Annotated in this window: 44 protein-coding genes and 2 tRNA genes (1 of these 46 running past the window's edge); 25 read left to right on the top strand and 21 right to left on the bottom strand. The window is 42.9% G+C overall.

Annotation, left to right across the window (positions count from 1 at the left end):
• Positions 1–8 precede the first annotated feature (8 nt).
• The 3 genes from CWC03_RS05460 to CWC03_RS05470 all read right to left on the bottom strand — a co-directional run bounded on the left by CWC03_RS05460 (position 9) and on the right by CWC03_RS05470 (position 1,738).
• Positions 9–84: transfer RNA gene (locus tag CWC03_RS05460), tRNA-Thr, on the bottom strand.
• A gap of 63 nt (positions 85–147) precedes the next feature.
• Positions 148–223 (bottom strand) — tRNA-Phe (locus tag CWC03_RS05465).
• Positions 224–529: 306 nt separating this feature from the next.
• Entirely contained in the window at positions 530–1,738 is a 1,209-nt protein-coding gene (locus tag CWC03_RS05470) for a serine hydrolase domain-containing protein (RefSeq protein ID WP_138580898.1), read from the bottom strand.
• 266 nt (positions 1,739–2,004) lie between these two features.
• Between CWC03_RS05470 and CWC03_RS05475 the strand changes: the two genes are divergently transcribed.
• From CWC03_RS05475 to CWC03_RS05500, 6 genes are all read left to right on the top strand, one after another.
• On the top strand, positions 2,005–4,884 hold the full coding sequence (locus CWC03_RS05475; protein WP_138580899.1) for a hybrid sensor histidine kinase/response regulator: 2,880 nt from the start codon (positions 2,005–2,007) through the stop codon (positions 4,882–4,884).
• 522 nt (positions 4,885–5,406) lie between these two features.
• Positions 5,407–6,843 carry a peptide MFS transporter gene (locus CWC03_RS05480; protein WP_138580900.1) on the top strand — a complete coding sequence of 479 codons (1,437 nt, stop codon included), beginning with the start codon at positions 5,407–5,409 and terminating at the stop codon, positions 6,841–6,843.
• A 419-nt stretch (positions 6,844–7,262) separates the two neighbouring features.
• On the top strand, positions 7,263–8,309 hold the full coding sequence (gene hppD, locus CWC03_RS05485; protein WP_138580901.1) for a 4-hydroxyphenylpyruvate dioxygenase: 1,047 nt from the start codon (positions 7,263–7,265) through the stop codon (positions 8,307–8,309).
• Between the two features lie 132 nt (positions 8,310–8,441).
• The gene (gene fahA / locus CWC03_RS05490; RefSeq protein WP_138524834.1) at positions 8,442–9,755 is read left to right on the top strand and encodes a fumarylacetoacetase; all 1,314 of its coding nucleotides are present in this window, start codon (positions 8,442–8,444) and stop codon (positions 9,753–9,755) included.
• A gap of 142 nt (positions 9,756–9,897) precedes the next feature.
• Positions 9,898–10,980 carry a M23 family metallopeptidase gene (locus CWC03_RS05495; RefSeq protein WP_138580902.1) on the top strand — a complete coding sequence of 361 codons (1,083 nt, stop codon included), beginning with the start codon at positions 9,898–9,900 and terminating at the stop codon, positions 10,978–10,980.
• A gap of 37 nt (positions 10,981–11,017) precedes the next feature.
• Positions 11,018–11,413, top strand: a complete 396-nt coding sequence (locus CWC03_RS05500) for a bactofilin family protein (RefSeq protein WP_138580903.1) — start codon at positions 11,018–11,020, stop codon at positions 11,411–11,413.
• Here the strand turns inward: CWC03_RS05500 and CWC03_RS05505 are convergent.
• Positions 11,410–11,880 carry a hotdog fold domain-containing protein gene (locus CWC03_RS05505; RefSeq protein WP_138580904.1) on the bottom strand — a complete coding sequence of 157 codons (471 nt, stop codon included), beginning with the start codon at positions 11,878–11,880 and terminating at the stop codon, positions 11,410–11,412. The two genes, CWC03_RS05500 and CWC03_RS05505, sit on opposite strands and share 4 nt — an antisense overlap.
• 163 nt (positions 11,881–12,043) lie before the next feature.
• Here CWC03_RS05505 and CWC03_RS05510 point away from each other — a divergent pair, with 163 nt between their 5' ends.
• From CWC03_RS05510 to yghU, 3 genes are all read left to right on the top strand, one after another.
• Positions 12,044–13,222, top strand: a complete 1,179-nt coding sequence (locus tag CWC03_RS05510) for a multidrug effflux MFS transporter (protein WP_138580905.1) — start codon at positions 12,044–12,046, stop codon at positions 13,220–13,222.
• 241 nt (positions 13,223–13,463) lie between these two features.
• Entirely contained in the window at positions 13,464–15,302 is a 1,839-nt protein-coding gene (locus tag CWC03_RS05515) for a S8 family serine peptidase (protein WP_138580906.1), read from the top strand.
• Between the two features lie 203 nt (positions 15,303–15,505).
• Positions 15,506–16,378 (top strand): glutathione-dependent disulfide-bond oxidoreductase, encoded by an 873-nt coding sequence (gene yghU / locus CWC03_RS05520; protein WP_138580907.1) that lies wholly within the window; start codon positions 15,506–15,508, stop codon positions 16,376–16,378.
• A 923-nt stretch (positions 16,379–17,301) separates the two neighbouring features.
• On the opposite strand, the gene CWC03_RS05525 is transcribed toward yghU, so the two are convergent.
• The 3 genes from CWC03_RS05525 to CWC03_RS05535 form a co-directional block, all read right to left on the bottom strand.
• The gene (locus CWC03_RS05525) at positions 17,302–18,624 is read right to left on the bottom strand and encodes an ApeA N-terminal domain 1-containing protein (RefSeq protein WP_138580908.1); all 1,323 of its coding nucleotides are present in this window, start codon (positions 18,622–18,624) and stop codon (positions 17,302–17,304) included.
• A 123-nt stretch (positions 18,625–18,747) separates the two neighbouring features.
• Positions 18,748–19,077: a hypothetical protein gene (locus CWC03_RS05530; RefSeq protein WP_138580909.1), complete on the bottom strand. Its 330-nt coding sequence runs from the start codon at positions 19,075–19,077 to the stop codon at positions 18,748–18,750.
• Positions 19,078–19,170: 93 nt separating this feature from the next.
• Positions 19,171–20,022, bottom strand: coding sequence for a hypothetical protein (locus CWC03_RS05535; RefSeq protein WP_138524075.1), 852 nt, complete (start codon positions 20,020–20,022; stop codon positions 19,171–19,173).
• Positions 20,023–21,607: 1,585 nt separating this feature from the next.
• Here CWC03_RS05535 and CWC03_RS05540 point away from each other — a divergent pair.
• Both CWC03_RS05540 and efpL read left to right on the top strand, forming a co-directional pair.
• Complete coding sequence (locus CWC03_RS05540; protein WP_138580910.1) at positions 21,608–22,939, top strand: tetratricopeptide repeat protein; 1,332 nt, start codon at positions 21,608–21,610, stop codon at positions 22,937–22,939.
• An 83-nt stretch (positions 22,940–23,022) separates the two neighbouring features.
• Complete coding sequence (gene efpL, locus CWC03_RS05545) at positions 23,023–23,592, top strand: elongation factor P-like protein EfpL (protein ID WP_010606026.1); 570 nt, start codon at positions 23,023–23,025, stop codon at positions 23,590–23,592.
• A gap of 80 nt (positions 23,593–23,672) precedes the next feature.
• On the opposite strand, the gene CWC03_RS05550 is transcribed toward efpL, so the two are convergent.
• From CWC03_RS05550 to sixA, 5 genes are all read right to left on the bottom strand, one after another.
• Entirely contained in the window at positions 23,673–24,512 is an 840-nt protein-coding gene (locus tag CWC03_RS05550; RefSeq protein ID WP_138580911.1) for a DNA ligase, read from the bottom strand.
• A gap of 164 nt (positions 24,513–24,676) precedes the next feature.
• A complete protein-coding gene (locus CWC03_RS05555; protein WP_138580912.1) occupies positions 24,677–25,330 on the bottom strand; it encodes an HAD family hydrolase in 654 nt (217 codons plus the stop codon).
• Positions 25,331–25,357: 27 nt separating this feature from the next.
• Positions 25,358–25,657, bottom strand: coding sequence for a hypothetical protein (locus tag CWC03_RS05560; RefSeq protein WP_010374748.1), 300 nt, complete (start codon positions 25,655–25,657; stop codon positions 25,358–25,360).
• An 83-nt stretch (positions 25,658–25,740) separates the two neighbouring features.
• The gene (locus tag CWC03_RS05565) at positions 25,741–28,023 is read right to left on the bottom strand and encodes a TonB-dependent receptor (RefSeq protein WP_138580913.1); all 2,283 of its coding nucleotides are present in this window, start codon (positions 28,021–28,023) and stop codon (positions 25,741–25,743) included.
• 554 nt (positions 28,024–28,577) lie between these two features.
• On the bottom strand, positions 28,578–29,039 hold the full coding sequence (gene sixA, locus CWC03_RS05570) for a phosphohistidine phosphatase SixA (protein ID WP_138580914.1): 462 nt from the start codon (positions 29,037–29,039) through the stop codon (positions 28,578–28,580).
• 286 nt (positions 29,040–29,325) lie between these two features.
• Between sixA and CWC03_RS05575 the strand changes: the two genes are divergently transcribed.
• Together CWC03_RS05575 and CWC03_RS05580 are read left to right on the top strand one after the other, a co-directional pair.
• Entirely contained in the window at positions 29,326–31,995 is a 2,670-nt protein-coding gene (locus tag CWC03_RS05575; RefSeq protein ID WP_138580915.1) for an insulinase family protein, read from the top strand.
• A 264-nt stretch (positions 31,996–32,259) separates the two neighbouring features.
• The gene (locus tag CWC03_RS05580; RefSeq protein ID WP_138580916.1) at positions 32,260–34,497 is read left to right on the top strand and encodes a putative bifunctional diguanylate cyclase/phosphodiesterase; all 2,238 of its coding nucleotides are present in this window, start codon (positions 32,260–32,262) and stop codon (positions 34,495–34,497) included.
• 25 nt (positions 34,498–34,522) lie between these two features.
• On the opposite strand, the gene CWC03_RS05585 is transcribed toward CWC03_RS05580, so the two are convergent.
• On the bottom strand, positions 34,523–34,714 hold the full coding sequence (locus CWC03_RS05585; protein WP_081629149.1) for a hypothetical protein: 192 nt from the start codon (positions 34,712–34,714) through the stop codon (positions 34,523–34,525).
• Between the two features lie 605 nt (positions 34,715–35,319).
• On the opposite strand from CWC03_RS05585, the gene CWC03_RS05590 reads away from it, so the two are divergent.
• Both CWC03_RS05590 and CWC03_RS05595 read left to right on the top strand, forming a co-directional pair.
• Positions 35,320–35,715 carry an MmcQ/YjbR family DNA-binding protein gene (locus CWC03_RS05590; protein ID WP_138580917.1) on the top strand — a complete coding sequence of 132 codons (396 nt, stop codon included), beginning with the start codon at positions 35,320–35,322 and terminating at the stop codon, positions 35,713–35,715.
• A 146-nt stretch (positions 35,716–35,861) separates the two neighbouring features.
• Positions 35,862–36,872 carry an ATP-dependent 6-phosphofructokinase gene (locus CWC03_RS05595; protein ID WP_138580918.1) on the top strand — a complete coding sequence of 337 codons (1,011 nt, stop codon included), beginning with the start codon at positions 35,862–35,864 and terminating at the stop codon, positions 36,870–36,872.
• Between the two features lie 57 nt (positions 36,873–36,929).
• Here the strand turns inward: CWC03_RS05595 and nhaD are convergent, their stop codons facing one another.
• Positions 36,930–38,378, bottom strand: a complete 1,449-nt coding sequence (nhaD, locus tag CWC03_RS05600) for a sodium:proton antiporter NhaD (RefSeq protein ID WP_138580919.1) — start codon at positions 38,376–38,378, stop codon at positions 36,930–36,932.
• Positions 38,379–38,524: 146 nt separating this feature from the next.
• Here nhaD and CWC03_RS05605 point away from each other — a divergent pair, with 146 nt between their 5' ends.
• Positions 38,525–39,214, top strand: coding sequence for a 2OG-Fe(II) oxygenase (locus CWC03_RS05605; protein WP_138580920.1), 690 nt, complete (start codon positions 38,525–38,527; stop codon positions 39,212–39,214).
• 37 nt (positions 39,215–39,251) lie between these two features.
• On the opposite strand, the gene CWC03_RS05610 is transcribed toward CWC03_RS05605, so the two are convergent.
• Complete coding sequence (locus CWC03_RS05610; protein WP_138580921.1) at positions 39,252–40,187, bottom strand: polyprenyl-phosphate transporter; 936 nt, start codon at positions 40,185–40,187, stop codon at positions 39,252–39,254.
• A 120-nt stretch (positions 40,188–40,307) separates the two neighbouring features.
• On the opposite strand from CWC03_RS05610, the gene CWC03_RS05615 reads away from it, so the two are divergent.
• Positions 40,308–41,153 carry a DUF3530 family protein gene (locus CWC03_RS05615; RefSeq protein WP_138580922.1) on the top strand — a complete coding sequence of 282 codons (846 nt, stop codon included), beginning with the start codon at positions 40,308–40,310 and terminating at the stop codon, positions 41,151–41,153.
• 9 nt (positions 41,154–41,162) lie between these two features.
• Here the strand turns inward: CWC03_RS05615 and djlA are convergent, their stop codons facing one another.
• The 3 genes from djlA to CWC03_RS05630 are packed head-to-tail and all read right to left on the bottom strand — an operon-like array spanning position 41,163 to position 43,694.
• Positions 41,163–42,008, bottom strand: a complete 846-nt coding sequence (gene djlA, locus CWC03_RS05620; protein WP_138580923.1) for a co-chaperone DjlA — start codon at positions 42,006–42,008, stop codon at positions 41,163–41,165.
• Positions 41,998–42,690 (bottom strand): N-acetylmuramate alpha-1-phosphate uridylyltransferase MurU, encoded by a 693-nt coding sequence (murU, locus tag CWC03_RS05625; protein ID WP_138580924.1) that lies wholly within the window; start codon positions 42,688–42,690, stop codon positions 41,998–42,000. The genes djlA and murU overlap by 11 nt, the downstream gene beginning before the upstream one ends.
• 8 nt (positions 42,691–42,698) lie before the next feature.
• Entirely contained in the window at positions 42,699–43,694 is a 996-nt protein-coding gene (locus tag CWC03_RS05630) for an aminoglycoside phosphotransferase family protein (RefSeq protein WP_138580925.1), read from the bottom strand.
• Between the two features lie 112 nt (positions 43,695–43,806).
• Here CWC03_RS05630 and lptD point away from each other — a divergent pair, with 112 nt between their 5' ends.
• The 7 genes from lptD to CWC03_RS05665 all read left to right on the top strand — a co-directional run bounded on the left by lptD (position 43,807) and on the right by CWC03_RS05665 (position 52,732).
• Positions 43,807–46,053, top strand: coding sequence for an LPS assembly protein LptD (gene lptD / locus CWC03_RS05635; RefSeq protein WP_138580926.1), 2,247 nt, complete (start codon positions 43,807–43,809; stop codon positions 46,051–46,053).
• Positions 46,054–46,068: 15 nt separating this feature from the next.
• The gene (gene surA / locus CWC03_RS05640; protein ID WP_138580927.1) at positions 46,069–47,361 is read left to right on the top strand and encodes a peptidylprolyl isomerase SurA; all 1,293 of its coding nucleotides are present in this window, start codon (positions 46,069–46,071) and stop codon (positions 47,359–47,361) included.
• Between the two features lie 5 nt (positions 47,362–47,366).
• The gene (pdxA, locus tag CWC03_RS05645; protein ID WP_138580928.1) at positions 47,367–48,359 is read left to right on the top strand and encodes a 4-hydroxythreonine-4-phosphate dehydrogenase PdxA; all 993 of its coding nucleotides are present in this window, start codon (positions 47,367–47,369) and stop codon (positions 48,357–48,359) included.
• Positions 48,356–49,162 carry a 16S rRNA (adenine(1518)-N(6)/adenine(1519)-N(6))-dimethyltransferase RsmA gene (gene rsmA, locus CWC03_RS05650; RefSeq protein WP_010606006.1) on the top strand — a complete coding sequence of 269 codons (807 nt, stop codon included), beginning with the start codon at positions 48,356–48,358 and terminating at the stop codon, positions 49,160–49,162. The genes pdxA and rsmA overlap by 4 nt, the downstream gene beginning before the upstream one ends.
• Positions 49,146–49,535 (top strand): Co2+/Mg2+ efflux facilitator ApaG/CorD, encoded by a 390-nt coding sequence (gene apaG / locus CWC03_RS05655; protein WP_010374721.1) that lies wholly within the window; start codon positions 49,146–49,148, stop codon positions 49,533–49,535. Before rsmA ends, apaG begins: the two co-directional genes overlap by 17 nt.
• A 98-nt stretch (positions 49,536–49,633) precedes the next feature.
• Positions 49,634–50,431, top strand: a complete 798-nt coding sequence (locus CWC03_RS05660; RefSeq protein WP_138580929.1) for a symmetrical bis(5'-nucleosyl)-tetraphosphatase — start codon at positions 49,634–49,636, stop codon at positions 50,429–50,431.
• Positions 50,432–50,716: 285 nt separating this feature from the next.
• A complete protein-coding gene (locus CWC03_RS05665; RefSeq protein ID WP_138580930.1) occupies positions 50,717–52,732 on the top strand; it encodes a methyl-accepting chemotaxis protein in 2,016 nt (671 codons plus the stop codon).
• 116 nt (positions 52,733–52,848) lie between these two features.
• Here CWC03_RS05665 and tkt read toward each other — a convergent pair whose 3' ends face one another.
• The gene (tkt, locus tag CWC03_RS05670) at positions 52,849–54,843 is read right to left on the bottom strand and encodes a transketolase (protein ID WP_138580931.1); all 1,995 of its coding nucleotides are present in this window, start codon (positions 54,841–54,843) and stop codon (positions 52,849–52,851) included.
• A gap of 259 nt (positions 54,844–55,102) precedes the next feature.
• Here tkt and metK point away from each other — a divergent pair, with 259 nt between their 5' ends.
• Positions 55,103–56,254 (top strand): methionine adenosyltransferase, encoded by a 1,152-nt coding sequence (gene metK, locus CWC03_RS05675; protein WP_045962687.1) that lies wholly within the window; start codon positions 55,103–55,105, stop codon positions 56,252–56,254.
• Positions 56,255–56,317: 63 nt separating this feature from the next.
• Here the strand turns inward: metK and CWC03_RS05680 are convergent, their stop codons facing one another.
• Together CWC03_RS05680 and CWC03_RS05685 are read right to left on the bottom strand one after the other, a co-directional pair.
• Positions 56,318–57,163, bottom strand: coding sequence for an HDOD domain-containing protein (locus CWC03_RS05680; protein WP_138580932.1), 846 nt, complete (start codon positions 57,161–57,163; stop codon positions 56,318–56,320).
• A 111-nt stretch (positions 57,164–57,274) separates the two neighbouring features.
• Positions 57,275–57,671 carry the 3' portion of a CYTH and CHAD domain-containing protein gene (locus tag CWC03_RS05685; protein ID WP_138580933.1) on the bottom strand. The gene runs 1,124 nt beyond the window's last position, so 397 of the gene's 1,521 nt are visible here — the last part of the coding sequence; the start codon falls outside the window, past its right edge — the gene reads right to left on this strand; it ends in the stop codon at positions 57,275–57,277.

Consider the following 57,671-nt stretch of genomic DNA (forward strand, 5'->3'; position numbering starts at 1 on the left):
AAATTAAATGGTGCCGACTATCCGAGTCGAACGGATGACCTACTGATTACAAGTCAGTTGCTCTACCAACTGAGCTAAGTCGGCACACTAATTCGTGTACCATGCAGTTTCTGCATGCACCACATTGCTAATGCAATGATTTTAATCTGGTGCCCAGAGGCGGAATCGAACCACCGACACGAGGATTTTCAATCCTCTGCTCTACCGACTGAGCTATCTGGGCGTGCGGCGTATTAAACGGGTTTTGCGGTTCTAAGTCAACCCTTTTTTTAAATACATTTATCGTTTGCACAGTTTTCAGACAAAGCGGTTAAAATACCGCTTTTTCGATGAAAAAACGCCCGACTAGCCATGTTTTACTGTATTTATCGACTTATATCTATGAATAACGCAAACCGCTCTAGACCTAAAACAAAGAAAAAGGCGTCACTTAAGAGAAATATGTGCTTAAAGGAATAAAATAGAATGGAGATACATATTCTATCTCATTCCCATAGCGAAGCTCGACAACAAGGTTTATCAATCCTGTTTAGAGATTGTCTTTATGTTGCGCTTCAAATCTTTGTTGCATGACCTGTATCGCTTTTTCTACCGCTTGTTTTGCATTACTCGTATCACCGTTTGTTACCGCTAATATCGCTATGTTCTTTTCTGGCAACACTAAGTTGTCTAAATAGAAGGTCCCAGTAAAGCCATTGTGATGAAAGCTATTGTTGTTTGGAGTAAGGATCCAGCCTAAGCCATATTCTGGGCTAACCGGTGTGAGCAGTCGCGTATATGAATTAGCACCAATCAAATTATCACCACCTCTGGCACCCTCGAGATAAGCACGTAAATAGTATGACAAATCGGCCAAGGTCGTACTGACTAACCCTGCTGGTCCAACAACGTTTGGTAGATCGACCCTGTCGGCCGGTGTTATTGGATGCCATTGCCCTTCTCGCATCTGATGACCACTCGGCTGCCCTTCTGGATCTCCATAGCTAGCAGGCCCAAATCCAATATTTTCCATTCCAAGAGGAATGAACACTTCTTGCTTCACTAACGCTTCCCATGATTGCCCCGTCACACGCTCCAACATATGACCTGCAACAACATAACCTGCATTGCTATATAGATAGGTTCCGTGAGTCACTTCTGGTTGTGTCGTTAACGCCTCTTGAGTCCACGAATATCTTTGCTCGATCATGCCACGTTGATCTAAATGCCACTGACCAGAATACATGGAGTCAAGATCGCGCTTTAAGCCTGAAGTCATCGAAAGCAGTGCCGTTAATGTAACAGACTCAAATTCAGGGTTAATTTTTCCGATTAACTCAGGAAAAACATCACTCACCCGACTGTCAAATCGAATTAACCCCTGCTCAACCAAACGAGCAGCTACGGTTGCTGTCATGGACTTACTGAACGAACCAATCGACCAATTATCAAGTTTGGTGACCAGAGCTTGCCCTGTGCTCACTCGCACACCAGCTACATCAAGCTCAATCAACTCATCCCCATAAACGATAAACCCGCCAAGTGCGGGCATAGCAAACTCAGCCCGGATTGCTTCCAGTTGTTCGTTGAGTAGCCCGTCTCCCACCTTGCCATAGCGCGGCGGAGTGACGGCAATGTCTTCATTAGCACTCTTTTCAATAACAATAGAATTGTCACTGTTATTACAGCCAGTTAGTAAGGCGCAGCCCAGCAGTGTAATAAGCCAACCAAACGCCAGCCGACTTTGACGTAGAAACATGAGATATCCTTATAAGTATTAGGTTGAACGAATACTACTTTATAAAAACGTTACGTAAAATTTAATTTTTATTAAAGTTTAATGCTTTACACATCACAGGTGCAGTTAAAATTATCGAGATAACAACCTGATTATTCTAAGATTTAAAACAATCAGATGATCCCAGCCTATTGCCACTATTGATTGAAAAACGAGAGGTAAAAACTTGTCGAAGGTGATAGGATTACTACAACTACTAAGTATAAATAATTCTTTTGGGATTAAGCATGGCAAATAGCGCGAATACCAATGCAAATGGACAGATACTTTTTTTATTTATCGCAATACTGACTGTTGGACTATGCAGCGCCGCTGGTGCTTACCTACTGCCAAAGCAAGCTGACGTCCCTACCGCACCAACCGTGAACCTACAGCAACAAGCAACAACAGTTGCAACTCCACTTGCCAAGGTGGTCACACAGCACGGCTTTGACAGTGCCAAACAGATTGTATCCGCATTATTGTCATCTAACGAGCGTTTGGGTGCCTATTTGTATGTCAATACGGGGATGGGGCAACCAAACCTAGTATTTCAACAAAGTACAGGTGAGCAAATCATTGCATTGAATCGCAAAGAGTCTTATAACAAAGATACAATGCAGGTATATCACATGCCACTGCAACTAGATGAGCAAAACGTTGGTGAACTCATTTTGACCTATACACCACCTGTTGCTACTGCATCATCAAGCGATCCATTTATTGCCTATATACTGCTCGCTGCTGCCATTATTAGCGCCTTGATGATTGTGGTGGTTGCTATTCGTAGGCTTTCTGGCGCATCAAGTAACGATACTGAAGAGCTTATCTCAGAAATCAATCGTCTAACAATGGATAAAAACTATAAGTCGACGGTTGGTACTTATTATGGTGGTGGTCTGGCTGAGGTTGCTGAAGCGATAAATGCGTTGTTAAAGCAAGTACAATCATCCATAGAGTCCGATCAAGCAACGCAAAACGAGTTAAAACAGCTTCAAGAAAGCCTTGAAACTGAAGTTCAAGCCCGCACGCTGGCGTTAGAAAAAGCGATTTTAAATGCGGAGCGTGCAAGTGATGCAAAAACCACTTTCTTAGCCACGATGAGCCATGAGATCCGCACGCCAATGAACGGCGTCATTGGTACTATTGATTTACTGCGTCAAACCGATCTTGATGGTGCTCAACACCGCCTCACCACGATTATTCGCGACTCAGCATTCTCTTTACTTGGTATTCTCGATGATATTCTCGACTTTTCTAAAATTGAGGCAGGTAAATTACGCATAGACAACAGTGCTTTCTCGGTGGCTGAAACCACAGAGGAAGTCGCACGTGTACTTTCATCAGTAGCGAAAAAACGTAAGTTAGACTTACAGCTGTTTATTGCTCCTGACATTCCAACGAACTTAGTTGGTGACACCGTTCGCGTTAGGCAAGTACTTTATAACCTGTGCAGTAATGCCATTAAGTTCACAACTACAGATGATTCAACCCAAGGTTATGTAAAAATCTCCGTTGAAGTTGCACAAAACACCTCGGAGCATTACACCTTACGCTTTACCGTCACTGACAATGGTAAAGGCATGACAAAAGCTCAGTTGAGAGAAATTTTTAATCCGTTTATTCAAGCTGAGGGCTCTATCACCCGCGAATTTGGCGGTACAGGACTAGGCCTTTCTATTTGTAAAAGTTTAATCGAACTCATGCTAGGTAGTATCCATGTTAACTCGGATATTGGCATGGGAAGTGAGTTTGTTGTGGAATTGCCATTTAGTGTGGATGGCAAAGTAAATTACGCGAATAAGCAATTGTTAAACGGCCGCACTGTTGCCCTACTCACCCCAAATAATGAGAGACGCACTATTTTAAATCGCTACCTTTCATTTATGGGTGCGAGTGTGATTGCTATCGATGAAAGCGAAATAACCGAACACCAGCACGAAGATAAACTTATTTGGGTGCTAGATGGTTTAGACGGCATGGACAAGGTCAATGAAGAGCTAAGAACTGTCGTTTATTCGCTTGAGAAAAACGAACAGCAAGTTGTTGTCCTAAGTAAAATGGACGAAGCCGCCCTTAATCACAAAAATATTTTCTACCTCAATGCATCACCGTTATGTAAGTCTAGCTTTATGACGGCTATTTTAGTTGCTGCCGGGTTGCATAAACCAAAAGATATTAAACCTTCGCGCACTATCAACGACTTTTTAAGTGTTGATGAAGCAAGAGCAACCAACAAACTGGTGTTGTTAGTTGAAGATAACGTATTAAATCAGCAAGTGCTGACCGACCAATTACACCTGTTAGGCTATGGTGTCGAGGTTGCAGAAAATGGCGAGGAAGGTCTAGAACTTTGGAAAAAAGAGCACTTTCCTATCGTACTGACTGATTTACATATGCCGAAGATGTCGGGCTACGACATGGTCAAACATATTAGAGACTATGTAGAAACCGCAACCGATACCATTGAGCAACCATACATCATTGCCGTGACAGCCAATGCATTAAAAGGCGAAAGGGAACGTTGTGAGGCTGGTGGTATGAATGACTACATTACTAAGCCGGTTGAGTTAAATGTACTAGAAGCAACACTCAATAAGTGTATAGAAAGCTTACCAAAAGCACATCAGCCTAGACCAAGTGCTGATCCATCAGCTGCACCAGTAGCCGTTAACCAAGTACAGCCGAGAGCACAACAAGAAACAGAGCTAGAGCCCGAAGTTGATGAAGTTATGGTTGCAGAGCCTGAAGTGATTGAGACTAAAGCCAGCGAACCTGCTCCCGCCATCAACATGGACATGCTTAACAAGTATGTAAATCATGATGAAGCGAAACGAAATCGCTTTTTCCGAATGTACTTAGAACAAAGTAGCCAGTTAACACGGGATGTAAACGGCGCGGTGATCACGATGAGCCAAGACGAAATCATTGAAGCTTGTCATCAACTTAAGTCCATCTCTAAAACTATCGGTGCTGAAAAAGTAGCAGAAACAGCCATAGAGTTCGAGACTTTATGTAAGGAAGGCACGCTTACCACCGATCAGCTGATCCAGATGCGTGATAAATTGGAGCAGGACTTTTTAGCCGCAACCGAGTTTATCCAACAATATTTGAGCCAAGAAGCTTAATGGTGTGGGGGCACTGCCCCCCCGCAATTCCAGCCTCCACTAAGGGGAACAAAAATCAAACAGCAAAGATCAACTGCCCCTAATGGTTACGCCATGCATTTAGATATAATCGCCACCTAAAAGAATGATCCTTCCCTGAATCACTGACCGCATTTTATTCGCTTTCTGACTCCAAACACTTCCCCTATTAATTTTCACTGAGTATACTGACGCGCTTTTTTAAATTAGTTAGTCGTTACATACAACAAACGCTAGTTGAAATAGGTACTGGCCACCCGTTCAAAAAAAGTACAGGCATGCCTGAGCTCAACAAGTAGATATCTGATTAAGGTTTTTACTCGGTGACTCGATAAGCAATGCCAATCTGCATTGAAAAGTGTTCTATTTACCGCGCATCGTTTCTAACGTTGCATGCTAAGTATATGGCTCATTATTCAGTGTTGATTGAAAACATTAGATGCAATAACGCATTCTTTATAAAAATGGCCAGATACAACACATTGATTAGATTAGGAAGTACATATGAATTCAGTTCCGAAGGCCGGAGAATTTCTGGGTCACCCTAAAGGCCTCTTCTTATTATTTGGTACCGAAATGTGGGAGCGCTTTGGCTACTACGGTATGCGTGCCATCTTAGTTCTTTACCTTGTAGCACAAGTACAAAATGGTGGCTTCGGTTGGAGTAATGCCGATGCACTAAGCCTTTACGGCACATTTACGATGGCCGTTTATCTTACCCCGCTGTTTGGTGGTTGGCTTGCAGATAACGTATTAGGTCAGCGCAAAGCCATCATTATTGGTGGTATTTTAATGGCCGCAGGCCATTTTATTATGGGTATTCCTCACAGTGTTGTGGCAGGGCAAGAAGTAAACGTCTTCTACCTTGGCTTGGCACTGCTTTGTCTAGGTAATGGCTTATTCAAGCCTAATATCTCAACGATGGTTGGCGATTTATACCAAGAAGGTGACAAGCGCCGTGACGGTGCATTTACTATCTTCTATATGGGTATCAACTTAGGTGGTGCGTTAGGTCCACTTGTTGCGGGTTATGTAGCTGCAGTAGTTAACTGGCAGGCAGGCTTTATCGCGGCGGGTGTAGGTATGATCATTTCTGTAGTTATGCAGCTTATCTTAAGCCAGAAGTATCTAGGCGATATCGGTAAAGTACCTTCAGCTAAACTTTCTCAACAGATGTCTGACTCTCTGACAAAAGAGCCACTTACAAAGAAAGAAAAAGATCGTATCCGTGTTATTTTCACCATGAGTGTTTTCTCAATTATCTTCTGGATGGGCTTCGAGCAGGCAGGTGGCCTGATGAACCTATTCGCAAACGACTATACCAACCGTATGTTTATGGGCTTTGAGATCCCGGCTTCTTGGTTTCAGTCTCTTAACTCTATCTTCATCATTGTATTTGCGCCATTAGTAGCGATGATCTGGTTAAAACTAGATAACAAAGAGCCAAACTCTCCGGTGAAGTTTGCCATTGGCCTTGTTTTCCTTGCGTTAGGCTTCTTAACTATGATGCTAGCACTTGCAACAGAAGGTGGCGAAGCCGGTGACACACTGCAGATCAGCATGATTTGGTTAGTGTTATTCTATATGTTCCACACACTTGGTGAACTATGTTTATCACCAATTGGTCTTTCTATGGTAAGTAAACTGGCGCCACTACGTTTAGCATCACTACTAATGGGTATTTGGTTCCTATGTACGGCGGTTGCAAACAAGCTTGCTGGTCTTGTGGGCTCTTTCATCGGTGAAGGCCAAGAAGCGATGGAAAATGCGATGAGCATCTTCATTGGTTTAGGTGGCGTAGCCTTGCTGTCTGCTGTGTTAATGTATCTATTAAGCAACAAGCTTGTAGATTGGATGCACGGCGCTGAGGGTAAGCACGAACCTCATACGCAAAAGCATTACCTTGCAGAAGAACTAGAAGTATCTGCTGAGAAGCAATAATATTTGCTGTAAACCACGCTAATTTAGCGTGGTTTACCCCTTCCATAGCAACTAGATGTAAATATTTAGATACACTTAGCGTCATTTTTCCTCTCAATTTAGCCGTGCGATAAAAATCCTCTCTCTCATATAGCCCATCCATTAAAAACATAAAAACCAAATAAAATCATAGTAATAAAAAAGCAAATTCACGAAATGCCCCGCAAAGTTCCTTGCTGTTTTTAGTCAAAATTTAAGCAAAAATAATTATCGTCACGCCTGTGTCAATTTTGTGTCTTTTTCATGGCAATTGTGCAACTAAATTTACAAAGTCACCTGCTGCTATTTATAGCCTCTAGCTTCCCCTTTGCAGTAATTTGATTAATCATCCAGTCATAAATACTAACAAGTCACCCAGTGCTTAATACGGGAGTAAAACAATGAGTGAAGTAAATAATCCACTAGGCCTAGTCGGCATCGAGTTTACAGAATATGCAACACCAGACGCTGATTACATGGATAAGGTATTCACTGACTTTGGCTTCTCAAAACTGAAGAAATTTAAAGACAAAGATATCGTTTACTACAACCAGCACGATATTCACTTTTTGTTGAATAACGAGCGTGAAGGCTTCTCGGCACAGTTTGCTAAAAGCCACGGCCCGGCAATTTGTTCTATGGGCTGGCGTGTAGAAAATGCGCAAAAGGCATTTGATACTGCGGTTGAGCGTGGTGCAAAACCGGCGACTGATTCAACACACAAAGACTTACCATACCCAGCAATTTACGGTATCGGCGATAGCCTTATCTATTTCATCGAAAACTTTGGCGATAAAGGCTCTATCTACGAGCAAGACTTCGTAGACCTAGATGAGCAAAAGGTTGTTGAAGACAAAGGCTTTAAGCGCATCGATCACCTAACAAACAATGTTTATAAAGGGACAATGGAAACTTGGGCTAACTTCTATAAAGACGTATTTGGCTTTACTGAAGTTCGTTACTTTGACATCAAAGGTCAAAAAACGGCACTGCTTTCCTACGCACTTAAGTCACCATGTGGCACCTTCTCTATTCCAATCAACGAAGGTAAAGATGACAACAACAACCAAATCGATGAGTACCTAGATGAGTACAATGGTCCAGGTGTACAGCATTTAGCCTTTTTGACTGATGATTTGGTTAGCTCGCTAGATAAGCTAGACAAGAGCACCATTGCCACTTTAGATATCGTAGATCATTACTACGACACTATCTTTGACCGTGTGCCTTGGGTTAAAGAAGATAAAGAAAAGATCAAACAGCACCAAATTCTGGTAGATAGCCAAAGCGAAGATTGCTACCTACTACAGATTTTCACTAAAAACCTGTTTGGCCCAATTTTCATCGAAATGATCCAACGTGTTGACGATGGTGGCTTTGGTGAAGGTAACTTCCAAGCGTTATTCGAGTCAATTGAGCGCGACCAAGAGCGCCGTGGCGTGATCTAAGTACACCTATTAAATTAATTAAAAAGCAGCTAGCGATAGCTGCTTTTTGTGGTTTATCAAATTGCTATTACGACTTGAGTTTTTCACTTTTGACCATAACTCAAGTTGAAAGCCAAAATTAAAGGAAGGGCAATGTCTCAAATTAACGAAACACACGACATCCAATTAAAGAGTTGGGTAGCTAGTGCGAATGCGACTGGAACTGATTTCCCTATTCAAAACTTACCTTTTGCAGTATTTCGCCGTAAGAACAGTAACGAAGAATTTCGGGGCGGTGTTGCGATTGGCGATCAAGTACTAGATCTTGGCGCTGTTGTTGACGCTAACCTACTTTCAGGTGATGCAGCAGAGGCTGCAGAAGCGGCAAATGCCCCAGCATTAAACGAATTTATGGGTATGGGCCAGCAGTACTGGTCAGCACTTCGACTTGCACTTTCTCGTGCATTACGTGAAGGTTCTGAGCTGCAATCAAGCCTAGAAGGCGCATTGGTTGCACAAGATGATGTGGAATACGCTTTACCTTGCCACATTGGCGATTACACCGACTTTTATACCTCTATCTATCACGCAACAGCGGTAGGTAGCCTGTTCCGTCCTGATAACCCTCTGCTTCCAAACTATAAATGGGTGCCAATCGGTTATCATGGCCGCTCTTCATCTATTGGTGTTTCAGGTCAAACATTCCCTCGCCCTAAAGGCCAGACTAAAGCACCTGATGCGGATACGCCATCTTTTGGCCCGTGTAAGCGCCTAGACTACGAACTAGAGCTAGGTATTTACCTTGGTAAAGGTAATGAACTTGGCGACTCTATCGCAATTAAAGATGCTGAAGATCACGTTTTTGGTTTTTGTTTATTCAATGACTGGTCTGCCCGTGACTTGCAAGCCTGGGAATATCAACCATTAGGTCCATTCCTTGCGAAAAACTTCGCCTCAACGGTTTCTCCTTGGGTTGTAACCACAGAGGCTCTGGCACCATACCGTACTCAATGGCACCGTGATGAAAACGACCCACAACCGCTGGAATACTTAGAATCAACGCAAAACCGCGAGTCTGGTGCTATTGATATTCGCATGGATGTCTTACTAGAGACTGAAAAAATGCGCAGCGAAGGCGCTAAACCAAGCAAATTGTCTGAATCCAGCTTCAAGCACAGCTATTGGACGGTTGCGCAAATGGTGACACATCACACGGTGAATGGCTGTAACTTTTTACCAGGCGATATGTTAGGTTCGGGTACGCAATCAGGCCCTGAGCACGAAGAAGCGGGTTCATTACTCGAATTATCACGTGGCGGCAAAGAAACCATTACTCTAGAAAATGGCGAAGAGCGTAAGTTCTTAGAAGATGGTGATAAAGTAATTATGCGCGGCTGGTGTGAAGCGAATGGCTATAACCGTATCGGTTTTGGTTCTGTTGAAGGCACAATACTTCCAGCAAAATAATCGCAATTAATTGTGAGTTAATCGCAATTTTATTTACTTTTAAATCAAAGGCATGATGATTTCATGCCTTTTTTTAGTTCTAAAAACTGGAAATTTGACTAAAAATTGTTAGAGTGTAGCGCTGATTTAAATCCGAGGTTGAATGTTGCAAGTACTCAAGCGCCTATATCTAAGGCTGTTTAAGCCAACTCAATTAATTGTTCGTCAAGACGCAACTGTCAAGATGTGGAAATTGCCATCTTGGGTTCAAGCTTGCTCGATTTTGATTTTGCTTGCAGTTGCTATGTGGATAGCCAATGCCTCGCTCAAATTACAAGAAAATGGTGACCTGCTCACTAAAGAGCAACAAAACTTTGCGCAGCTGCAAGCCAAGTGGCAAGCAGAAAAATCACAGCTTCAAGCACAATTAGCACAGCAAAAAGGCATGCTTGACCAACTGTCACAGCAGCACAGTGTGCTTGAGTCATTAGTTGACTCGACCCAAACAACTGACGACAACGTAGCGGAAGGTGAGCTAGAAGAAACATCTTCAGACATTGAAAATCCACAACCAAGCGCTACAGCTGAGTTTGCTCCCCAAGCCAGCCACCTACTCATTCAACAACGACAGCTCAGCGAACAGCTTGGGCAATCATTCAGCGCTGAAATTGCTGCAATGCAACAATCCATCGATAGTGCAGGATTACAATTATCATCTGATTTCTCAGAAGCGCAAGGTGGTCCCTACTTCCAAGCCGACTTAGAATTGGTCGAAGCCAGCTTTATTAATGCCATTGACCAATACGCTGTTTATGCGCAATTATCTACGATGATTGGCCAACTGCCAGATACATTGCCTGTCGCTCAAGAAAAATATTATGTTTCTAGTGCCTTTGGTTTTCGTAAAGATCCTATCACTGGCCGTCGTGCTTATCATAAAGGTATCGATCTCGCAGGTTGGCACAAAACACAGATCGTAGCCCCAGCTTCTGGCACCGTTAAACGAGCTGGGAAAAATGGCGGCTATGGCAACTTTATTGAAATTGAACACGCCAATAACATCACCACACGCTACGGCCACCTTCACACCATCAAGGTAAAAAAAGGCCAGCAGATCAATAAAGGTGACGTAATTGCACTAATGGGCAGCACAGGAAGAAGTACAGCGACACACTTGCACTATGAAGTGATTCAAGGTAAAAAACACCTAAACCCAATTAAAATCGCTCGCGCATTCAATAAGTAACATCTAATTGCAATTACGCTGCGATAGTGAGGCATTCGTGTTTAACTCTTTTAAAAACCAACGAAACGACGTCCCAGCTATTATTGCTCATAGCACTAAAGTCACGGGCGATATTGTCTGTGAAGGTGAACTGCAATTAGATGGCACCGTCCATGGCAATCTCGACATCGAAAAACTAATCATCGGCAATAAAGGTTTAGTACAAGGTAATATCCAAGCCAATGAGCTGACTATATTAGGCAAAGTGGAAGGTGATATTAAGGCTAAACAAGTCACGCTGCTTCCCAGCGCTCAAGTTTTTGGCAACATCGAACACGAAACCCTAACGATCGAAGCCGGTGCGCACGTCGATGGAAAACTAACACACCGTAATGAGCGAGCCAATAACGTCACGGCAATTGACTCTGCTGACGATCAAACTATAAACAATTAAGATCTTCTCGCGCTGATATACATGTTAATGTCGGCGTGAAATACCTTCTCTCCTGCAGTATTAAAAACCTCCACTGGCACAATCAGCTCTTCTTTATCTTGCCATGCTCTTGGGTACTCTATTTGCGCCACGGCATGCAGATCGGTCTCGGCTTTGGCTAAATATTGCACTGACATCCCCTTTGGGATCCAGCGGTGGGTTTTATGATCGATGGTTGCGTCTGTCATGACTCCAGCACATAGCTCCGCAAGATTACACTGTGCAATCGCATGAACCGTACCTATGTGGTTATGAATGGCTTTACGGTTGCGAATGGTCGCCCTACAAACGCCGGGCTTCAATTGTGTGATTTTAGGCTTGATGGTACCAAAGTAAGGAGCTTTACGACATACCGCCTTACTAAACATCCATTTACCAAATGGCAACCAACTCATCCTTTTATAAATTTTTAAAAGTGGTGCAGACATAAGATTTTTCTATAATGATTTTGCTTAAAATTAACACATCTGACCAGTTAATCAACCATCTACAATTATCAGCGAATAAAATATCTTAAAAATTTGCTAAATCGGCGCTTTGTCCTGTTTTTTCTCGTTCTCCACAATACAATAGCGACCAAAAGGAGACGCCATGACCCAATCAAACTCAAAAGCACTGATTTTTATTCTCGCTTTACTTGTTATCTTTTGCCCTTTAGGTATCGATCTCTATCTACCTGCATTTGTGGATATGCAGGCCAGTCTTCAAGTATCGGAAAGCCAAATTCAACAAACAGTGAGTATATATATGCTAGCCGTGGGTCTTGGACAGTTGATAGCAGGTCCGCTTGCGGATAAATATGGTCGTAAGCCGATTGCGCTAGTTGGAATAATTTTATTTGCGCTTGGTGCTATAATGGCAAGCTATGCCTCCACTTGGCCTCTCATGATGGTAGCTCGAGTGCTGCAAGGCTTGGGGGCGTGTGCTACTTTTGTCAGCGCCTTTGCTATTGTTCGTGATAGTTTTGGGCACAAAGGCAGTGGCCAAATGATCACTTACCTCAATGGTATTGTATGTTTTATCCCAGCGTTAGCGCCAATTTTAGGTGCGTGGCTCACTGTCGAATTTGGCTGGCAGAGTAATTTTAGTTTTTTGTTTGGCTTTGCCGTTCTTGGCCTCATCTTAGTTTCTCTTATCTATAAGGAGACTCGCCCCGAAGATACACATTACAGCGGTCATATCCTCGATTTGAGACGTTTTAAGCCAATGCTCAGTAGCACAACTTTCTTATACAATGCCGCCTTAACAATGCTTGGTATGGCAGCAATGCTGGTATTTGTGATTTCGGCTCCGGGGTGGATCATGGCAAAAATGGGCGGCAGTGTTTCCGACTTTACCTTTTGGTTTACTGGCAACGCGGCGTTGAGTATTGTCGCAAGTTTTGTTGCTCCCCACTTCATCAAACGCAATAGCCAAAAGTCATTAACTTTCGGCCTCGCCGTTTTTAGCTTTAGTGGTCTGTTGTTACTGGCTTTGCCACAAACTGAAATAGCGCATTTTGTACTGCCAATGTATATGGCATCAGTTGGCTTTGCATTTACGATTGGAGCAGCCGCTGGTAAAGCCTTATCTGGATTTGCTAAACAAGCTGGGACTGCCTCAGCGTTGATTGGAGTATTACAGATGAGTGGTGCGGGGGTACTTGCAACCATGACGCAACCACTGTTATTGGATGCCCCCATGCAACTAGCCCTGCACTTATTACTGGCGTTACCTTTCTTACTATTACTGGCTACGAAGCATCGCCACCAGCTTCACAGTGCAGCTTAATTAGAATTGATATAATAGCAATTATTAATACAGTTCCTTTATCAATAACTACGATGTATGGTTAGACGTCCTGTCATAACCATACATTATATTAAAGTAATTAAATATTCTTATTAATTCCACAAATCTGCATAATTTACTCTTTACGAGTTCTTGTTATTGGTTATATGCTAATCATCGTTAAAAAGTTGTTAGCTTTTATTAACAATAATATTCACGCAATGTAACTGAGAAAATAACAATGAAATTAAACAAGTTAACTGGGGCACTACTTATCGCAGGCGCTTGTGCTATGTCACAAGCACAGGCATCTGACGATCGATACATCATTCAGGTCGATAACTCGAAAAAAGGCGTCGTAAAAGCACTTGCTAAAAAGCTTGGCGCTGAGCTGCACGTTGATAGCGATGGCTTCTTCGCTGCAACTTTTACTGGCAAAGATCTTAGTCAAGTAAAAGGCTTATTAAACAACCCACACATCAAACTCGTTGAAGCAGACCAAAAGCGCTACCCACTGGGGATTTATAACGACGACGCAGGTAACCCAATGCAGCAACAGGTTACACCGTATGCGGTGTACCAATCACAAGCAAATCAACTGACTTTCGATGCGAACGCAGGCATGAAAGTATGTGTGATTGACTCAGGTCTTGACCAATCAAATCCTGATTTCATTTGGGGTAATATCACCGGTGATAATGACAGCGGCACAGGTAATTGGTATGAAAATGGCGGTCCACACGGCACACACGTAGCCGGTACTATCGGTGCTGCTGACAATAATATTGGTGTCATCGGCATGGCACCTGGCGTGCCAATGCACATTATTAAAGTATTTAACGCAGAAGGTTGGGGCTACTCTTCTGACCTTGCTCACGCAGCAAACCTATGCTCACAAGCAGGTGCAAACATCATCAATATGAGTTTGGGTGGCGGTGGCTCAAATAATACAGAATCAAACGCATTTGAAAACTTCCGTAATGCTGGTGGCTTAGTGGTTGCGGCAGCTGGTAACGATGGCAACAATGTTCGTTCATATCCTGCAGGCTACCCTTCAGTAATGATGATCGGTGCAAACGATGCAGATAATCAAATTGCAGACTTTTCTCAGTATCCAAGCTGTACTTCTGGTCGTGGAAAACGCGCGACTAACGACGAGCATATTTGTGTAGAGGTAACTGCAGGCGGTGTTGATACACTTTCAACTTACCCAGCAGATATGGCAACTTCTTCAAGCATGACTGCTGACGGTGCGGCGTTTGCAAGTTCAGCAATGGAAAACAGTGGTAGCGCGTCAGGCCCGCTTTACTTTATGGGCACAGCTGAAACAACCAATGGTGCTGCAAACGGTAAGGTATGCCTAATTGACCGTGGTAATATTTCATTCCACGATAAAGTAGCAAACTGCGAAGCATCTGGTGGTATCGGCGCGATTATCGTAAATAATGAAGCTGGCATGCTATACGGCACTTTAGGTGATACTAACAGCACATCAATCCCAGCGGTTGGCGCTGCATTTGAAGATCGTACTGCGTTAATAGCCGCTACAAACGCGAACATCAGCATTGGTACGAGTGATTATGGCTTAATGAGCGGCACGTCAATGGCAACTCCTGCTGTTGCAGGTCTTGCAGCATTGGTGTGGTCTAACCACCCAGAGTGTACTGGTGAAGAAATCCGAAGTGCATTAAAAGCAACCGCAGCAGATGCAGGCGCCGCGGGTAAAGACGTGTACTTTGGTTACGGTATCGTTAAAGTAGCAGATGCGAGCGCTTACTTAACCGCTAACGGTTGTGCTGGTGGCGGTACAGGTTCAGGTGACGGTGATAACACGACAAGCGTTGAGCTTTCAGCTTCGGGTTATAAGCAAAAAGGTAACAGTTATGTTGACTTAAGCTGGAACGGTGCAAGCACGTCACAAGTCGATATTTATCGTAACGGTAGTAAAATTGTCACAACTAGCAATGATAATAGTCATACAGACAGCATCAGTGTTAAAGGCGGCGGTACATACGGCTACCAAGTGTGCGAACAAGGTAGCACTGCGGCCTGTTCAGCAACACAAACTGTTGTGTTTTAACTCCCAACCAATTCAAGAATGCCAGTCTTTTGATTGGCATTTTTTATTCTACTACTCTCCCCCACCTTTTGTTGATAGCTTGTTCAGCTCCCTCTTTAGATCTGGATAAAACGGGTAAGCTAGTAACCACAGAGATTTGTTCATTTCCATTTCACTTCTACACTCTATAATGGATTTGGACAGTCACAGAAGGAGTTCATAAAATGAGTACATCGGGTTATACCCCACCTAAAGTTTGGCAGTGGCCATGGCAAAGTGGCGATGGTAGTAAATTCGCAAATATCAACCGCCCTACTGCAGGCGCAAGATTCGAAAAGTCCCTACCGCAAGGCAAACACCCGTTACAACTCTACTCCCTCGCAACCCCAAACGGCGTGAAAGTGACTATCTTGCTAGAAGAGCTTTTAGCAGCCGGGGTAAAAGAAGCAGAATATGATGCCTTTTTAATTAATATCATGGAAGGTGAGCAATTTAGCTCAGGGTTCGTTGCACTTAATCCAAATTCTAAGATCCCCGCGTTATTAGATACCAGCACCAAGGAACCTACCAAAATCTTTGAGTCTGGCTCAATTTTGCTTTATTTAGCTGAAAAGTTCCAAAGGTTTATTCCACAAGATCCCACAAAACGCACCGAGTGCCTCAACTGGTTATTTTGGCAAATGGGGGCTGCGCCGCTTCTTGGTGGTGGATTTGGTCACTTCTATGCCTACGCACCCGAGCACTACGAATATCCAATCAACCGCTACACGATGGAAGTGAAGCGCCAACTGGATTTACTGAATCAACATTTAGCCACAAGAGAATATATTTGTGGCGATGAATACACTATCGCTGATATAGCAATCTGGCCGTGGTATGGCGTGCTAGCCCAAGGACACCTATATGATGCGGCAGAGTTTTTAGACGTTAATGGCTATGAACACGTGATCCGATGGGCAGGACTCATCGCCTCAAGAGAAGCGGTCAAACGCGGAAAAATGGTAAATAAAACATGGGGAGAGCCTCATGAGCAGCTTCATGAAAGACACGACGCCAGCGACTTTGATACCAACACCCAAGATAAATTAGAGCTATAGCCTTACCTTGGTTTAATTCTTGGTTTAACAAGGGTTAGCCTTATCTTTCGGGTTTGATTAATCAGATTTAATCAAACCCGATTGTCTGTGTATCAGAAAAGAATAGTGTTAGCACCTTGCTAGAAGCGTAAAACGCTTTGGTGGTATTCTTCAACGGATTTGTAGCACTTTAGTCAGCACTTTCTTATTAGAGCGTCGAACACATCTGCATTAGTGTTTACCCAAAGATATGAAATCCACTATGTAATCTTCCGACGAACGCGACTAAACCGCTTCCCATTATCACACCTATCAGAAGCGTTCCGAAAATAAGACATACATAGAGTAGTGTCCAAGCACTGGAAACTTTTGACCCCGCCTGCTCCTCTGAAGTATTGTCGAAACATCGGTAGATTCTACGCAGGCTTCTTTCCACCCCAAAAACAGTGCCACCGATCAAGCCAAAAAGCAGTGCGACCGCGAAAGTAATAACCCGATACTCTGCATTATCAAAACCATCCCATAAAAGAATAGTCCCATTGATCAAAGCTAACCCAGTACAACCCCATGAGGCAAGTAGATAGATTGTCAGCATGCGTGTCATTGATTACCTACTTCGGAGAAATGACTATTGAAAAAGTCTATTAGCGCTAACGATTGTACTTCAGTTTTATATCCTTCAATATCGTAAAACTTAACCACGTTTTCGTCGGAAAAATAGCTAACAAAGCAAGACTGTTATCTCTTGATAGCTTATTAAGAATTAACCGAGATGTTTCTAATTCTGGAAATTTCACCTAAATTCTCTTTGAATTAACGTCCGCATTAAGGTGTGAGCAACGCTACCACCCTACCTAAACCATTGTGCCGTAAACACTAAATTCAAAGCAAACCGAAAATACAAAGCGTTGGGAATCCGTCTTAAACGCTTTGTTAACTAGCACTTACAGTAGTCTGTCTTGATACTCATGAATGACTTGTAACTCAACCCCAACTGTCGCTAAAAGATGACTAATAGCGATTAACCTAAGTAAGTGCCCAATCTCCACATAATCAGACAAATTTAGCTTATTCATCATTTTTTTACTTTGCGTCAGATGCGCAATTTCATTCCTGACTGTACTTAAGCTTTTACCAACTGTATCTTTGCTGGCTTTGGCGAGAAGCACTTCTAAATTATTAATTAACTTAGTGCAGCCATAATGGCGGATAGGATTTTCAAACCTAGTATCTTTCGACATACCCAAAGAATGATTAATTGACTCTAACTGAGTGATATACAAAACGATATCACTGTAAGCTGAGTGGAGGGTTCGGAAATTCGTTTCAAACATTAAAGTTGTCGAGATAACTCGAAACTCTTCATAGTGTTGAAGCCAGTTAGGCACTACTTCTTCTAGACTCACTTTCTTATTATTAATTGGTAGATGAAAGTGATTGCTTTTTGAAGTAGCCACCTCCAATGTTCTCGACTCAACAAACTGGGATGATAGTAATTGGATTCGGTTTTGGTTGTAAATAAACTCTACTACATCTAGCAGAATAGGCTTAAACATAAACACAGAAAACAATGATGATATTTTATAGAGGTCATCATAGATGTTTTCAACTGACTTAGCGTTGTTTGCACTGTATTCAAAATAATATTCGAGGGATTTTCGCAGTAACACTGATTGCTTCGGATATCTATTTGTAAGTTCCTCGATTGAGTCATGTAGCTCACGTGCCAGATCACCACTATCAATTTCAGGAACTATTACATTTCTAAGATTACTATCAACACTATGCCCAAAAGCCTCATGTTTTACGTTCAATTGAAACTCTTTAGAACGGATCTCATGCAGGTTACCGTCTTCAAATGCAACAAACAGTTCATGGCCTTTGTTGAAAAAGAAATCTTGCATATGGCCAAACGTAAAATGGCACTTTTCTAACTTGGTATCTTTATCGATAAAATCACCAACTAGAAGATGCTGAAATCCATGACGTCCAAATTTTGTATTGATACTACCAAAACGCATTGTCCCACCCGAAAAATCAAACGGGCCGATCAAAGTGCACTTCTTACCGTTATCCAATATTGCAAAAAGTCTCTCTGCTTCCCGAGGTAAGCGCGAATCTGAAATACTGTATGTTAAGACCAAACCATTTTCTGGAGAAAACGACACTTTGCCTGCGAACTTAACTTCATAAGAATCTTCGGCAAGAAAGAATTCGCCAAAATACTCGCACGACTCATACGAGCTTAGTTTCTTTTTAGAACTCACTGCGATGTACCCCAATATTGATGCTAGTTAACACCATGATAAGAGGCGTCTTAATGTTGGCTAAAATCAGTGAGGAACGAACACCCAGCCAACATTAAGACGTCCATTTCCTTTACCATCTTGTTAGCTATACTTTAACTCTTCATCTGTAATTACAAGTGCGTCATCAACTGCTTCTCCATCTAGAAGAGAATATAAGACGTAGTAACCAACCTCTTCGTCATCTAATACAACGCTTAACTGCGTTTCAATATATGGATATTCCAAGGTATCACTTTTAAAGCACAATTTGTGAGAGTCAAATTCGAACTTTAATCGTGACTTGATTTCACTTTCAAGGTCGAAATCCTCAGAATTCACCCAGAATTGAGCTCCATCCATAGCCCTAGATTCGAGCCCTAACTCATCAGCTACTAAACTAATTTGTGCCACTAATTTCTGATTTTTACTCATAGCCTATTTGTATAGCTAACGCCCGATTAACGGGTAAAAAATTGTGGGCTAAAATTGAGCAAAGCGAATAGCCCGAAAGTTTTTTATCCCTGTTTAATTGCTTGTTATGTCACTTGCTAGCGCACGATGAACTCTTTCCATCAAACTACGATAATGCCTATGATTTTCTTTTGACGGGCTTCTCATCATAAATTCTTCTGTTTCCATTAGGAGGTAGTGCAAACGTTCATTTCGCTCCCCCTCTGGCATTCGTTTGTTATTTACAATGTTCGTAAGTTCATTTGATATACGCTCATATTCAATCATCTCAATTGAAGATTTACTGCCAACCCCACGAATAGCCATATTCTCGACTAGACTCTTCATTTGTCTCATTTCGGCATGCATCACATCTAGAGATAGCAGTTCTCTGTTGTGTTCAATATCTGGCAATTGAGCAGGTGAATTTAGTGCCAAAAGTTTAACGATAGAGTTTACATTACCTTGCTTTCCGTCAGCTTCAAACGTAGCTTCAATTGAGTCTTTTAGTTCTTTTTGAATAGATAATACATCGTGATACTTCATCTCTTTGCAGTATTCGAGGTATCGAAGTGGAGCAATATCGAATATTTTGGGGGTACCTTTCTCTTGAATTAACACAACTGGTTTGTCAAAAGCCTGCCTAATTCCTAGTTCGAAAAGTACATTTGGGTTCCTATTACTTAGATCACAAATTGCAATTGGAGCTTCAATAAGCTGTTTTAAGATATCAAGATGAATCAAGTTGGTTTGTTTGACTTCATCCGCACGTACTGGCTTGAATCCAGCCATATCACAAGCAGGCGAAATTATATTGTCATACACATGCTTAAAATGCCCGTTAGGATAACCCTCGGCATCGGCTATTGGCATGATGATAAAGCACTCTTTATTATCTTTTACTACTTTAGGCTTTGGATTCGCCATGAATACTCCTTGTGACATAACACTTTAGTATTTATGCGACATGCAGTTTGTGTTGCATAGTCGCTTGTTGGACTGAGCTGCTACCTGCTCGGTGTGACAGAGTTGGTGTTGTTTATGCTATAGGAATTTGCTTTTTAGAGGCTCTCACTTTCCTAGCTAGTGTAATCAGTTTAGCTAGTGTTATGTAAGCTTTCCCTGCATCGCATCGCTCAGCGCTTATTATGTATTCATTACACCTAAATTTTCCTTAATAATCAATTATATTTTTTTAGCGTACAGAGGCCGCTAGCCTGAGCAATTAAGCATGTTAAGTACTTGGTTTTACACATCAGTCCTAATCAAGCATCCCCTCCTTGGCTTATATCAAAGCGCATCCATGCGCTCCTCGTTCATTCTTTTTAAACGACGAAAAAGAACGAACCAAGAAAACGTCGCCCCAGCATCACACTCAATCCTCAAATCTTAAGCTGATATAGTGCAACCGTCTTGTAAGGCACGTCCATGATGCCAGACAAGACTTGGCCGACGTCCTGTCGGTACATTGCATATCGGCTTATGCTTTTCGGGTGTGATGGAGGGGAAATCGCGCTGTCTGTTAGTTCTGGTTTTATCTCCTGAAGCAGCTAAGTCACTTACAAGCACCAAAAAAGCTCTCAGCACCGTTTTCCTCCCTCATCACACCCGAAAGTAAAGTGCCAATGAGTCATTTCAACGCATGGATGCGTGAAAAGCTGTGACAGGGACAGGGATGTCCCTTACACAGCGGTGACGTTCATATTGGCAATTTACTTGAGGAGTCAGTGTGATGTTGGGAGTGCCCTTTCTTTTGCATACTTGTTCTTTGGGCATCAAAGAAAAGTATGTCGTAGCCCATGGATGGGCGTCGAAACCTGTCAGGAGGACGGGCTGACTTTACGGTAAATTTCGAGCTACCAGCCGTTAGCAACATAAACCTCCATGTTTAATATCAAAGCGCATCCATGCGCTCCTCGTTCATTCTTTTTAAACGACGCGATCGAGCGAACCAAGAAAACGTCGCCCCAGCATCACACTCAATCCTCAAATCCTAAGCCGATATAGTGCAACCGTCTTGTAAGGCACGTCCTTGTGCCTGACAAGACTTGGCCGACATCCTGTCGGCACATTGCATATCGGCTTATGCTTTTCTGGTGTGATGGAGGGGGAATAAGTTGCTTGTGAGATCTTCTACTATTTTTGCGATAAAGCTGTTTGCAAGGGTTGCAAAAACTATCAGCATAGCCTCCTGATTAGCAGTGCATATAGTTTTGTGGGAGGTGGTTTACCCGCCGAGCTGTTATGTTTTTTCGGGTGTGATAAAGGGAAAATGGTGTTGCCTGTAAGCTTGGATCTTACCTAAGCAGCTGAACTTTTAGGCTAGGTTGAGCATCATGATTCAATATTACCCAAAACAAAATCTTAACAATTCAGTGATGTAGATTTCGCCAGAACCCTGTATTATAAGCCTGTTAAAAGCTTAGGAACGGGTGCGCCTGTAATTGAAGCGAATGGATACTAAAATCAATAACTGTGCTTATGGAACTTTTTGCGCGAATGGAATGATATTATGATCAAGAAAACCGCCATCATCATTGCAATATTGGCTGCTATTAGCGGCTGTAAATCGCTAGTTTATAAAGGTAATAAACTTTACGAAGCGGGAATGTACCGCCAAGCTGCTGAATATTATTCACAAGCACTCGCGGAAGACCCAGAGGATCTTGAAGCGAAACAAGGTTTAACACTGGCGCGAGATAAGCTTATAGATAAAGGTCTTATCGATGTACGTATGCTGCGCTTGGCAAATAACTACACCGCTGCTGCAACTAGGCTTGAAGAAATCGTAGAGAACCAAGCACAATGGCAAATGAAGCCGACTGGCGCGATGGCAAATACCCAAAGAGAAGAACTGGATTACGCGAGACAGTGGCTGCTCGATGAAGCCCGTTCGATATCAAATACGCCCTATCCCGACAAGTTTAAGCTGTTTGAACATAACTATCGCCATCTGATCGGCAATGCGCAATTAGCAAGCGCCATGAGCACCCACTATGACACGCTAAGAACGCAAGCGCAGAAAAAGTGTGATGAACTTGCAGGACAGGTCAGTGGGCAGCGCTTCTATTTAAAAAGTTTTACGGAAAAATACTGTTTAGCGTGGCAAACTCCAAAACGTTTACGTGTAGACAACCAAGATAAAAGTCGTTATTTTGCGATGAACATACGGGATCGTGTCGATATTGGCTTGCGCTTTGGCAACTCAATCAGAGGACAATATGGCGCATTTATCTCAAGCCTAAATACGGCATTTAATAATAGCCTCTGGTTTGATAGTGATGGCAGTCAACAGCTTTCATTAGAGTTATATGCAGATGCAGACTATTACCGCACTAGCAATCAATACATCCAGCGTAAGCATTATCAACAGGAAGTTGAACGACCAGACCCAAATAACTCAGATAAGACACACACCGTTGAAGTCACAAGAGAGTTCACTTACCCGGTGACCATCTACGATGAGAAATTTGATATCAACGTTAGTTATGAAGCGAGTTTAGCCCATCGTTATATCAAAGGTAGTGCAAGCGATAGTAAGCATAATAAAACCCGCGCGCATCAGGCTGATTTTGAGCAACTTGATATCACCCCACTGTCTCCTGACTTTCTTAATCTTTCACAGATAACAGAAAAGACCTTTGACGCATTACTTAAAAAATTCTCTCAAGATCTTACGCTAACTTGGAAGCAAAACTACTGTGGACAGGCACTTGGCACCAATAAAGGTGAAAATATTCTACGCTGTGCCAAGCTTGAGCCCGAGCATGACTATATCAACCGTTGGTTTGACCAGCACTTTGGGATCAAGTACTCAGAAATGACGACTTTATACGGTATTTAAGGCTTAGAATGGATTTTGAAACTCGCCAAAAAGTCGAAAAATGATTATATTGTGCCAACTTTATTTGTATTAGGAATTAAGCTATGCCAAAGGCAAGTGAAATAAAAAAACATGCCGCGATCGAGTATAACGGCCGCGTAATGATTGTTCGTGATATTGAGCGCTCAGTACCACAAGGTCGCGCTGGCGGTAGCCTATACCGTATGCGTATGTACGATGTAGTAGATAACTCTAAAGTAGATGAAACGTTTAAAGCGGAAGAGATGCTGACACTTGCAGATCTTAACCGCCGTCCTGCAATGCTCTCATATGTAGATGGTGATGAATATGTGTTTATGGATGATGAAGACTACACGCCATACCACCTAAATAAAGAGTCTATTGCTGAGCAATTGCTATTTATTGATGAATCAACTAAAGGTTTATCTATCGTCGTAGTTCAGGGCATGCCTGTTTCTATCGACTTACCTTCAAGCGTAGAGCTTGTGATTGAAGATACCTCTCCTTCAATCAAGGGCGCATCTGCTAGTGCTAGAACAAAGCCTGCGACATTAACGACTGGCCTTGTTGTTCAAGTTCCTGAGCATATTTCAAGCGGTGACAAAATTAAGATCAACACTGCTGAATCTAAGTTCATGGGCCGTGCAGAATAAGTCCATTGCACTTTTGATAGCGAGCCGTAGTGCTCGCTATCGTCTAAAAATCCCCAAACTTTCTTTGCCGTAGTAGCTTTCTATAATTTTGGCCTTACTCTTAAAAATCGCGCAAAACGCGGTTTACCAAACTTAGTATATCCTTGATATCGATAGGTAATTTGGCTACCAATCGGTGGTGGTGATGCGCGCTCTTCGTCGCTAAACCCCGACCCAATTTTAAACTCCATACCTTGTTCATCTCTCACCAGTAGCGATCCCATCATCCCTTGGTACTTTCCCTTACCGGGTAAATGCCTAATCACGATGGCTTCGTCATCAAGGTGCGGCTTGTATTTTAATACGTTGGTTGTTCTTCCATCTTCATGCTTGGCATTTTTAGCATGCAAAATAACTCCTTCACCACCTCGCTTTAAGACACCATGATAATAGTCGTTTAGCTCATCAACGGAGCCAAATGATAGCTGCTTGACGGGTTTAATGTGTGATAACTCAATATGGCTTAGTAGGCTTAAGTAACGCTCATGACGCTGGGAGAATATTTCTGTAGAATTTGGCGCATCAAATACATAATAAGTCACTTGACGCCAGTGCTCATTATTAGGCGAATGGCGCCTTGCAATCGCGCTCACAAAAGCGAAGTTATTGTACCCAGCCCACAACTCGCCGTCTAACCATGTATCAGGTAGTCCCTGCGTAAACCAGTCTGGTGCCTTAATTAAATGACCACCACGCGTACGCAGTTGCGAGCCATCCCAAATGGCCCTAACACCATCGAATTTTTCACTAACAAGATAATTAGAAATATCTTCGTCGCCTTGATATACCGAAGCGAGCTGGATTTTTGTGTGGGTTTCATTTCCATAAAGGAGATTGGAAAAACCTAATAATAGACAGAATAAGAATGGTACATATCGCATAGCATAATCCTTTGCAGTGGATAGTTAATACCAGCGAATTGGTGCATTGTTTGCGTTCGCCGATATTAAAGATTAACAAATTTCACACTTAAAGATTACACAAGAATCGACGTTTGTAAAATCGAACAACTTTGACTAAAAGTCCCTGTTTATACCAATTGTTATTACCTTTCAGGGCAAAGCCAGTCAAAAACCGCTTCTAGATCGGTAAATGAATGATCGGCAAGACTTAAATCTTGTTTATTAGAGTGCATATTTGGCACGACAACCGCGGTTAACCCAGCTTCCTTGGCTGAAGTTAATCCTGTGCAGGTGTCTTCTATTGCCACGGCTTCGTGTGGCGCAATGTTTAGCGCAGCGAGTGCCTTGCGATAAGGTTCTGGATGAGGCTTCGGCTGTTCGACGTCGTCTTTGCACACAATGACAGAGAATAACTCTAATAACCTATAATGTTTTAAAACAGGAAGCGCTTCTGCTTTGCTACTTCCTGTCACGAGTGCGATTGGACAACGCGTTGAGGTTAATTCAACCACTTGCTTTGCAAAATACATTAACTTAGGGAGTACTTCCGCAGCAGTTGCGACAAAGACAACATTTTTTTCATCACATAAATCGCGGGCAGAAGGCACAAGTTGGTGTCTTTCTTTGAGTATATGCGCGGCTTTAAGCGTTGGTACACCCGAAAACTCATCACAAAAGTCATGCTCCGTATAAGTAACCTGATACGGGGCTAACACCTTCATCCAACTTTGGTAATGGAGTGCTTCTGAATCAACTAATGTACCGTCAAAATCAAATAAAACTGCCTGAAAACGCATTTACACTCCTTAATTTGGTTGTATTAATTAACCGTTGATCCCTGCTGGTGGCTCAGCAGTGGCTTCTTCACCGCTATCAACTTCAACTAATGTATAGCCTCGTGGCTGTCTAATCACTTTTAGAATTGGCTTATCGAAAGCTGACTTCAGTCTATCTGCATCCGCTTGCAACTCTTCCATCGAACGACCAAAGGGTGCTGCACCCGTTTCAGACCAATTCGTTACCTTACCATTTAAGTTATATTCCACTTCATGGATTTGATATAAAGCCGCTTCGTCTTTTGTTGCTTCACAATATATCACTCGATAATTCCAAAAACCTGACATATCCACTCCTAACATAAAAATTTCATTAAAAAGCCCGCTTAATGCGGGCTTTAGATACTCTATTATAATCACTGTAGCGTGAATTAGAAGAATTTCACCTTGAATTCAGCACCAATGAAGCGCGCTTCATTTAGCATACCGGTGTTGTTATTGAAATCTACACCACCGATAACCACTTGCTCGTCAAATAGGTTACGAACAAAAGCAGACACTTCATATTCGTTATCGCCTTCAGACCACATATAACCAGCACGAAGACCTGTTTCAAACAACGCTTCGCCTTCAAATTCTACTGATTTGTATAAGAAGAAGTCTACTTCACTACGGTAAGACATATCACCATAGACGAAGAACTCGCCATCTTCTAACTCTTTCGTATAGCGAAGTGTTGCGTTTGCAATCCACTCAGGAGCGTGAGGTAAGCTGTTACCGTCAAGTATTGCTAGGCCCTGATCATTAACTGTGTTTGTAACGGTACATTGAGCACAAACTTGAACTGCAAGGTTTTTATCTTCAAGCTCAGTTTTGTTATAGCTTAGGTTAAAGGTTGCATTTAGCTCGTCCGTTAACACCCACTCAGTATCAAGTTCGAAACCATAACCGGTTGTCTTGTCTGCATTTACTAGACGGTTAAAGTTAGCACCACCACCTACAGCCGTTAACTGTTGGTCATCCATCTGATAGTAGAATACCGTCGCGTTTACACGACCTTGGCCATCAAGCACGTCTGACTTAATACCCGCTTCTATAGAGTTGGTAGTTTCTGACTTAGCAACAGTTACTTCATCACCGAACAAAATACGACCTTGAACACTTGGAGCACGGAAGCCGTTAGCGAGACGACCAAATAAATTTACGTCATCAGTTAGCTTGTAAGTGGCACTTAAATCCCAGCTTACATGGCTATCGCTTGGATTAGCGGTGCCATCTAGTACATCAGGAGAGCCATTCCAAGGTGTTGGATTTTTAGTACGCTTAGCGTAAAACTCTTTCTCATCGTCAGAATAACGCAGACCAGCAGTTACTTTTAAATCATCAGACACGGTGTAATCAAAAGAACCGAATACCGCCCATGCTGATGTGTCTTGATCTTGGTAAGCATAACCATTTTGTGCACCGTACTGACCAAGGCCAGCATCAAATGCAAACGTATCAAAGCTGTAGCTTTCAATCATTAGATCTTCTTCAAATAAGAAGATACCTAACTGATAGTTGTAATCGCCAGAGAAGTTGCTAGATAGACGAAGCTCTTGCGTGTACTGATTATGCTCAGGAATAACATCAGCTGTTTCAGAAGCAAATGGAATGATACCTGGGCCTTGGAAACCAAGGAAGTCAGCACCGTAACCACCGTCGACGTCGGCACGAGAATAGATTTCAGCACTTTCCCAAGCAGTAATTGAGGTTACAGTATGCTCAGGTAAGTCCCACTCAAGTTTTAGACTCAAACCTTGAGTTTCAACCTGTTGCGTTGAGCGAGAGGCCGCATCATGGTATACCACATCGTTGTCATACAATGGGTTAATGTTATTGGTGCCAGCTTCAATTAAATTTGCGCGAAATGCAATTGGGCGACCATCTAAATCGCGATAGTGGTAGTTAAGTAGGCCGTTAAAATCATCGCCTTCATATAGGAACTGAACACGAACGGCTTGCTCGCTGTAACCACCTAGAGAATCGTCTTTCTCAAAACCTGGCGCTTTTACATCGATATAGTCTTCTTGTTCCTGCCACAATGCAGAAATACGCGTTGATATACGCTCAGTTACTGAGCCGCCTACTGCGCCTTCAAAGTCTACCGCACCGCGACTACCATAAGAAACAGCAGCATAGCCATCAAACTCTTGGCTTGGTCTAACTGTGTCAAACTTAACCAGACCTGCTGGTGTGTTGCGACCGAATAGCGTGCCCTGAGGACCACGTAATACTTCAATACGTGCAATATCGAATACAGGGAAGCCTTTTAGAATAGGGTTTTCTTGAACCACTTCATCAACAACCAAAGATACAGGTTGAGAAGCATTTAGATCGAAGTCTGTATTACCTAATCCACGTACGTAAAAACGTGGGAAAGTACGACCAAACGAAGATTCTACCGATAAACTTGGGATCTTCGCATTCATAAAGCGAATGTCCATACCCGCTGAGCTGTAAGCATTCAAGTTATCACCTTGAAGCGCTGAAACAGACACAGGTACTTCCTGCGCGTTTTCAACACGTTTACGTGCGGTAATTTGAATAACTTCTAGTTGATTTTTTTTGGCTTGCTCTTCTTCAGCAAGTGCAGAAAATGAAGTACCTGCCACAGCAGAGAACAACGTAGCATTAATGAGGGTAGCTAACGTAGATCTTTTCATTGCTTTCATGTTGGTTTTCGACCTTTTAGTGCACTCTTTGTTCAACGGTTTAAATTTGGGCGCCGTTTCACTTAGGCGTGAACGTTCAATTTTTCGCGTTTAAATATAATAACGCGGACCTTACAGTCGAGAGTGCGATACAACTTTGTAAGGCTGAACGAGACGGCGGTAATTATAGCAGGTAATTTCTACTTTGCTTTATAAACCGAACTAAAAAATCAATTTTTTTGCAACTTTCAGCGACGTTAGCTGACAGTTTACAACATTTAGCAACAAAAAACCCAAGAAAGCGGACATTTGTCCTTTAAACTTAATGGGATATAAGTTCTAAAAAAACAACTTTACCTATAACCGAACCATAACACAGGGTCGAAACTGTGCAGGTTACCTAAACAATACAAATTTGCGCCCAAACAAACGTATTGACCATATCGGAAAGCAAGATGGTAATGCCAGTGATATGACACCGGTGTAATGATAAAGTTCAAACAAAATTAAAAAGAGGACATTAGACCGATTAAAGGGAAGTTTTAGCCTTTCTGTGCCAAATATGAATAACAGGCTTAAGGTAACTGCATCGATGTGAACTCGGCACGGCCAGTCTGTTCATTATATTCAATTATAGCCACTGCGGCAGTCGAAAAGATAGGCATTGTATCAGGGCACAAACGGTCTACCAAATAACTGACAATTGGCATATGTGCGACTAAAAGCCAGGTTTGATGCGTTGGATACATAGAGATAAGTGTTTCTAAATAATCGATAGCTGTGTGTGCTGATCCACTCGGTACTATGTCTGAACAGGTTTCAACAAATTTGGGAGTTTGAAGTGCAAGCACTTGCTCCGCGGTTTGTTGCGCTCTGACGAAGGGACTCACAAGCGCTGCGTCTATCTCAAAATATTGTTTTAACCATTCACCTACATCCTTGCCTTGTTGTAACCCTTGTTCGGTTAAATTTCTGCTTGCATCATCGGCTTGCATGGGCTCAGCTTCACCATGACGCATTATCAAGATAGTCTTCATACTGTTCAGCACCTTCTGTTTATATCACCCTACATATATGCAGACTTATGCGTGATGAGATCCACTTTTAACCTATTCTCGCTAATGGCCCTTCCCTTCTGCGCCACTCACACCCAGGATCTTATGCTTGCTGACTTCTCACATATGTAGCTTGGTATTATTTTCTTCTAAACCGGTAGCTATCTCACTGGTTTGTTCGCTATATTAAAACAAATGAAGGATTAACATGAAATGAAATTCTAATTACCTTCAGTTATCTTTTAACTAATTTATCGGCAGCAGCATATTGAAACTGAGTAATAATGATAGTCGGCAGTACCAATTACTAACACTGGACAATGGTCTTAGAGTCCTGTTGATCAATGACGATTCAACCGCTAAGTGCGCCGTATCATTAACAGTTAACGTCGGCCACTTTGACGATCCCGAAGCGCGTCAAGGGATGGCGCATTTTTTGGAGCATATGCTATTTCTGGGTACTGCAGAGCATCCTGATTCAGGTGGCTTTTCGCAATTTATTAGTCAGTATGGTGGCCAGAGCAATGCGTGGACTGGTACTGAGCACTCGAGCTATTACTTTGACTGCGACGCCGAACAATTAGACGAAGCGTTAGAACGCTTTAGCCAGTTCTTTGTGTCTCCACTGCTGAGCGAAAGCGATACCGAAAAAGAGCGTGAAGCCATCGATGCCGAGTTTAAGATGAAAGTCAAAGATGATGGCCGTCGCATATATCAAGTTCATAAAGAAACCATCAATCCTCAGCACCCTTTTGCCAAGTTTTCTGTTGGTACCCGAGATACGCTCGCAGACCGTAATGGTAATATCGCCAGTGAATTGCGAACATTTTTCAACCAACACTATCAGGCCCAATGGATGACTTTGGTGATAGCAGCACCACAACCGCTGGCTACGCTTGCAACCTTTTGCTCACCTTTTACGAAAATTGTTGGCACCAAAGCGCAAAAGCCAGCGATCCAAGCGCCTATGTACCGAGAGCAAGACTTGCAGCTAGAACTGCAAATAAAGCCAAGAAAGCATATGCAAAAACTGATTGTCAGTTTTGCTATGCCCAACCCTATAGATTTATACCGCCATAAAAGTGTGAGCTTTTTAGCCCATTTGTTAGGATATGAAGGTAAAGGCTCGCTCTATTCTATCCTCAAGTCACAAGGTTGGATCAATGCATTATCGGCTGGTGGTGGGATCACTGGTAGTAATTTCAGAGATTTTAACATCAGCTTTGCGCTTACTGATGAAGGGATTGAATACTATGAAGACATAGTGGAAATGCTGTTCGAGTACATCGCGTTAATTAAGCAAAATACCGCTGCACTACCGCGCCTTTATCAAGACAAAAGTACTTTGCTGGATATCGCGTTCGATAATCAAGAAGTCGGCCGTATGTTAGATTGGGTAAATTCAATCAGCGTTAATATGCACCACTATGAGGAGGAAGATTTTCTCTATGGTGATTATCGCATGGATGGCTTTTCTCCAGAGCAGCATGAAAAGCTATTGATGCATTTATGCCCTACCAATATGCGCCTTGTGCTTATCCACCCTCATGTGGAGGTAAATAAAAAGGCCAAGTGGTACAACACACCATACAGTGTCTCGCCGATAGCTAAAGATTGGATTGAGTCACTCTATAATGTGCATATGCCTTTGCCACAAATGTCGCTGCCACTAATTAATCCATATCTCAGCGCGAAAAATCCACTTCATGATATAGAGAGTGAACAGGATACGCCGATCCGTCTAGCTGATCAGCCCGGATTTGAATTTTGGTTCAAGCAGGATTTGACTTTTAGAGTTACCAAAGGGCACTTTTATCTCGAAATAGATTCCGCCCCATCCGTCACCTGCCACAAGCATATGGCACTCTCTCGTCTGTTTGCTGATCTCTTTATGGATGCAGTCGCTGAGCGTTTTTATAGCGCAGAATTAGCTGGCCTTAGTTATCATATTAATTCCCATCAAGGTGGCTTAACACTTCACACCGCAGGGCTTACTGGTAATCAAATCACCTTGGTTTTAGAGCTGGTCGAGGCGCTACTGAACCAACCAATCCATGCAGCTCGCTTTGCTGAATATAAAAAGCAACTTATCCGCCATTGGAAAAATCACAACAAGAATAAGCCTGTTAGCGAACTATTTAGCCTACTTGGTGCACATTTGATGCCCTGGAACCCAAGTCCTGAAGACTTAGCCTGCGCACTTAAAAGTGCCAGCTTTAACGAGTTTCAACTATTTCGAAAGCAGTTTTTTTCAGCCATTCATATCAAAGCTTTCATGCATGGCAACTGGCAACTAAAGCATGCTGAAAAATTAAAAACATCAGTACACGGGCTATTTGCAGGCAGTGAAATTTTAGAAGATTTGAAACGTCCCTTGAACGAGTTGACGAAATTAACGGAACAACATATCGAACGCGAAGGCAGCGATCATGCCTTTATTGAATACTTTCAATCACGTACCGATTCCGTTAAAGAAAAAGTCACCATGATGGCGATTAACAACCTCATTAATCAAGATTATTTTGAACAGTTAAGAACGAAAGAACAACTTGGTTATTTAGTTGGGGCTGGCTATGCACCATTTAATACACGTGCGGGTATCGCTTTTTACATTCAATCTCCCAACTTTGATAGTGAACATTTACTTGCACGACACAGGCAATTTCTTGAGCAATTTACCAAGCAATTGCATCAATTCGATGAAGTGAGCTGGCAACGTTCAAAAGAAAGCTTGTTGCTACATATATCAGAGCAAGACAAAAATTTAAGACTAAGAGCGCAGCGTTTGTGGATTTCAATTACCAATGACTTCCACCAGTTTGATATGCAACAAAGGTTAATCCAAGCTTTGGCCGACTTGGAATTAGAAGACATCCTTACTTATATAGATAAGATGTTAGAACCAAAGGCTCCAAGACTGATTTTAAAGTGTAATTAGCGTTTTAGTGTAAGCAAGGAACGCTTATCAAACTATTGAATGCCCAATAAGACTTTTCTCACTTAGTCCATTCATTTGAGACCTAATCAAAGTTCAAAAAACACGCAACCATATTCGTTAGCGCAATGAATTTCATCTGAAACTTTGTTTCGTTGTTGTGAAAAACCGCAATTAACCTGAATTTCCTCTTAACCAACGTTTTCCTTTTGACTACTACAGTGGCTTGATTTAGATTAGAGATTGCAGTTATGAATTACGCATTATATGAGCCTAAAAATAAAAACAATAACAATCAATGCACTACTTTTATCACTGACTCCGCATATAATTTACGCCAGTGACGCAAGTGTATTAACTGGTGCTCAGTTAGCTTGGCTCGTACCATGCGTGATTGCTCTGCTCAGCATTCCCTACTTAGTTTGGTCGAATCATCAACTCAAAAAGTCCACTCTTCAACTTAAACACTCAGAACAACGATTTAAAAGTACAATCGAAGGCAGTGGCGATACACTATGGGACTGGAATATTCAATCAGGTGAGATTGTTCGGATCAACGACAAATACGGTATGAACTCAGCGAAGCCTGGTAGTCTCATCCCCAACCAGCATAGGATCCACCCACAAGACCTTTTAATCGTTGAAAAGCTGATGAAACAGCACTTCGCAGAAAAGACACCATTTTTTGAAGCAAGCTATCGTATTAGAGATGAACTAGGTCAGTATCACTGGGTGTTAGACCGAGGCAAAATTATCGAGAAAGATACTAACCTTAACCCCCTAAGAATGACAGGTACGGTTCGCGATATTAGCCATTTCAAGAGTACCGAGGAAAGGTTAAATCTGTTTGCAAAGTGTGTTGAATCACTAACTGACGCGATCGCAATTTATGACCGACACTATAATTTGGTCGATCTAAATCCAAGCTATCTTAAATTATTTGGTGGTCAACGAGAGCACTACCTAAATAAGCATTTTAGCTTACCAGGTTATGACAATAAGTTTGTTGCTCAAGTAAAGGCTCAGCTTAAGCAAACAGAGCATTGGCAAGAAGAGCTCAAACTTCGTAATGCGGCAGATGTACTCTTACCAATCGAAATTACGATTGATGAGATTAAAAATAACCACGGTCAGATCAGTAACTATGTGGTTGTTTACTCAGATTTAACCGAGCGTAAAAAAGCAGAGTCTCAACTCCACAATTTATCTAATCGCGATCGTACGACAGGTCTTCCCAATCGCAACTTGTTCTTTACCAATTTACAAAAGTTGTCATTACAAGGCACGCACCATGCTCTACTGGTCTTTGATTTAGATAACTTTAAAAAGATCAACGATTCACTAGGACACCAGCTAGGTGATACGCTACTTGCGAAACTGGCAATGCGGCTAAATAAACTTGCTCGCCAACAAGATACCTTCTATCGGCTAGGTGGTGACGAATTCGCGCTGGTGATTTCAGGCACCAATGATATTCACACGATTACACGTACAGCAAAACAATTTCTAGCAGCGATTGCGACACCTTTTAAAATTGCTAATCACGAGTTAGTGATCACCTCTTCTGTTGGAATTGTACTGTGCCCTGAAGATGGTAAGTCTCCTGAAAGTCTGTTAAAAAATGCAGATACAGCTATGTATCATGCCAAGCAAAAGGGTAACCATTATTTATTCTTTAATGATTCCATGAATGAACAAGCGGTTAAGCGTCTGCAAATTGAAAACCTGATGCGCTATGGTCTCAAAGAAGATCACTTTGTCGTCTACTACCAGCCAAAAATGAATATTAAAACCGGCGAGCTGGTTGGCATGGAAGCGCTAGTCCGTTTCATTACTCCAAAAAAGGGGGTGATAAGTCCAGGTGTATTTATCCCTATCGCAGAAGAAACCGGACAGATCATCGAAATTGGTGAAGTCGTTCTAGACAAAGCGTGCCGTGACGTGAAGCGTTGGATTGATAAAGGATTGTTCAATGGCAGAGTTGCGGTTAATTTATCAGCAAAACAGTTTAGCTTGCCGGATCTGACCACTCGTATTGATATTATCTTGCAAAAAAATCAACTTCCTTCTTATTTTCTTGAGTTAGAAATCACAGAAGGAACAGTGATGGACGATCCAAAAGAAGCAATTTCGATAATGCGCTCACTTAGTGCTAGAGGGATACACTTAGCCATGGATGACTTTGGTACTGGCTATTCGTCACTGGCTTATCTCAAGCAATTTCCGCTAAATACACTTAAGGTCGATAAAGCATTTATCGATGATATGGGGAACGAGCGCGGTAGAAACATGGTTGACTCTATTGTCACTATCGCGCATAACTTAGATCTTCACGTTGTTGCGGAAGGGGTTGAAAATGAAGAACAACTCAATATTTTAGAGCAGCTAAACTGCCAAACAGTTCAGGGCTATTACTATTCAAAACCACTTTCAAGCACTGAATTTGAGCAATTTTTAAAACAACACACTCCGAGTGAGAAACCAAATCTACAGCTGGTGCAGTAGTCTAGCTTCATTTGACCTAACCACTTTACGCTTTCCAACTAACTAAATTTGCACAACGACGCATCCACGCTCTGCGATAGTGCACTCGAAACAGAATTAACGCCGCGGGGCCTGTTACTACGGCCAAACTTAACCAGCGTTTTCTTGGCATTCCAGTCCATAGAGTTTGAAGATACATTACCATCGCACATAAAGCTGAAATTATTCCAAAAGCCACTGATACTCCTCGGTTTTTTAAATCAATAGAAAAACAAAAACATTCCTTATTAGGAAAGAAACATCACATTTCGATACTATTTACTAATGCGGCCGACGAGTCTACACAACGTTTAATATTTAATCAATGAAGAAATTATTGTTGCATATTTTTGTATTATTTAATTTAATAGCGGACTGTTTAGAGGTATAGCATTACACAAGGGATGTTATGCCGTAACTTTTCCTAATTTGGGAAATAGAGACAAGTGGGAAATTTTTTACGGTCAACTGACAATGATTTCCTAGCTTAGTCCACTTAGGTTATGAGTGTATTTTTAGCATAATTTGTGAAGCCGACTTAGTCCTTAACTGGAAATTAAAAGTTAGCTTTTCTAATATTGTAGACGACTGAAATTTTGGTGCTTTTACCCACTGTACTTATTTTAATCGTCAACTGTGAGTTAAACCGATATAAAACGGTCAGTTATTCAATAATTGTCTGCGTTATAACGCCATAGTATAGACTTTCTGATAGTTTTTACTGATAGACGATTACAGTATTATCACAAGAGCTGCTAAACTTACTCTCATGTAGTATTAACTGTTACTTCAAGGACACGGGCTATGGATCAGAAAAGCGTACATGAATATTTGCAGGCCAAGCCTGCAACCTTTATCACTAAGCCTTTTGCGCAAGACGTAGATGTGTACAAAGTTCAGCATAAAATGTTTGCAACTCTAACTGAGGGGAAAGAGGGGCAAGTAGATGACAATGGTGAGCCTGTTTGGTGGTTAAATGTAAAATGCGACCCTGACGAAGCATTATTGCTTAGAGACAAGTATTCGTCTGTTGTGCCTGGTTATCACATGAATAAGCGTCTTTGGAATACAGTCATCTTAGATGGCACTATTCCAGAAGACGAAATAAAGAAAATGATCGATGATTCTTATCAAATCGTCGTAGATAACCTACCGACCGCACAACGTGAAGCACTTGCTAGCAAGGTCACGCAACGTTAATTAAAACGGCATTTAGGTCTACCTAAATGCCGTTTTACCTTTCTATATCCTCGCACTTAATCTCAATCTTTAATATCGATCAGCTTGTCTTAAAATCACTCTGGTAGTATACAAAAACAATAACCAAGTAATGTTAGAGTGGTGACATGGCGAAAAGGATAGCAGTACTCACAAGTGGCGGCGATGCGCCGGGTATGAACTCAGCGATTAGGGCTATCACGGTAAGTGCCCTGAGATCTGGGTTTCAATGTTTTGGCGTTTTTCATGGTTATAATGGGCTAATTAATCAAGAGTACACCGAGCTAAGTGCGATTTCTGTTACAGATATCACCCAACTTGGTGGCACAATTCTAAAAAGTGCTCGCTGCCCTGCGATGCTAGAACCCTCTGGCGTGCTGCAAGCAGCAAATGCACTGAGGAAGCTCCATATTGACGTACTTATTGTGATTGGTGGTGACGGCTCGTTTAGGGGAATGCAGGCGCTAGCAGCTCACTGGCAAGGTCAGCTAATTGGTATTCCCGGGACTATAGATAACGACCTTTCAGGGTGTGACAACACCATTGGTTTTTCCACAGCCATCAATACTGCCACCTCCGCAATAGATAAAATCCGCGATACAGCAAATGCCTTTGAACGGGTTTTTATCACTGAGGTGATGGGCCGTCATAACGGGCATATTGCTTACCATGTGGGCATAGCGACAGGTGCTGAGGCTATCATTGCCTTTGAAAACTGCACGGTAGAGAATACCTCTCAGGTCTTAGCTCATCTCAAAAATGCCATCGCGCAACAACATCAACACGGTAGCTTTTTGATTATACTGGCCGAAAATCTATGGCCTGGTGGCGCTCAAGCACTTAAAGCAGAGTTAAATAGCAATGCCGATATCAATTGCGCACTTTGCGTGTTAGGCCATATTCAACGAGGCGGGGCACCATCTGTTGAAGATAGAATGCTCGCCACGGAATTAGGGGTCGCGGCCGTGGAATTGATTAATGGTAATATCAAAGCAATCAATGACATTGCAACGCCTGTAATGGTGGGAAAAATAAATGGTGCAATTGTAATTACTGAGGTCGAGAAAGTACTGAATATGGATAAACCCGTATCACATGAATGGGTGCAACGCTATCAGCATTACCTCGCTGAGCAGTAAATAAAGTGAGAGTGAACGCTATTTTATCGTTCACTCTCACTACACCTTACGTAAGCACTAGCCATACACGCTAAAAGCAGATCCGTTAAGCCACAGATGACATAAAATACTTGCGATATAACCCAGTAAGATCACAGGTGCCCATTTTAAGTGCCCCATAAAGGTATAATAGCCTCTAGCTTGTCCCATGAGCGCTACACCTGCCGCCGAGCCAATAGAAAGTAAACTCCCCCCAACCCCGGCCGTCAGCGTGATCAACAACCAATGACCATGTGACATTTCAGGTTGCATCGATAGCACAGCAAACATCACTGGGATGTTATCGATGACTGCGGAAATAATCCCTAAGAATACGTTGGCATAGGTTGCTGACCATTCACCGTATAATATCTCTGACATTAAACTTAAATAACCGAGAAACCCAAGACCGCCAACACACATAACGATCCCGTAAAAAAATAATAAGGTATCCCACTCAGCGCGTGAAACTTTGCTAAAGACATCGAATGGCACAACACTTCCTAACTTCTCAAGACGCTCTTGATCCCCTTCTCTTTCCGCCATCGCTCGCTTTCGTGCTAATGACCCCGGTAACGTCATTCTTAGGAAGTAACCAAAAAACTGTAGGTAACCGAGGCCCATCATCATGCCAAGGACCGGTGGTAAATGCAGCAAGCTGTGTGAGATCACAGCGGTTGCGACAGTCAGTAGGAATAAAGTTAAAATTCTTAAAGCACCGCGCTTAAGCTCGACTCTTTCGTAAACTGCACTCGGCTTTCTATCCGCCACAAAGTAACTCATTACGAGTGCAGGCAAGATGTAATTGATCAGTGAAGGAACAAATAACGCTAAGAATTCACTGAAATGTACCATACCGGCTTGCCATACCATCAAAGTGGTAATGTCACCAAAGGGACTGAACGCACCGCCTGCATTGGCTGCTATCACGATATTGATACAGCTTAAATTGATAAACTCTTTGTCACCTTCAGCTACCTTCATCACCACGGCACACATTAGTAAGGCTGTGGTTAGGTTGTCTGCAATTGGAGAGATAAAAAAGGATAAGAACCCAGTGATCCAAAAGAGATTCTTATAGCTAAAGCCCTTTTGGATCATCCACGCTCGTAGTGCATCAAAAAGGCGGCGCTCCTCTAGTGCGTTGATATAAGTCATCGCAACCAGCAAGAACAACATCAACTCCGCAAATTCTAACAAGTTGTGCCGAAATGCGTGCTCGGTAACATCGGGTTGTCCATGATTAACGTAATACGCCCCAATCATGAGCCAAATGATGCCTGCCGCCACAAGCACTGGCTTTGATTTTCGCATATGGAGTTTTTCTTCAAGCATCACAAGTGCGTATGCTAAAACGAAGACAACAATACAAACCAAGCCGAGTGTCGAGCTAGTAAGATCTAAGGTGCCTTGAGCCGCCAAGGCTGGTGATGGGATCACGGATATGACCCATGCGCAACAGAATAGCAGTAGTCCATTGATTTTCATTTTTTTGCCTATCGATGAGTGCAGAGGGATGGCATTTCAGCCAAACTCACTTTAGCATAGATAAAAAATAATCAGCATTGGACTGAAGTCTAAGGCATCCTGTTTACTGTAGTACAAACAGGCTCATATATCAGCAGTAGGTATTTATGCTTCAACTTTCGCAGCAGCAACAAACAGAATTACAGCAAAAATTGAGCAACGATGGCTTTGCACGGATTGAAAATATCCTAAACGATACAAACGCTCAACAACTACATGAGTGCCTCTGTAATCTAGACTACCAGCTCGCACTGTTTCATAACGGGGCAGCAAAATCAGTCAAAGACAGTGATATTCTCGCCTTAACACCGCAAGAGCAGCAAGCCTTGCTTGAAGATATACATAGCTATGCATCGCGTGGTGTCGGTTTTATGTATGGCCGCCACTCCATAGAATCGACGAGTCCTGAGGCGCTGAAAAAACTCTACAATAACCTCAATAGTAGCGCTGTACAGTCCTGCTTTTCCGCTATCTCTGGAAAGAACATTATCCGTACCTCTGCCCAAGCAACACGATTTATTGGTGGTCAGTATTTAACTCGACATAATGACATTGTTGAAGCTGAGGGCCGGGTTTATGCCTATGTACTCAGCCTAAGCAAAAGTTGGCACCCTGACTGGGGCGGGCTACTGCAGTTTTTTGAACGTGATGGTACACCCACTACAAGTTATGCACCTAAGTTTAATTCACTGGTGGTTTTTGATGTAAGTAAAATTCATTCTGTGACTTACGTCGCGCCATTTGCAAAGGCGCCGCGACTTTCTGTAACGGGGTGGTTTAGAACAATAGACACGTAAGCTCAACGCGTGTCTATTGCTCTAGGTGTCTATCTTATTAATATTTTTCGCTTATCTTTTCGATGGTTAATATCAGCGTAAGGCCTGCGATGGCAAGCGCAATACATGCCAACGTATTCGGGTCTTGACCGTATAACGCACTGTATTGCGCTGGCAAAATATTGGCCTGACTCAAAGGCTTTTCGATACCACTGGAATTCACGTAAGTCGTAAGCACTTGTTTCCAAGGCCATAATAAATTAAGCGAGCCAAGTAAAAAACCAGCTAGTAATGAGAACGTTACTTGCTGATAGTGCGCCAATAACCAGCTGAGTAGACGCGAAAACGACATTAACCCCACAATACAACCTAGTAAGAATAAGCTCACTAAGCCAAATTCAAGCTGGTTCACCGCACTGAGTACATGGCCATACATACCCAGCAACAGTAGGATAAAACTCCCTGAGATCCCAGGTAAGATCATCGCGCAAATGGCGATAGCACCTGAGATAAAAAACATCCAATGAGATGCTTGCGCTTCAGCTGGTGAAAGGGAAGTAATAGCAAAGGCTATGATAGCACCGACTGCGCAGGCGATAATATTTTGGCCACTCCACTGAGAGACCTGTTTTGCAACATAGATAAAAGATGCGACGATAAGACCAAAGAAAAATGACCATACCAATGTTTGGTGTGCTTCCAATAAATAAGTGATCACCTTCGCCAAAGACGCTGCACTGATGAGCAAACCAGAAAATACCGCCAGTAAAAAGCTACCATCAATGTACTGCCAAGTGGCTTTTAGACCGTCACGGCGCAATGTGCTCAAGGCCTGTAAATTTACACTTTTAATGGCATTTAAAAAACGTGCATAGATACCAGTAATAAAAGCGATGGTACCACCAGAAACGCCCGGGACAACATCCGCAGCCCCCATTCCGGCCCCTTTTAAAAACATAAAGAGATAGTCTCGTTTGCTATCTTTATACTGCACAAATTTCTCCTTTCATTTCCACTGCCGAGCAGTTTAACTTAAAACGCTAAAAAATTGCGACAGCTAAAGCTTTCGCTTAACTGGTCGATAACCAATTATGATATTTTACGCGCTTGTACCATGATCATCAGAACGCTTTTATTACTTGTTACCGCTTTACCCGCGACGACTTTTGCAGTAGAACATATTGATGCAGCACCCCTTGGGTCTCTTTATCAGCAAGACGCTAATCGCTTCTTCGAGCCATCGCAACTGATCAAACTGGAAAGCGAAAACGAAGGCTTTTATGTATTTCATCAAGAATATATGGCAGCCGCTCGCGAAGGTATCGTGATCCTATTACCAGACATGCAAACTCCGCCACTCAATAACAGCGGCATAAGCTTTCTTGCAAAGCGATTAAGCGACGATGGCTATGATACTTATACCCTCACTCCGCCCGATCTTTCTTATGCACCGAGTTTACTGGAGCAAGACATTGTACTCCCCGACGCTGAAAAGCCTGCTCAGCAAACACTTGGCCCCATTTCTGAATCAAATCTCGATGAATATAAAATGGCCTTGATCAGCCGCTTTGAAGTGCTTTATAACACCCTGTCCATGACCCAAACAGAAAAGTTGGTGGTTGTCGCATTTGGTAATAGCGCGGGCTTATTTGGAGAGCACTTAGCAACGCTGCCCAACCTACGTATCGATGCCTTTGTCATTGTTAGCCCACAACTGCCTAATGCAACGCGGCAAAAGCACTTAGCATCCAACCTTTCTCTGATAAGCCCTGCTTTGCTGGATGTTTACTACAGTTTTGACAATCCTATTGTGGTCGATAATACGCAGGACAGAGCCCGCTGGGCAAGAAAGAATAGCAAACTTGATTATCGCCAACGGGAGCTTTTTGGAGAAAAAACCGATCCGCTCCAACATCAAAGACTCAGAAAGGAATTACTCGGCTTTTTACGCGCATTATAGTTTTTCAGGTTAGCTCTTTTTTAAATATTCATAAGCGGACTGAATGTCTTGGCTTTTGCGCTTTGCAACCTCCATCATATGCTTAGGCAAGCCTTGTGACACCAATTTATCAGGGTGATGCTGCGACATCAGTTTGCGATAGGCTTTTTTGATATCACGCTCATTAGCCTCTTCACTCAACCCCAGTACAGCCAACGCTTTGGCACGGTTTAAACCATTATCTTGTGATGCCGGCTGACGGCCGCCATGTTGCTGGTGTTGGTGTTGCGATCTTCCCGACGCCTGCGAGCGGCGAAATTCAAATTCTGCTTGGTAGCGCTTTAGCAAGAATAGAAAGTGGGTTTCTGCAAAGCCTAAATACTTACTCACCTGTTTAAGTAAGGCCTTCTCCGCATCAGACACATGGCCATCACAAAATGCCATTTGAATCTGAATTTCTAAAAACAGCTGTCTCAAATCATAGCGTCTAGCAAAAGCTTCTTTAAAATCAGTCACAGCCTCTTTTATCGAGAAGTCACTGCTTTTTCCCGCAGTAAACGCATGTTGTGCTTCTTTTCGCTCTTCACCCTGCAAGCCCATTTCACTCATAAATGCAGACGCGGCTTGAATGTGGATTTCGCTGACACGACCATTAGATTTTGCAATATGTCCCATCACAGAAAAACAGCTGGAAAAGAACAAAGCTTGGCGCTCATGCAGATCTTCACCTTTCATGAAACCTTGAAAGCCACCAACTTTATCAAAATCCTGACGCAAACTTTTATCAAATAAATGGCCGAGATAAAAACCTAAAATAGCGCCTAACCAACGACCAAATAAAAAGCCGAAAATTGTGCCTAATAATTTACCCCACATCACTATACCCTAACTTGTCATTGATCATTTTTAGTCGCTCTGGCGTGCCGATATCATCCCATGCGCCCAAATACAGTTCCGTAGAAACTTTATGCTGCTCAAGCCCACTGCGCAGCAACGGCCCTAATTTTATAAAGCCAGCCCCAAGCTCGGTAAAAAAACTTTGGTGATATTTGCCAATGCCGGACAAGGTATACTTTTGCTGATTGAGCGGCTGATGGGCAAGGCAAAAGTCGCCTTCAGGGTTATGTTCGGGATTTTCTACCAATACAATGTGCGCTTCGCAGTCACCCTCTTCTGCGCTGCCGAGCTGTAACTGCACCAAGCTGCTAACATCATAGTCCGTAAAAATATCGCCATTGAGTACAATAAAGCTGTCATCCTGTTCACATAACATCGGCAGAGCTTTAATTATTCCTCCTGCGGTTTCTAATCCTCCCTCAGGTTCATCACTGTACTCAATATTGACACCGAAGTGACTACCATTGCCGAAATGCTCTTTTATCACCTGACCTTGCCATGCAAGATTGATCACGATATCGCAGATCCCAGCCGCTTTTAAGCGCTCAATATGATGCTCAAGTAGTGGTTTTCCTGCAACGTTAAGCATAGGTTTTGGTTGGTTCGTGGTCAGTGGCATCATGCGTTTACCACGACCAGCAGATAAAATTATCGCTTTCATTGTTACTTCTACTTTGTGCCTAATTTGGCCTGCGCTTGAGGCATTATGTCATTCTCTAGCCAGCTTGCAAGCCACTGAAATTCTTTATACTTACTCGCTACTTCAACGAGGTAGCGTAACGTTGGCAAAATATTTTCTAAGTACCCGCCTTTGCCGTCTCGCTGCAATAAGCGAGTAAAAATTCCGGCAGCTTTAAGGTGCCTTTGCATCCCCGTTAAGTCAAAGTACTGTTGGTAGGTGCTAAAATCCATATCGCCTAATAAATTTGCCGCTTTTAAGCAATCAAAGCTATGTCGCTGAAGCTCGGTAAACTCATGTGCATCAAGGCGAGTATAACAATCCCGCAACAGCGAAACCGCATCATAAGTGACAGGCCCTTGTACCGCATCCTGATAATCAATGAGATACCACTGAGACTGATGACATATCAGATTGCGACTATGAAAATCTCGATGCATCGTAACCTGCGGCTGACGAGTCATCGCATCGACGAGCTTCAACTTCACATTATGCCACTGCACTTGTTGATATTCGGTGGGTGTTAAGCCAAGCCATTTTGTTACAAGCCACTCGTAAAAGATATTAAGTTCCATATCAACGAAATCAGCATCATAGGGCTTCATCCATTCACTCTTTGGTGTTTTGGCTATTTTAGGAATAAGCGCTATCAACGCACGATAATCCGCTAGCCGAGAAGATAATGCCAACCTATCGGCCAAATGCTCAGAGCCTAAATCTTGTAACAGTAACAGCCCTTGCTCTTCTTTACGGGCAAGGATTTGTGGCACATTGAGCTCTTGCTTTGCAAACACCGTATTTAAACCAATAAAAGGGGCATTATCGAGTTTATCGACCGGTGTCTCCATTAAGATCCACGACTTCGTTTGTTGTTTGACGCGATAATAACGGCGGAAACTGGCATCCGAGGTGATAGCCTCACATGTAAAATCGTCGCTTTGTAGTGCTTGCTGAATAAACTCGATGCGCTGGTTTTGACTATTCATGGATTTACTATTACACCTTCTACTTGTAAATATTTAAATGCTACTGTATTTCCGACAGTTTTCATTTATCATGATGAGCTTATTATTAAATGCTCAGCTAATAGGTTATTAAATGCGCAAAATTTGGGGCTTGGCTGTATTATCCGCTATTCATTCTACAGCTTTTGCTAATACGAACATTGTCGCCGCACAATGTAAAGACTATATGCAGCCAGAAAACTGGAAGCCGTTAGCCTCGCTGCCCAAACATGCCATTGATATCGTTGCCGATGACTTAGAACTACAAGGTACTGATAGTGCTGAGTTTTCTGGCAATGTGGTGATTAACACTGAAACCATGAGCTTAGAAGCTAGACGTGCGCTAATCGATAAAAAAGAAGGCCTGCTCAGCGCTTCTGGACCACTACTCTATCGTGACCAATTTACCAAAGTTCACAGTAATGGGCTATTCGCGGATTTAAATGCTAACACGGTGAGCTTGCTTGGTGCTGAATATGAGTTAACAGACCAGCAGGGCCGCGGTGGTGCAGAAAAGTTGCATGCTTCGGGCAGCAACATTTCACTCGACAACTCCAGCTTTACCACGTGTCCTGCTGATGACCCATTTTGGAGTATCGAGGCAAGCAGCATTGTACTTTCTCGAGAAGACGGTTGGGGTGAGACCTATAATACGGTGTTCAAAATTATGGACACGCCTATTATTTATTTACCCTACTTTACATTTCCAATCGATGATAGACGAAAATCAGGCCTGCTGACGCCGACAATTTCCAGCTCAAATAAGTTTGGCTTGGAGCTGATCACCCCTTATTATCTCAATCTAGCCCCCAACTACGACGCGACCTTAACGCCAAGATACATGGCCAATAAAGGGTTTCAGCTTATTACCGAGTTCAGATATCTAACCGAACAACACCAAGGTAAAATCGGGGTGGAATATCTCAGTGAGGATGACTCAGAGCCGCAGCTAGACGATCGCTACTTAGTGCATTGGCAACAAAAAAGCTATTTAAGTCATAAATGGCGTGCGTTTGTTGATGTCACAAATGTGAGCGACGATAACTATCTCACTGACTTAACATCCGAATACGCCAACGAAACTGACACTCAGTTATATCGCACCGGCAGTCTAAGTTACCTTGGTGAAGACTGGTTAGTCGACTTAAAGCTGCAAGATTTTGAAGTGTTGGGTGACCACAGAGAATCCTACACAGCACTACCGCAAATTAACTTCCGTACACGTGACAGTTATGAACTTGTTGGCCTTGATTGGGACTTTGAGGGTGAGTTTGCCTATTTTCAAAATGATGCCTTACCAATCTCAGAGGCGTCGCGATTACATCTAGAACCTCGCGTGTCTTTTTCACGCAGCGACTACGCTTGGTCATTTACCTCCGAGGCACGCTTACTTCACACGCGTTATGAACAAAATATAGATGTGCCTGATACAGAGTATGAAGAGTCTGTCACGCGTACATTGCCAAGCTTACGAGTACATGGACAACTGAATTTTGAACGCAGTACCGAGTTCTTTTTTGAACAAGGTACACAAACACTTGAGCCGCAAATTCAGTACCTTTACACACCACACAGAGAGCAAAGCCAAATTGGTTGGTACGACACGGCTAAGTTACAAGATGACTTTATTGGTCTGTTTAGAGCACGCCGCTACTCAGGTTATGACCGGATTGCAGAAGCCAATCAATTCACTGTGGGGGCAACCACGCGTGTATTCGATAGCAGTAATGTCGAACGCTTTAACTTCAGTGCAGGTCAGATTATTTATCTTGAGTCATCTGTAAAGCCTTCTGAACAGCTATTTACTGATGATACTAACTATAATGCACTATTTGCCGCTGAATCCATGTTACATTGGCATAAGCGCTGGTACCTCTCAGGTGGGGTGCAATATGATGTGGATAGCAAAGAGTTAGTGCAGTCTCACTTTACTTTGGACTATAAAGGAGACGACAAGCAGTTAGTGCAATTGAACCATCGTTATGTTAATGATGTCTCAGACTATGAAATTGACCAAGTCGGTCTCTTTACAAGTTTACCAATTGACGATAACTGGCAATTTGTAGCAAGCTATCACCGAGATATGACGGCAAATAGAAGTGTTGAATCCTTTGTTGGTGTTCAATACCAGTCTTGTTGTTGGGCTATTCAGGTGACTGCGAATCGTCAAATTGAAACAAACTTAAACCAAACACTTACCAATGATGAAGCAGTGTTTGATTCTGGCTTCAGCCTGAAATTTGTCCTTACAGGGCTTGGAAGCCAAAGCAGTGGTGATGCGAGTAAACTCCTTCAACAGGGTATTTTTGGTTACCGTAGACCGTATTTTTTGAATAAATAGAATTTAGAAAGCCGTATGAATTTAAAAAAGTTGTTATTAGTGGCCTCATTAAGTGCAGGCCTGTTTACTCAAGCACATGCCGAGCGTGTAAAGTTAGATACTGTTGTTGCCACGGTTAATGATGGTGTAATTTTACAAAGTGAAGTCGATCAAATAATAAATCGTGTTAAAGAACAGGCTGAGCAGCAAGGTACAGAACTTCCTAGCGATAGAACATTACGCTTGCAAGCCATCGATAAACTCATTGAACAATCTTTAATGTTGCAATTGGGTGATCGCATGGGAATGCAAATTTCTGATGCTCAACTAGATCAAACCATTGCAAATATTGCCCAAGATCAAGGCGGTACTATCGCTGACTTACGTCGCTCAGTTGAAGCGAGTGGCGAAAGCTTTCAGGCATATCGAGAAGAGATCCGTAAAGAAATAACCACAAGCCAAGTACGCCGTGCCAGTGTTGACCGCCGTATTTACATTAGCCCTCAAGAGGTGACAAACCTGCAAAAAATCTTGAGTGAGCAAACGGGTAACTCAGAAGAGTATGATATCGGCCATATCTTGATTAAGATCCCAAACAAAGCGACTCCGGAAGAAATTGAGGACGCTCGTGAGCGCGCAGATAACGTGATTAAATTTTTGAACGAAGGTAAAGAGTTCAAGCGCATCGCAATTGCCTCTTCAAGCGGCTCAAAAGCACTAGATGGTGGTCAATTAGGCTGGATGGGGATTAACGAAATGCCAACCTTGTTCGCTGAGGCCATTAAAGGCGCGAAAAAAGACGACATCGTTGGTCCACTGCGCTCAGGCGCGGGTTTCCACATTCTAAAAGTACAAGATATTCGTGGTCGTGAAGTTGTTGAAACTGTTGAGGTGCGTTCACGTCATATCTTAATCAAGCCGTCTATTATCCTAAGTGAAGAAAAAGCACGCTCAATGCTAGCAGGCTTCGTAAAAGACTTACGCGCAGGTACCGCTAACTTTGCAGAACTGGCTAAAGAATATTCTGAAGACCCAGGCTCTGCACTTAAAGGTGGTGAATACGATTGGACAGATCCAACTACATACGTACCAGCGTTTAGAGACACTCTGTTGTCTTTAGAAAAAGATCAGATCAGTGAACCATTTAGAAGTACATTTGGCTGGCACATTGTACAATTGCTAGATAAACGCGTAGCCGATAAAACAGAACAAGCTAAGTTAAATCGCGCACACCGTCTGCTGTTTAACCGTAAATTTAAAGAAGAAAGCTTTAAATGGATTAAAGAAATGCGGGATCAAGCGCATATTGAAATTATCGAAGCGGAATAACGGCTATGACACTCAGAATCGCAATTACACCGGGTGAGCCTGCAGGTATTGGCCCAGATCTTGTTATCAAACTGGCTCAGCATGCATGGCCTGCTCAGTTGGTTGCGGTGGCTGATAAAAGCATTCTAGAAAAACGTGCCAAAGAACTTGGTGAGCGAATCAAGTTACTGCCATTTGACAGTGATGCTACGCCTGAAGCGGCACCCGCAGGTGCCATTTACTACCTTCAAGTAGACAAAGGTGCTGAAGTGGTCGCCGGTCAATTAGATGAAACTAATGGCCATTATGTGCTCGAAACCTTGCGCATTGCCTCTGAAAAGAATATGGATGGGACATTCGCAGCGGTAGTCACGGGCCCTGTTCATAAAGGTATAATTAACCAAGCTGGGATCTCGTTTAGCGGTCATACTGAGTACTTTGCACAGCAGTCTGATACCGCTGATGTCGTTATGCTACTCGCAACCGAAGGGCTGCGTGTAGCGCTAGTAACGACGCATATCCCACTGGCGTATGTATCAAAGGCGATTACGCCTGAGCGTCTCAGCAAAGTCATTCATATTTTACATCACGACCTACAAACCAAGTTTGGTATTGAACAACCAAGAGTATTAGTTTGTGGATTAAATCCGCACGCTGGAGAAAGTGGTCATCTTGGTCGTGAAGAAATAGAAACCATTGAGCCAACACTGGAAATGCTGAATAAACAAGGCATGAACTTGGTTGGACCGCTGCCAGCTGACACCCTTTTCCAAGCTAAATATTTAGATAATGCTGATGCTGTGCTTGCAATGTATCACGATCAGGGCTTACCTGTGTTAAAATATAAAGGTTTTGGAAACTCAGTAAACATCACCCTAGGATTACCTTTTGTTCGCACATCGGTCGATCACGGTACAGCGCTTGATTTAGCCGGCTCTGGTGATGTTGAAGTGGGTAGTTTTGAATTAGCGATCCGCGAAGCAATTAAGCTCGCAACCAAAAAAGCACAGAATGCATGACAGATAAAGTACATCTCGGACACAGAGCGCGTAAACGCTTTGGTCAAAACTTCTTAAATGACAACAATATTATCGACAAGATAGTAACTGCTATCGACCCAAAACCTGAAGACAATCTGGTTGAGATCGGTCCTGGCTTGGGTGCTATCACTGAGCCAGTTTGTGATTTAAGTGGTCACCTAACCGTTGTAGAACTTGATAAAGATCTTGCCGAGCGCTTGATCCATCATCCATTCTTGGGGCCTAAATTAACGGTTCACCAAGGTGATGCGATGAAGTTTGACTTCTCTTCTTTAATCAAAGAAGGGGAAAAATTAAAGATCTTTGGTAACTTACCTTACAACGTATCAACCCCTTTGCTATTTCACTTATTTGAATTTGCCGACCAGGTCGAGCATATGCACTTTATGCTGCAAAAAGAAGTGGTTAACCGCATGGTTGCGGGCCCGGGTAGCAAAGCCTTTGGCCGCTTAAGCGTAATGACGCAGTACTATTGTCACGCTATTCCTGTGATTGAAGTACCACCACATTGCTTTAAACCTGCACCAAAAGTTGACTCGGCCGTTGTTCGATTGATCCCAAAAGATCCGTCACAACGTACAGCTAAGAGCACTAAACTTTTGAATACTGTATGTTTGGAAGCGTTCAATCAACGTCGCAAAACACTAAGAAATAGCTTATCGAACCTGTTAACCGAAGAGCAGTTGCGAAACCTAGGTATCGACCCTACGCTTCGCGCTGAAAACCTGTCGCTTAACCAGTTTATTGAAATTGCAAATTGGATATATGACAACTCAAACTAATATTGGCTCACCGATCAAAGTATCGGTGGAGACCTTTTACGTTGAAGCGCAATCACAGCCTGAAAAGGACAAATATGTGTTTGCCTACACAATTACCATAAAAAACCATAGCTTATGTAACGCTAAGCTACATAGTCGCTATTGGCTCATTACCGATGCGAATGGCAAAGAGACCGAAGTAGAAGGCGATGGTGTTGTCGGTGAGCAGCCTACCATTCGCCCTGGCGAGAGCTACCAGTACACCAGCGGCGCGGTGCTCGATACCCCTGTTGGTACGATGGAAGGCTATTATTTAATGCGTAATGAGTTTGGCACCGAGTTTAAAGCGCCAATCAATGTATTTAGACTTTCCTGTCCAAATATTTTGCATTAATATCGTTTTTATTTTGCGGAAGCGGGTTTGCCCCGCGTTCCTCGTAGATGCTAGACATCGGAACAAAAACATCGAGTTATAAAAAACGCAGGTAATAGATGGCAAAATACGCAATTGGAGACTTGCAAGGCTGCTTCACTCCACTCATCGGGCTACTCGACCAAGTCGACTTTAACCCAAGCCAAGACCATTTATACTTTGTCGGTGACATCATCGCCAGAGGACCTGACTCACTTGCTTGCCTCGAGTTCCTCTATCAACATGCTGGCTCTATTAGCATTACACTCGGCAATCACGATCTCCACTTTTTAGCATGTCTTGCTTTGGGAACCGCTGCGAACCCAAAAGATAATTTAGACGCGGTTTTTGCCAGTCCTAAATACCAGAAATATGCTGACTTATTACGTGCACAGCCCCTCGCTATTTGGCTTGAAACGCAGCAAACTTTTATTTCTCATGCAGGTATTCATCCAAGCTGGAGTATTACGCAAGCGCTAGAATATGCACGCTTTGCCGAAGCCATTTATCAATCAACAAAAGCCCCTGAGTTTTACGCCAATATGTACGGCGCTCACCCAGGACTTGAGCTCGATAAGCTCGGTGAGCAAGATAAGTTTAAAGCTATTGTTAACGTCTTCACTCGAATGCGCTTTCTAAAACAAAATGGTGAACTGGATCTTAAGAACAAATCTGGCCTAAAAGATGCGGCAGATCTCACCCCATGGTTTGAGCTCAGCCAAACCCCTGCCGACACAACCCTACTTTTCGGCCACTGGGCTGCGTTAGAAGGCGAAACCCACAAGAAAAATATTATTGCCTTAGACACTGGCTGCGTGTGGGGAGGTCCTATGACGATGATAAATATCGACAGTGGCGAAAAATACCAGCATAGTTAGCCTCTGTAACAGTTCTAAATCGACGTTTAGGTAAGCACTTACTTTACTTTTATTAAACTAAAGCCTATTGATCTTTCAAGTTTGTTTTTGCAGCAAAGGTCAACAGCCCCTAGGCTACACTCGAAGAAAACGTGAAGCCTATGCTTTTTATTCATTGGGCTGCTATTTTTTGTAATCCGACCTTTTTTACTGAAATTTTTTGTCACATCTGCTATAAAATACTTAACTTATCCGCAATAAATCCGATAAGTATCCGTATTGCTTTGTAAATTTTGTAGGACAGCTATGAATTTGACTGTTAGCCAACGTATTTGGGGTGGTTTTATTACCATCACCTTGTTGCTTCTTCTTATCGGGGGCAATTCTTTATTAAGAATTGCGAACATTGACAACTCAACTCAGCAGGTTAATAACCTGTCTCTACCTGCGCTCTCAAAAAGCTCTGCGCTGCAAGTAGAATTCACTTTAATGAGCAAGGTAGCTCAGGGAAGTTTTTATGCGCGTTCAGAGACTGAGCTAGCGACGCTTAAACAACAATTCACTGAGCGTCAGAAGATCTTTGACAAAACCTACTCTGAGCTGCAGCAGGTCGTTGCCGCTAACAATAAATTAGCCTCAAGCAGTCGTGATGTTGGCAAAAGTTATGATGCTTTCGTCAAAGCCATGAACAGCTTACTAAACGAGAAAACATCTGAGCTTTCGCTACGCGACAAGCTGAAAGAACAACTATCAACTATCGATATTGCCGCAGAAGACGCGACTATGGTGACAGTTGATATTATCGATTTGGATGGCTTGGAAGACGCTGACAAACGCGCTTATCAAGCTGCAAATAACTTAGAAAATAACTTTTCTTCGGTTGTAACCAGCGCCAATGATATTGTTACTGTTGAGGATATAAATACACTGGAAATCGTAAGTAGAGATCAAAGCTACCTCGTTGAAGAGCTAGGTCGCAACATCGACTTAATGCGTGGTCCCGTTAGCGCGCTTGATAGCAGTTTGTTTGCTGATCTCGAAGGCTATTACACTAATTTAAAAGATGCAGTTACAGGCAGCAACAGCATCGCGGAAAATCAAAAACGCTTGATCAACGCGATAGCCGAAACGCGTAAAGAATTATCCAACGCAGAGAAAACTACAAAAGCCGCTCTGTCTCAGTTAGATGACTTACTCTCTGAAGCAAGCCAAGTCGCCTTTAACTTACAGCAAGGCGTACGTGCAGATGTAGGCACAGCAAACTTATGGACTTGGATTGGGATGATAGTAGCAACGTTAATGGCCGTTGGTGTTGCCTACATTACCGTTAGCCGTATCACAAAACCGCTATCGGAAGTAAATCGAGTTTTAAACATTGTCGCCAGTGGCGATATGACACAGCGTTTAGACGATACGGCAAAAGATGAGTTTGGTGAATTATCTAGAAGCTGTAATACCCTAATCTCTAGCTTACGTGAGCTTATTACTGGCATTATTTCTCGTTCGACGCAGCTTGCTGCAGCGTCTGAAGAAACATCGACTATCACCACAGAGTCAAGCCAAGCGATTAAGAATCAGCAGGCACAAGTAGAGCAAGCCGCTACCGCAACAACTGAGATGAGTAGCACGTCTCACGGTGTAAGCAACAGCGCGCATCAAGCACTACAAGAAATTAAAAATGCTGATAAAGAAGCAGAGCGTGTCAAAGGCATCTCACATGAGAACAAACACACTATTGAGCAACTCGCAAGGGAAGTGGATGAAGCCTCTCGCGTGATTAACAAACTACACCAAGACAGCGCTTCGATAGGCAGTATTTTGGATGTTATCCGCGGCATTGCCGAGCAAACCAACCTCCTTGCACTAAACGCTGCAATCGAGGCCGCACGTGCTGGTGAACAAGGTCGTGGCTTCGCTGTGGTCGCAGACGAAGTGCGCTCGCTTGCAAGTAAGACTCAAGAGTCAACCCAAGAAATTCAAGCAATGATTGAATCCTTACAAGCCGGTGCTGAAGAAGCTGTAGGTGCAATGTCGAAAGGTAAACAGCAGGCGGAGTCGTGCGTAACTCAGAGCGACCTTGCTAATGAAGCACTAAACTCCATCACTGCAGCCGTTTCTCAGGCTCATGATGTGAGTGAAGAGATTGCAAACGCGGCGAATGAGCAACAACAAGTAGCGCAGGAAATCAGTGAACGTTTAGAATCGATTGTAACAATCGCAGAGCAAACAGCTGAAGGCGCGAGCCAAACCTCAATCTCTAGTTCTGAGGTTGCTAAACTCGCCGAAGAGTTACGCTTATCGGTAGAACAGTTTAAGGTTTAGCTATCTAACCTGAGCTTTGAGCAGGAAACAGTCTCAAAGCTTTAGGTGGTTTAGCAAAACCGCTAAGCATAAAAAAACCCATGCATGGCATGGGTTTTTTTGTTTCTTTTCTTTGATTATGCAAACAATGCGTTTGCCTTCTCAACGATATTTTCTACCGTAAAGCCAAATAGCTTGAATAGCTCATCAGCAGGCGCTGACTCACCAAACGTTGTCATACCGACGATAGCACCATTTAGGCCTACATATTTGTACCAAAAGTCCTCAATACCCGCTTCGATAGCGACGCGACGCGTTACTGAGCTTGGTAGCACACTTTCTTTGTATTCAGGTGATTGCGCATCAAAAATGTCAGTCGAAGGCATAGACACAACACGTACTTTTTTACCTTCTGCACGAAGTTTATCCGCAGACTCAACCGCAAGTTGCACTTCAGAACCTGTCGCAATAAGAATGATTTCAGGCTCACCATCACAAGATAGTACATAACCACCTTGCTTAATCGCTGCAACCTGCTCAGCGGTACGAGGCTGCTGCGCAAGACCTTGACGAGTAAATACAAGTGCAGATGGACCATCAGCGCGTTCAACCGCTTGCTGCCAAGCAACTGCTGACTCAACTTGGTCACATGGACGCCAGCTTGCTAGGTTTGGCGTAGTACGTAAGTTCGCCATCTGTTCTACTGGTTGGTGCGTTGGGCCATCTTCACCAAGACCGATTGAATCATGGGTATACACAAAGATACTTCTTTGCTTCATCAATGCAGCCATACGTACGGCATTACGTGCGTATTCCATAAACATTAGGAATGTCGCACCGTAAGGGATAAAACCTCTGTGCAATGCAATACCATTCATGATGGCAGACATACCAAACTCGCGCACACCGTAGAAGATATAGTTACCCGCAGCATCTTCTGCCGTTAAGCCTTTAGATTGATCCCAAAGTGTCAAGTTAGAACCCGCAAGGTCAGCAGAGCCACCCATAAACTCAGGTAGAATTGGACCATAGGCATTCAATGCATTTTGTGATGCTTTACGTGTTGCAGGGTTTGCAGGATTCGCTTGAAGCTCTGCAATATACGCTTCAGTTTTCTCTGACCAGTCAGCTGGAAGTTCGCCTTTCATACGGCGCTCAAATTCAGCAGCAAGCTCAGGATAATGTATTTGATATTCAGTGAACTTAATCAACCAGTCACTTTGTTGATTTTGACCACGTGCAGTTGCGTCCCATTTAGCGTACACATCTTCTGGTATTTCAAATGCGCCGTGTTCCCAACCAAGGAATTCACGTGCTGCTTTGATTTCATCATCACCCAGCGGTGCACCGTGACAATCATGGCTACCTGACTTGTTTGGTGAACCATAACCGATAACCGTTTTACAACAAATAAGGGTTGGCTTGTCAGACTCTGCTTGCGCCGCTTCGATTGCCGCTTTAATCGCATCGCTATCGTGACCATCAACACCGGCGATAACATGCCAGCCATAAGACTCAAAGCGTTTTGGTGTGTCGTCGCTAAACCAACCTTCAACTTCACCGTCGATTGAAATGCCGTTGTCATCCCAAAATGCAATCAGTTTGCCAAGGCCAAGCGTACCCGCAAGTGAACAAGCTTCGTGTGAGATACCTTCCATCAAACAGCCATCACCTAAGAATGCATAGGTATAGTGATTAACGATGTCGTAATCTCCACGGTTAAACTGTGCAGCCAATGCTTTTTCAGCAATCGCCATACCTACCGCATTAGTAATACCCTGACCTAATGGGCCTGTAGTCGTTTCAATACCTGGCGCGTAACCATATTCTGGGTGGCCTGGTGTTTTTGAGTGTAGCTGACGGAAGTTTTTGATGTCATCAATTGATAAATCATAACCCGACAAATGCAACAATGAATAAATTAACATTGAGCCGTGACCGTTTGATAATACGAAGCGATCTCTGTCGAACCAATCAGGATTACTTGGGTTGTGCTTTAAAAAATCGCGCCAAAGTACTTCTGCGATGTCCGCCATGCCCATCGGGGCTCCTGGGTGGCCAGACTTGGCCTTTTGTACAGCGTCCATGGAAAGAACGCGAATTGCATTAGCAAGTTCTTTGCGAGATGGCATGAATTCTCCTACCTTTAAATGTGTTTCGCGGGGGTTGAGCCCATTCTTACTTATTTATATGGCTAACTGCAACGGCAAAGGCCATAAAAAAACGGGTACAGACAGACTTTTTCCGACCATTAAAAAAGTTTGCACAATTTTGGACGTCTAGGCGTAAAATAACTAGTCAATGCCTAGGTTTTTTGGTTAGAATACGCCCCTTAATTTTTCGCGCTGTCCCTGATGTTTGTGAAGCGCAATATTTGTGAGCATAAATACAATGGCTAAACATTTATTTACTTCTGAATCTGTTTCTGAGGGCCATCCAGATAAAATCGCCGATCAGATCTCTGATGCGGTTCTAGATGCCATCCTTGAGCAAGATCCAAAAGCACGTGTTGCGTGTGAAACTTACGTTAAAACCGGTATGGTTATGGTTGGTGGTGAAATCACGACTAGCGCTTGGGTTGATATCGAGGAGTTAACTCGTAAGACCGTGCGTGAAATTGGTTACACGCATTCTGACATGGGCTTTGACGCTGATTCATGTGCAATCCTGAATACCATTGGTAAGCAATCACCTGATATCAACCAAGGTGTTGACCGTACCCGTCCCGAAGAGCAAGGTGCTGGTGACCAAGGTCTAATGTTTGGTTACGCGTGTAACGAAACCGACGTACTGATGCCTGCTCCAATCACATACTCACACCGTTTAGTTCAGCGTCAAGCGCAAGTTCGTAAAGACGGCACACTACCTTGGTTACGTCCAGACGCTAAGTCTCAGGTAACCTTCGCATACGAAAACGGTAAAGCTGTAGGTATCGATGCAGTTGTATTATCTACACAACACTGTGATTCTGTATCACAAGCTGACCTTGTAGAAGCCGTGATGGAAACTATTATCAAGCCTACATTACCTGCAGAGCTTATCACTGAAGCAACTAAGTTCTTCATCAACCCAACTGGCCGTTTCGTTATCGGTGGCCCTATGGGTGACTGTGGTCTAACTGGTCGTAAAATCATCGTAGATACATACGGCGGTATGGCACGTCACGGTGGTGGTGCATTCTCTGGTAAAGATCCATCAAAAGTTGACCGTTCTGCTGCTTACGCAGCGCGTTACGTTGCGAAGAACATTGTTGCCGCTGGCCTTGCTGACAAGTGTGAGATCCAAGTGTCTTACGCAATCGGTGTTGCTGAGCCAACCTCTATCAGCGTAGAAACTTTCGGTACAGCTAAGCTTGATGAGTCGCGTTTAATCGAACTTATCCGCGCGCACTTCGACTTACGTCCTTACGGTCTAATCACTATGCTAGACCTTGAGCGTCCAATTTATCAGCCTACTGCTGCTTACGGCCACTTTGGTCGTGAAGAGTTCCCTTGGGAAGCAACAGATAAAGCTGACGCACTGCGTGCAGCAGCAGGCCTATAATCCCCTGCTGCAAAAAGTAAAAAAGGCGCCTAGTGCGCCTTTTTAATGCCTACGGTTAATCCTTTACCCGATAAATACTTCGTCGACATCATCTTTCAAGTTTTGATACTCATCTTCATGCAAATTAAGCTCAATCATCACCTTGTCTTTGAATAGATACCAATCTGCTGCGCTTCTAAAGTGTTTTGCTTCAAAACAAAGGTTTTCAGCCAGTTTAAGTGCCGCAAAGGTTTGCATGTGTTGCGCATTTTTTTGCTCTTCAAGATAGCTAACGTCATGGTGGCGCAAAATCATCTGACATATTTCTTTGGGTAAGTGCCAAGACGTCGCAAGAAAGTAACCTATCACAGTATGAGGCACCGGATATTTTTGCTGCTCGTAGTAAATCAGTGTTTGCTCAGGGCGCTCTATAGACTGTTTTATTACCTCTGCATAGTCAGGATATTTTACAGCCATTGCAGGGATCCCTGCATCGTGAAACAGTCCGAGCAGCTGTAAGTTCTCCATGGGTAATGATGCTTTTAAATGATGCCCCACCACCATTGCTGCTTTTGAAATATCCGCGGCGTTATCCCAAAACTGCTGCAGTGAAATACAACATTTTGATTGCTCAAACGCGTTTTTAAGCAAATACCCTGTCACTAGCTGCGTAATACAGCTAACGCCTAAAAACATCACAGCTTGTTTTATATCTGTGATTGTACGGGCAAGACCATAAGCTGGCGAATTAATTACCTTTAATACCGCAGCTGACGCACCAACATCTGCCGCAATAATATTCGCCACGGTAAATAACTCAGGCTCAGGTTGTGATAATTCATTTTGTAAAGCTTGTAATATTTCAGGCTTAGCAGGTAAGTTAAACCCACCGCGCAAATCATTCAGCACTTTATCGTCAATATTGATCATTGGGCTACCTCAGGAAGTGATACATCAAAGTTTAGTTCATCGCCTGATATTTGCTGTATTGATTATAATGAGGTGATACAAAAAAGCGGGGTAAAACCCCGCTTAATCTGGTTAGAACCAATACGGTTCGCTATACATGGAAGATTGTCTACTTTGCTCCATAGCACTTATCAAAAAGTCAGATTTTTGCTTGAGCCATGCCTGCACTTCTTGAAGCTCGTCTGTATTTTGGCTTTGGCAGAGCTGATATAAATACGCCAGTGTTTCTAGCTCATAAATACCATACACTATATCAATCCAAGGCGTTCTAAACGCTTTGCGCGCTTCTTTATCGTAAAGCTTGCCCAGACAGTTACCGCTTAGTAGCGTGTTTTCTAGCTTTATTCTCACATGTAAATAATCTCTTTCAGAAAGCGATTTACCCTGTGGAAGCAAGTTTTTCAGCTCTTGCCAGTCTTTATCAAATAATTGGCTTGCGATTTCTGTGACAGGTAGCTCTGCTGCACTT

This window comes from Pseudoalteromonas sp. S2755 (genome assembly GCF_005886535.1).
Classification (GTDB): Bacteria; Pseudomonadota; Gammaproteobacteria; order Enterobacterales; family Alteromonadaceae; genus Pseudoalteromonas.

What these genes read in the sequence shown, in the direction of transcription:
- CWC03_RS05665 (WP_138580930.1), top strand. Translation starts at nt 50,717, where the DNA reads ATGAATTTGACTGTTAGCCAACGTATTTGGGGTGGTTTTATTACCATC.
- nhaD (WP_138580919.1), bottom strand. Translation starts at nt 38,378, where the DNA reads ATGAAAATCAATGGACTACTGCTATTCTGTTGCGCATGGGTCATATCC.
- CWC03_RS05530 (WP_138580909.1), bottom strand. Translation starts at nt 19,077, where the DNA reads ATGAGTAAAAATCAGAAATTAGTGGCACAAATTAGTTTAGTAGCTGAT.
- CWC03_RS05595 (WP_138580918.1), top strand. Translation starts at nt 35,862, where the DNA reads ATGGCGAAAAGGATAGCAGTACTCACAAGTGGCGGCGATGCGCCGGGT.
- CWC03_RS05515 (WP_138580906.1), top strand. Translation starts at nt 13,464, where the DNA reads ATGAAATTAAACAAGTTAACTGGGGCACTACTTATCGCAGGCGCTTGT.
- CWC03_RS05680 (WP_138580932.1), bottom strand. Translation starts at nt 57,163, where the DNA reads ATGATCAATATTGACGATAAAGTGCTGAATGATTTGCGCGGTGGGTTT.
- CWC03_RS05475 (WP_138580899.1), top strand. Translation starts at nt 2,005, where the DNA reads ATGGCAAATAGCGCGAATACCAATGCAAATGGACAGATACTTTTTTTA.
- CWC03_RS05555 (WP_138580912.1), bottom strand. Translation starts at nt 25,330, where the DNA reads ATGCGTTTTCAGGCAGTTTTATTTGATTTTGACGGTACATTAGTTGAT.
- CWC03_RS05540 (WP_138580910.1), top strand. Translation starts at nt 21,608, where the DNA reads ATGATCAAGAAAACCGCCATCATCATTGCAATATTGGCTGCTATTAGC.
- CWC03_RS05535 (WP_138524075.1), bottom strand. Translation starts at nt 20,022, where the DNA reads ATGGCGAATCCAAAGCCTAAAGTAGTAAAAGATAATAAAGAGTGCTTT.
- CWC03_RS05590 (WP_138580917.1), top strand. Translation starts at nt 35,320, where the DNA reads ATGGATCAGAAAAGCGTACATGAATATTTGCAGGCCAAGCCTGCAACC.
- CWC03_RS05510 (WP_138580905.1), top strand. Translation starts at nt 12,044, where the DNA reads ATGACCCAATCAAACTCAAAAGCACTGATTTTTATTCTCGCTTTACTT.
- CWC03_RS05550 (WP_138580911.1), bottom strand. Translation starts at nt 24,512, where the DNA reads ATGCGATATGTACCATTCTTATTCTGTCTATTATTAGGTTTTTCCAAT.
- metK (WP_045962687.1), top strand. Translation starts at nt 55,103, where the DNA reads ATGGCTAAACATTTATTTACTTCTGAATCTGTTTCTGAGGGCCATCCA.
- fahA (WP_138524834.1), top strand. Translation starts at nt 8,442, where the DNA reads ATGTCTCAAATTAACGAAACACACGACATCCAATTAAAGAGTTGGGTA.
- murU (WP_138580924.1), bottom strand. Translation starts at nt 42,690, where the DNA reads ATGAAAGCGATAATTTTATCTGCTGGTCGTGGTAAACGCATGATGCCA.
- lptD (WP_138580926.1), top strand. Translation starts at nt 43,807, where the DNA reads ATGCGCAAAATTTGGGGCTTGGCTGTATTATCCGCTATTCATTCTACA.
- CWC03_RS05630 (WP_138580925.1), bottom strand. Translation starts at nt 43,694, where the DNA reads ATGAATAGTCAAAACCAGCGCATCGAGTTTATTCAGCAAGCACTACAA.
- sixA (WP_138580914.1), bottom strand. Translation starts at nt 29,039, where the DNA reads ATGAAGACTATCTTGATAATGCGTCATGGTGAAGCTGAGCCCATGCAA.
- CWC03_RS05660 (WP_138580929.1), top strand. Translation starts at nt 49,634, where the DNA reads ATGGCAAAATACGCAATTGGAGACTTGCAAGGCTGCTTCACTCCACTC.
- CWC03_RS05495 (WP_138580902.1), top strand. Translation starts at nt 9,898, where the DNA reads ATGTTGCAAGTACTCAAGCGCCTATATCTAAGGCTGTTTAAGCCAACT.
- CWC03_RS05470 (WP_138580898.1), bottom strand. Translation starts at nt 1,738, where the DNA reads ATGTTTCTACGTCAAAGTCGGCTGGCGTTTGGTTGGCTTATTACACTG.
- rsmA (WP_010606006.1), top strand. Translation starts at nt 48,356, where the DNA reads ATGACAGATAAAGTACATCTCGGACACAGAGCGCGTAAACGCTTTGGT.
- tkt (WP_138580931.1), bottom strand. Translation starts at nt 54,843, where the DNA reads ATGCCATCTCGCAAAGAACTTGCTAATGCAATTCGCGTTCTTTCCATG.
- CWC03_RS05505 (WP_138580904.1), bottom strand. Translation starts at nt 11,880, where the DNA reads ATGTCTGCACCACTTTTAAAAATTTATAAAAGGATGAGTTGGTTGCCA.
- apaG (WP_010374721.1), top strand. Translation starts at nt 49,146, where the DNA reads ATGACAACTCAAACTAATATTGGCTCACCGATCAAAGTATCGGTGGAG.
- surA (WP_138580927.1), top strand. Translation starts at nt 46,069, where the DNA reads ATGAATTTAAAAAAGTTGTTATTAGTGGCCTCATTAAGTGCAGGCCTG.
- yghU (WP_138580907.1), top strand. Translation starts at nt 15,506, where the DNA reads ATGAGTACATCGGGTTATACCCCACCTAAAGTTTGGCAGTGGCCATGG.
- CWC03_RS05580 (WP_138580916.1), top strand. Translation starts at nt 32,260, where the DNA reads ATGAGCCTAAAAATAAAAACAATAACAATCAATGCACTACTTTTATCA.
- CWC03_RS05565 (WP_138580913.1), bottom strand. Translation starts at nt 28,023, where the DNA reads ATGAAAGCAATGAAAAGATCTACGTTAGCTACCCTCATTAATGCTACG.
- djlA (WP_138580923.1), bottom strand. Translation starts at nt 42,008, where the DNA reads ATGTGGGGTAAATTATTAGGCACAATTTTCGGCTTTTTATTTGGTCGT.
- pdxA (WP_138580928.1), top strand. Translation starts at nt 47,367, where the DNA reads ATGACACTCAGAATCGCAATTACACCGGGTGAGCCTGCAGGTATTGGC.
- efpL (WP_010606026.1), top strand. Translation starts at nt 23,023, where the DNA reads ATGCCAAAGGCAAGTGAAATAAAAAAACATGCCGCGATCGAGTATAAC.
- CWC03_RS05605 (WP_138580920.1), top strand. Translation starts at nt 38,525, where the DNA reads ATGCTTCAACTTTCGCAGCAGCAACAAACAGAATTACAGCAAAAATTG.
- hppD (WP_138580901.1), top strand. Translation starts at nt 7,263, where the DNA reads ATGAGTGAAGTAAATAATCCACTAGGCCTAGTCGGCATCGAGTTTACA.
- CWC03_RS05560 (WP_010374748.1), bottom strand. Translation starts at nt 25,657, where the DNA reads ATGTCAGGTTTTTGGAATTATCGAGTGATATATTGTGAAGCAACAAAA.
- CWC03_RS05480 (WP_138580900.1), top strand. Translation starts at nt 5,407, where the DNA reads ATGAATTCAGTTCCGAAGGCCGGAGAATTTCTGGGTCACCCTAAAGGC.
- CWC03_RS05615 (WP_138580922.1), top strand. Translation starts at nt 40,308, where the DNA reads ATGATCATCAGAACGCTTTTATTACTTGTTACCGCTTTACCCGCGACG.